The 51323-nt window shown below is 69.2% G+C and carries 45 protein-coding genes and 1 rRNA gene (1 of these 46 only partly in view); 20 read left to right on the top strand and 26 right to left on the bottom strand.

What is annotated here, in order from left to right; genetic code table 11:
• Positions 1-123, top strand: a 23S ribosomal RNA gene (locus KEG38_RS38990); the annotation flags it as partial.
• 185 nt (positions 124-308) lie between these two features.
• On the opposite strand, the gene KEG38_RS38985 is transcribed toward KEG38_RS38990, so the two are convergent.
• From KEG38_RS38985 to KEG38_RS38975, 3 genes are all read right to left on the bottom strand, one after another.
• On the bottom strand, positions 309-752 hold the full coding sequence (locus KEG38_RS38985; protein ID WP_272425523.1) for a DUF488 domain-containing protein: 444 nt from the start codon (positions 750-752) through the stop codon (positions 309-311).
• A complete protein-coding gene (locus tag KEG38_RS38980; RefSeq protein WP_272425522.1) occupies positions 718-948 on the bottom strand; it encodes a hypothetical protein in 231 nt (76 codons plus the stop codon). The genes KEG38_RS38985 and KEG38_RS38980 overlap by 35 nt, the downstream gene beginning before the upstream one ends.
• Before the next feature lie 76 nt (positions 949-1024).
• Positions 1025-1438 (bottom strand): organic hydroperoxide resistance protein, encoded by a 414-nt coding sequence (locus KEG38_RS38975; RefSeq protein WP_272425521.1) that lies wholly within the window; start codon positions 1436-1438, stop codon positions 1025-1027.
• Positions 1439-1646: 208 nt separating this feature from the next.
• Here KEG38_RS38975 and KEG38_RS38970 point away from each other — a divergent pair, with 208 nt between their 5' ends.
• The 4 genes from KEG38_RS38970 (at position 1647) to KEG38_RS38955 (ending at position 6263) form a co-directional block, all read left to right on the top strand.
• A complete protein-coding gene (locus KEG38_RS38970; RefSeq protein WP_272425520.1) occupies positions 1647-3407 on the top strand; it encodes a DUF1549 and DUF1553 domain-containing protein in 1761 nt (586 codons plus the stop codon).
• Between the two features lie 14 nt (positions 3408-3421).
• A complete protein-coding gene (locus tag KEG38_RS38965; protein WP_272425519.1) occupies positions 3422-4693 on the top strand; it encodes a DUF1501 domain-containing protein in 1272 nt (423 codons plus the stop codon).
• 73 nt (positions 4694-4766) lie between these two features.
• Positions 4767-5750, top strand: coding sequence for a sigma-70 family RNA polymerase sigma factor (locus KEG38_RS38960; protein ID WP_272425518.1), 984 nt, complete (start codon positions 4767-4769; stop codon positions 5748-5750).
• A gap of 96 nt (positions 5751-5846) precedes the next feature.
• On the top strand, positions 5847-6263 hold the full coding sequence (locus tag KEG38_RS38955; RefSeq protein ID WP_272425517.1) for a VOC family protein: 417 nt from the start codon (positions 5847-5849) through the stop codon (positions 6261-6263).
• A 13-nt stretch (positions 6264-6276) separates the two neighbouring features.
• Here the strand turns inward: KEG38_RS38955 and KEG38_RS38950 are convergent, their stop codons facing one another.
• The 4 genes from KEG38_RS38950 to KEG38_RS38935 all read right to left on the bottom strand — a co-directional run bounded on the left by KEG38_RS38950 (position 6277) and on the right by KEG38_RS38935 (position 9708).
• The gene (locus KEG38_RS38950; RefSeq protein ID WP_272425516.1) at positions 6277-6915 is read right to left on the bottom strand and encodes a hypothetical protein; all 639 of its coding nucleotides are present in this window, start codon (positions 6913-6915) and stop codon (positions 6277-6279) included.
• Between the two features lie 90 nt (positions 6916-7005).
• Positions 7006-8250 (bottom strand): hypothetical protein, encoded by a 1245-nt coding sequence (locus KEG38_RS38945; protein WP_272425515.1) that lies wholly within the window; start codon positions 8248-8250, stop codon positions 7006-7008.
• Positions 8247-8888 (bottom strand): RNA polymerase sigma factor, encoded by a 642-nt coding sequence (locus KEG38_RS38940; RefSeq protein ID WP_272425514.1) that lies wholly within the window; start codon positions 8886-8888, stop codon positions 8247-8249. The genes KEG38_RS38945 and KEG38_RS38940 overlap by 4 nt, the downstream gene beginning before the upstream one ends.
• An 82-nt stretch (positions 8889-8970) precedes the next feature.
• Complete coding sequence (locus tag KEG38_RS38935; protein ID WP_272425513.1) at positions 8971-9708, bottom strand: DJ-1/PfpI family protein; 738 nt, start codon at positions 9706-9708, stop codon at positions 8971-8973.
• 205 nt (positions 9709-9913) lie between these two features.
• Here KEG38_RS38935 and KEG38_RS38930 point away from each other — a divergent pair, with 205 nt between their 5' ends.
• The 3 genes from KEG38_RS38930 (at position 9914) to KEG38_RS38920 (ending at position 13753) form a co-directional block, all read left to right on the top strand.
• On the top strand, positions 9914-10954 hold the full coding sequence (locus KEG38_RS38930; RefSeq protein WP_272425512.1) for a GlxA family transcriptional regulator: 1041 nt from the start codon (positions 9914-9916) through the stop codon (positions 10952-10954).
• A 413-nt stretch (positions 10955-11367) separates the two neighbouring features.
• Positions 11368-12546: a cytochrome P450 gene (locus KEG38_RS38925; RefSeq protein WP_272425525.1), complete on the top strand. Its 1179-nt coding sequence runs from the start codon at positions 11368-11370 to the stop codon at positions 12544-12546.
• 70 nt (positions 12547-12616) lie between these two features.
• A complete protein-coding gene (locus tag KEG38_RS38920) occupies positions 12617-13753 on the top strand; it encodes a hypothetical protein (RefSeq protein ID WP_272425511.1) in 1137 nt (378 codons plus the stop codon).
• On the opposite strand, the gene KEG38_RS38915 is transcribed toward KEG38_RS38920, so the two are convergent.
• From KEG38_RS38915 to KEG38_RS38885, 7 genes are all read right to left on the bottom strand, one after another.
• The gene (locus tag KEG38_RS38915) at positions 13750-14223 is read right to left on the bottom strand and encodes an HAD domain-containing protein (protein ID WP_272425510.1); all 474 of its coding nucleotides are present in this window, start codon (positions 14221-14223) and stop codon (positions 13750-13752) included. The two genes, KEG38_RS38920 and KEG38_RS38915, sit on opposite strands and share 4 nt — an antisense overlap.
• A gap of 35 nt (positions 14224-14258) precedes the next feature.
• Positions 14259-16238, bottom strand: coding sequence for a hypothetical protein (locus tag KEG38_RS38910; protein ID WP_272425509.1), 1980 nt, complete (start codon positions 16236-16238; stop codon positions 14259-14261).
• A 34-nt stretch (positions 16239-16272) separates the two neighbouring features.
• Positions 16273-16917, bottom strand: coding sequence for a hypothetical protein (locus KEG38_RS38905; protein ID WP_272425508.1), 645 nt, complete (start codon positions 16915-16917; stop codon positions 16273-16275).
• 4 nt (positions 16918-16921) lie between these two features.
• Positions 16922-17713, bottom strand: coding sequence for a hypothetical protein (locus tag KEG38_RS38900; RefSeq protein ID WP_272425507.1), 792 nt, complete (start codon positions 17711-17713; stop codon positions 16922-16924).
• Positions 17714-18158: 445 nt separating this feature from the next.
• On the bottom strand, positions 18159-18797 hold the full coding sequence (locus tag KEG38_RS38895) for a HEAT repeat domain-containing protein (RefSeq protein ID WP_272425506.1): 639 nt from the start codon (positions 18795-18797) through the stop codon (positions 18159-18161).
• A gap of 2 nt (positions 18798-18799) precedes the next feature.
• Positions 18800-19441 carry a HEAT repeat domain-containing protein gene (locus KEG38_RS38890; RefSeq protein WP_272425505.1) on the bottom strand — a complete coding sequence of 214 codons (642 nt, stop codon included), beginning with the start codon at positions 19439-19441 and terminating at the stop codon, positions 18800-18802.
• 59 nt (positions 19442-19500) lie between these two features.
• Complete coding sequence (locus KEG38_RS38885) at positions 19501-20919, bottom strand: phospholipase C (protein WP_272425504.1); 1419 nt, start codon at positions 20917-20919, stop codon at positions 19501-19503.
• Positions 20920-21353: 434 nt separating this feature from the next.
• Here KEG38_RS38885 and KEG38_RS38880 point away from each other — a divergent pair, with 434 nt between their 5' ends.
• A complete protein-coding gene (locus KEG38_RS38880) occupies positions 21354-21755 on the top strand; it encodes a group II truncated hemoglobin (RefSeq protein WP_272425503.1) in 402 nt (133 codons plus the stop codon).
• 330 nt (positions 21756-22085) lie between these two features.
• On the opposite strand, the gene KEG38_RS38875 is transcribed toward KEG38_RS38880, so the two are convergent.
• A complete protein-coding gene (locus tag KEG38_RS38875) occupies positions 22086-23405 on the bottom strand; it encodes a cytochrome P450 family protein (protein ID WP_272425502.1) in 1320 nt (439 codons plus the stop codon).
• A 468-nt stretch (positions 23406-23873) separates the two neighbouring features.
• The gene (locus KEG38_RS38870) at positions 23874-27263 is read right to left on the bottom strand and encodes a protein kinase domain-containing protein (protein WP_272425501.1); all 3390 of its coding nucleotides are present in this window, start codon (positions 27261-27263) and stop codon (positions 23874-23876) included.
• A gap of 305 nt (positions 27264-27568) precedes the next feature.
• On the opposite strand from KEG38_RS38870, the gene KEG38_RS38865 reads away from it, so the two are divergent.
• Positions 27569-27892, top strand: coding sequence for a hypothetical protein (locus tag KEG38_RS38865; protein WP_272425500.1), 324 nt, complete (start codon positions 27569-27571; stop codon positions 27890-27892).
• Positions 27893-27903: 11 nt separating this feature from the next.
• Here KEG38_RS38865 and KEG38_RS38860 read toward each other — a convergent pair whose 3' ends face one another.
• From KEG38_RS38860 to KEG38_RS38835, 6 genes are all read right to left on the bottom strand, one after another.
• The gene (locus tag KEG38_RS38860; RefSeq protein WP_272425499.1) at positions 27904-29082 is read right to left on the bottom strand and encodes a choice-of-anchor L domain-containing protein; all 1179 of its coding nucleotides are present in this window, start codon (positions 29080-29082) and stop codon (positions 27904-27906) included.
• Positions 29083-29093: 11 nt separating this feature from the next.
• Positions 29094-30248: a choice-of-anchor L domain-containing protein gene (locus KEG38_RS38855; protein ID WP_272425498.1), complete on the bottom strand. Its 1155-nt coding sequence runs from the start codon at positions 30246-30248 to the stop codon at positions 29094-29096.
• A gap of 69 nt (positions 30249-30317) precedes the next feature.
• Entirely contained in the window at positions 30318-31082 is a 765-nt protein-coding gene (locus KEG38_RS38850) for an outer membrane protein assembly factor BamD (RefSeq protein ID WP_272425497.1), read from the bottom strand.
• Positions 31079-31705 (bottom strand): RNA polymerase sigma factor, encoded by a 627-nt coding sequence (locus KEG38_RS38845; RefSeq protein WP_272425496.1) that lies wholly within the window; start codon positions 31703-31705, stop codon positions 31079-31081. Before KEG38_RS38845 ends, KEG38_RS38850 begins: the two co-directional genes overlap by 4 nt.
• Positions 31706-31774: 69 nt before the next feature.
• Entirely contained in the window at positions 31775-32815 is a 1041-nt protein-coding gene (locus KEG38_RS38840) for a hypothetical protein (protein WP_272425495.1), read from the bottom strand.
• A complete protein-coding gene (locus KEG38_RS38835; RefSeq protein ID WP_272425494.1) occupies positions 32796-33959 on the bottom strand; it encodes a hypothetical protein in 1164 nt (387 codons plus the stop codon). The genes KEG38_RS38840 and KEG38_RS38835 overlap by 20 nt, the downstream gene beginning before the upstream one ends.
• A gap of 113 nt (positions 33960-34072) precedes the next feature.
• On the opposite strand from KEG38_RS38835, the gene KEG38_RS38830 reads away from it, so the two are divergent.
• Complete coding sequence (locus KEG38_RS38830) at positions 34073-35671, top strand: PAS domain-containing protein (RefSeq protein WP_272425493.1); 1599 nt, start codon at positions 34073-34075, stop codon at positions 35669-35671.
• 1 nt (position 35672) lies between these two features.
• Here the strand turns inward: KEG38_RS38830 and KEG38_RS38825 are convergent, their stop codons facing one another.
• Entirely contained in the window at positions 35673-36860 is a 1188-nt protein-coding gene (locus tag KEG38_RS38825; RefSeq protein ID WP_272425492.1) for a HEAT repeat domain-containing protein, read from the bottom strand.
• Between the two features lie 125 nt (positions 36861-36985).
• On the opposite strand from KEG38_RS38825, the gene KEG38_RS38820 reads away from it, so the two are divergent.
• Positions 36986-38533: an alkaline phosphatase D family protein gene (locus tag KEG38_RS38820; protein WP_272425491.1), complete on the top strand. Its 1548-nt coding sequence runs from the start codon at positions 36986-36988 to the stop codon at positions 38531-38533.
• Here the strand turns inward: KEG38_RS38820 and KEG38_RS38815 are convergent.
• Positions 38494-39426 (bottom strand): LysR family transcriptional regulator, encoded by a 933-nt coding sequence (locus tag KEG38_RS38815; RefSeq protein WP_272425490.1) that lies wholly within the window; start codon positions 39424-39426, stop codon positions 38494-38496. The two genes, KEG38_RS38820 and KEG38_RS38815, sit on opposite strands and share 40 nt — an antisense overlap.
• Before the next feature lie 128 nt (positions 39427-39554).
• Between KEG38_RS38815 and KEG38_RS38810 the strand changes: the two genes are divergently transcribed.
• The 6 genes from KEG38_RS38810 (at position 39555) to KEG38_RS38785 (ending at position 48778) form a co-directional block, all read left to right on the top strand.
• Positions 39555-42725, top strand: a complete 3171-nt coding sequence (locus KEG38_RS38810) for an efflux RND transporter permease subunit (RefSeq protein WP_272425489.1) — start codon at positions 39555-39557, stop codon at positions 42723-42725.
• Entirely contained in the window at positions 42722-43993 is a 1272-nt protein-coding gene (locus KEG38_RS38805) for an efflux RND transporter periplasmic adaptor subunit (protein WP_272425488.1), read from the top strand. Before KEG38_RS38810 ends, KEG38_RS38805 begins: the two co-directional genes overlap by 4 nt.
• A gap of 888 nt (positions 43994-44881) precedes the next feature.
• A complete protein-coding gene (locus KEG38_RS38800; RefSeq protein ID WP_272425487.1) occupies positions 44882-45265 on the top strand; it encodes a ribosome-binding factor A in 384 nt (127 codons plus the stop codon).
• Entirely contained in the window at positions 45262-46389 is a 1128-nt protein-coding gene (locus KEG38_RS38795; RefSeq protein WP_272425486.1) for an RtcB family protein, read from the top strand. The genes KEG38_RS38800 and KEG38_RS38795 overlap by 4 nt, the downstream gene beginning before the upstream one ends.
• Before the next feature lie 423 nt (positions 46390-46812).
• Complete coding sequence (locus KEG38_RS38790) at positions 46813-47220, top strand: hypothetical protein (protein WP_272425485.1); 408 nt, start codon at positions 46813-46815, stop codon at positions 47218-47220.
• A gap of 442 nt (positions 47221-47662) precedes the next feature.
• Positions 47663-48778, top strand: a complete 1116-nt coding sequence (locus tag KEG38_RS38785; protein WP_272425484.1) for a multiheme c-type cytochrome — start codon at positions 47663-47665, stop codon at positions 48776-48778.
• 75 nt (positions 48779-48853) lie between these two features.
• On the opposite strand, the gene KEG38_RS38780 is transcribed toward KEG38_RS38785, so the two are convergent.
• Entirely contained in the window at positions 48854-49456 is a 603-nt protein-coding gene (locus tag KEG38_RS38780) for an RNA 2'-phosphotransferase (protein WP_272425483.1), read from the bottom strand.
• Between the two features lie 75 nt (positions 49457-49531).
• Here KEG38_RS38780 and KEG38_RS38775 point away from each other — a divergent pair, with 75 nt between their 5' ends.
• The gene (locus tag KEG38_RS38775; RefSeq protein WP_272425482.1) at positions 49532-50398 is read left to right on the top strand and encodes a LysR family transcriptional regulator; all 867 of its coding nucleotides are present in this window, start codon (positions 49532-49534) and stop codon (positions 50396-50398) included.
• 38 nt (positions 50399-50436) lie between these two features.
• Positions 50437-51003, top strand: coding sequence for a hypothetical protein (locus tag KEG38_RS38770; RefSeq protein WP_272425481.1), 567 nt, complete (start codon positions 50437-50439; stop codon positions 51001-51003).
• 6 nt (positions 51004-51009) lie between these two features.
• Here the strand turns inward: KEG38_RS38770 and KEG38_RS38765 are convergent, their stop codons facing one another.
• Positions 51010-51323, bottom strand: partial view of a VOC family protein gene (locus KEG38_RS38765; RefSeq protein WP_272425480.1) — the 3' portion only. Its footprint extends 82 nt past the window's final position; the window shows 314 of its 396 coding nt (coding positions 83-396); its start codon lies off the right edge, out of view; the stop codon is at positions 51010-51012.

Here is a 51323-nt window from a genome sequence, read left to right as displayed (position 1 = left end):
TAGGTGTCCCGAGCCGCAAGGCTCCTAAAGACCCCTCGTAGACTACGAGGTTGATAGGCCGGGTGTGGAAGCGGAGCAATCCGCGGAGCTAACCGGTACTAATCGGTCGTGCGGCTTGACCATACCTTTGAGGCAAACGTCGAGAGGCGTGCCCAGAGCTCGGGTGACGAGCCGGCGCGCGAACGCAGCGATAAGACGCTCTACATTCCGTTGTCCGGAGTCTTCAAAGCCCGCGTGAGGTTTTTCTCACGCGGGCTTTTTTCATTCCATCCCCCCGGCGTCAGGCGCCCGGCGTCAGTCGCCCGGCGTCAGTCGCCCGCGGCGGCCTCGTGCTCGAGGATCCCGGCGAGCAGCGTCCGGTGGCACCGGGCCGGATCGACGCAGGACGACGAGCAAAGCAAGGTCATCCGCTCGCCGAGGTGGAGGCGCTCGGCGAGCGAGCGGATGAGGTCGCGCTCGGCCTTCATTTCGGCTCGGTACTGGCGCGCGAAGTCCTTCCACGGGAGCGGCGGGCCGCTCTTGCCCTGGAACGCGGCGAGCAGCTCGCGGCTCGGGCCCAGGTTTTTCGCCCAGAGGTCCCAGGTCTCGTCCTCCTTGCGCACGCCACGCGGGCGGAAGCGGCACACGAGCACACGCAGCCCATCGTCACGCTCGACGGGGTCGTTCCAGCGTTTCGTCTTGAGGGGCAAGCGCGCGGCCTCGTCGTGGCCGCGCTCTTCAGAACCCGCCGTCCTCGCCGCTCGATGAGCCATGGCCATTCCCATCGTGCCGCGCCGGGCCCGGCCGACCTCCCTGATGCGTCCCCCCGGGGTTCTCGCCGGTCTCGTACCGGTGCGAGCTCTCCTCCGAGGAGATCCCGCCGTGCTGCGACTCGGCGGCGCGCCGCTGGGTCTTCTCGTCGGCGTGCTCGGGCTGGTTTCGACCGGGATCCTTGGGGCTTTTGTTCATGCGACGTCTGTGGGGCGAGGCCCGCGCGACGCCAGTGTTCCCACCGGATCCGCGGGGCCGCGCCCCGATCGAGACGTCAGGCCACGGAGAGCTTGACGTCGATGTTGCCGCGCGTGGCCTTCGAGTAAGGACAAGCCTGGTGCGCTGCGTGCATCAGCGTCTCGGCCTGCTCGCGCGGCAGGTCCGGGATGTGGCCGATGAGCTCCACCGCGAGGCGGAAACCGCCTTCCTCCGAGCCCAGCGAGACCTTCGCCGTGATCTCCACGGGCCCGGTCTGGATCTTCTGCAGGCGGGCGACGAAGGCGAGCGCGCTGCCGAAGCAGGCCGAATAGCCGAGCGCGAAGAGCTGCTCGGGGTTCGTCCCCTCCCCGCCCGGTCCGCCGACGCTCTTGGGCATGCTGAGCCCGAGATCCAGCTTGCCGTCGTCCGTCTTCACGCGCCCCTCGCGCCCGTTCGTCGCCGTCGCTGTCGCCGTATACAAAACCTTCATGACTCGCTCCTCTCCGATGCAGATGCGGGATTCCTTTTTGGCCGCGGGACCGCGGCCGCAATCGAAATCCGCGCGGCTGTCGTGCTCCCGCGGAGCGTCCGCCGCACCGCTCGGGCGCGCGGCAGGACGTCCGCAGGCCGCGGCCGCAAAAATCGCCGCGTTTCGAGCGGTCTCGAGCGCTGGCATCGGTCCTGCTTGGGCCTTTCGCATGCTTCGACGGACCTCGGCTTCGGTCGCGCTCGCCCTGCTCTCCGCTTGCTCGGGGGGCGGAACGGTGGGCCTCCCCTCCCCGACCGCCACGCCCTCATCGCCGACCGCGACCGCGACGTCGGCGCCCGCGGCGACCGACATCGTCAGCCGCATCGACGCCTTGCTCGAGGCCGAATGGAAGGCCGCGGGCGTAGCTCCGGCCAAACCCGCCCCCGACGCCCAGTTCCTCCGCCGCGCCTGGCTCGATCTCGCGGGCACGTTGCCTCCGCCCGAGGTCGTCACCACGTTCCTCGCCGATTCCGCGCCGGACAAGCGCGTCCGGGCCGTCGACGCGCTCCTCGCGAGCCCCCATTTCGCCGAACGCTGGGCCGCGTACTGGGAGGACGTCCTCATCCGCGACGTGAAGGGAAATCTCGTCGACCGCGCCGCGTTCCGGGCCTTTTTGCACGCGCGGTTTGCCGAGAACGCGCCGTGGGATCGGGTCGTGCGCGAGCTCGTCGCCGCGACCGGGAAAAGCAGCCCCGGCGGGCCCGCGCGCGAGCGCCGCATGGCTGCGCAGAACGATGCCGCCGAGGCCGAGGCCGAGGGCGTGAACGGGGCGACGAACTGGGTCGTCCAGTACCGGGGCGGCGTCGAGGACCTGGCCGGCGCGACCGCGCGCACCTTCCTCGGCGTGCAGATCCAGTGCGCGCAATGCCACGACCACAAGACCGAGAAATGGACGACCACGGACTTCCGCCGCTTCGCCGCCTCCTTCGCGAGGACCCGCGTGAAGCCGGTCGAGGAAAAAGAAAAGGGCATGGCCCGCGCGTTCGAGGTCGAGGACGGCAAACGCGGCCGGGTCGGGAAAAAGGCCACGGACGAGGCGCGCGAGATCGCCACCCTTGCCCCGGCCGCGCTCGACGGGACCGAGCTCGAAGGTGATACGCCGCGGGCCGAGCTCGCCGCGTGGATCACCTCGAAGGCGAACCCCTGGTTCAGCAAAGCCCTCGTCAACCGCGTGTGGGGGCTCTTCTTCGGGCGTGGGTTCGTCGAGCCGGTCGATGATCTGCGCCCCTCGAATCCGCCGCGTGCGCCAGCCGTGCTCGACGCGCTCGCGGCCGATTTCGCGACGCATGGCTACGATCTGAAGCACCTTTTGCGAACGCTCTGCGCGACACGCGCGTACGGGCTCGCGGGCGGCCCGCCCGCGGCGGAGGCGACCTGGGCGGCGTTTGCCCCGCGGCCGCTGCCGGCGCCGGTGCTGCTCGACGCAGTCCTCACGGCGACGCGGCTCGATCCGTGGCTCGAGGACACGCTCGGCGAACGGGCCGACGCGCTGCGGGCGAAGATGCGCGAGCGGTTCCGGTTCGTGTTCGACGTGGACGAGGAGGGCTCGCGTGCGGAGTTCGACGGGACGATTCCGCAGGCGCTTTTGCTGCTGAATGGCCCGCTCGTCGGTTACGGGTCGAGCGCGCTCGCGGGCGCAACGCTCGCGGACGTGCTGGCGATGCAGGGCGGAGATGCGGCGAAGATCGAGGCGCTTTACCTGCGCACGCTCTCGCGCAGGCCCACGGCCGAGGAGATTTCGCGCTGGGTGCGCTTCCTCGACGAGGCCGCATCCGCCCCGGAGGAGCCCGCCGCGAAACCGACCGGCCAGGGTCCGCTCGGCAAGATCGGCAAAAAACGAGGCTGGGTCGCAAAGTCGCCACGGGACCAGGCCTACGAGGACCTCTTCTGGGCGCTGCTCGATTCGACCGAGTTCGCCTTCCAGCACTGAGACCGGAGGACGCCATGGACACCCAGGACAAACGCATGACGATGGATCGACGGCGCCTGCTCCAGGCTGGTTTCGGAGGGCTCGGGGCGTGGCTCGCAGGGCGATGGCTCGCGACGCCCGCGGCGATGGCTGCCGAGGCAAAACCGCGCGCGGACGCTTGTATCGTGCTCTGGATGAACGGCGGGCCGAGCCACGTCGATACGTTCGACCCCAAACCAAACACGAAGGAAGCCGGGCCGTTCCGCGCGATCAAGACGAGCGCGAAAGGCGTGTCGATCTGCGAGCACCTGCCGCGCGTCGCCGCCGAGGCGCACCGTTTCGCGATCCTGCGCGGCATGACGAGCCGCGAAGGCAGCCACGAGCGTGCTCGGCAGCTCGGCCATACCGGGCATATCCCGAATCCGACGGTCGACCACCCGGCCCTCGGCGCGTGGGTGAGCGCGCGACGCGGCGATCCCAACGCCGAGCTGCCCGCGTTCGTAAGCCTTGGCGGTCCGAGCGCGGGCGGCGGTTTTTTCGGGCGCGCGCATGGCCCGTTCGTGGTGCGCGAGCCCGGGCGACCGCCCGAGGACATGGCGTACGGGCCGGGCGTCTCCGCCGCGCGATTCGACCGGCGGCGCGCGGCCCTCGCGATGCTTGAGGACTCGTTCGAAAAAGAGACGCAAAGCGCGGCGGTGGCCGAGCGGCGCGCGGTGTTCGCGCAGGCGGTCAAGATGATGCGTTCGCCGGCCGCGGCCGCGTTCGACGTATCGAGCGAGCCCGCAGCCGTGCGCGAGGCCTACGGCGACACGGCCTTCGGGCGTGGTTGCCTCGCGGCGCGACGGCTTGTCGAGGCGGGCGTGCGGTTCGTCGAGGTCTCGCTCGACGGTTGGGACACGCACGAGGACAATTTCGAGCGGACGAAGCGGCTGATGGGCGTGCTCGATCCGGCCATGAGCGCGCTGATCCGTGATCTCGCCGAGCGCGGGAAGCTCGATCGCACGCTCGTCGTGTGGATGGGCGAGTTTGGCCGGACGCCGCGCCTCAATGGCCGAGGCGGGCGGGATCACCACCCCGCCGCATGGAGCGCCGTGCTCGCGGGTGGCGGCATACGTGGTGGCATCACGCTCGGCGCGACGGACGCGCAGGGTGAAAAGGTGGTCGAGCGACCGATCGCCGTGGCGGATCTGTTTGCCACGATCACCTCGGCGATGGGACTCGATCCGCTGGAGACGGTCCCGTCGCCGGGCGGACGTCCGATCACCCTGACCGACAGCGGGCAAGTGGTGCGCGAAATCGTGCTGTAGACGGCGATCGGGGTTTGTCCCCGGGGGGCGAACCTGTTACGACACGGCCCCGATGGCAGATCTCTCGTCTCCGATGAAGCACGCCGCTGGCTTCGACGTCACCCAGGCGACGGCGCGGCAGCTCGAGGAACATCGCGCCGCGCTCACCGGGCATTGCTACCGCATGCTCGGGTCGGTCTCGGAGGCCGAGGACGCGGTGCAGGAGACGATGCTGCGCGCGTGGCGGAGTTTTGCCCAGTTCGACGGCCGTTCGTCCTTGCGCACCTGGCTCTATCGCATCGCCACGAACGTCTGCCTCGACGCGCTCTCCGATCGCTCGCGCCGCATCCGCCCGATGGAGTGTGGCCCCGTCGGCACGGTCGACGACACCCTCACCACCCTGCCCGCTTCGAGCTGGATCGAGCCCATCCCCGACGCGCGCGCGCTGCCCGACGACGCGACCCCGGCCGAGCTCGTCTCGATGCGCCAGAGCATCCGCCTCGCGTTCGTGGCCGCGCTCCAGCACCTCCCGCCGAAACAACGCGCGATCCTGCTCCTCACCGAGGTCCTCGGCTGGGCGGCCGCGGACGTCGCCGAGAGCCTCGGCACCTCGGTCGCCGCGGTGAACAGCGCCCTGCAGCGCGCCCGCGCCACGCTCTCGACACGTGATCTCACGGAGGAGCGGGCGCCGCTCGCGGACGTCCAGACGACCTTGCTCAACCGCTACGTCGACGCGTTCGAGCGGTACGACATGGACGCCTTCGCCGCGCTGCTCCACGAGGACGCGACGCTCTCGATGCCGCCGTACTCGCTCTGGCTGAAGGGGCACGGATCCATCCTCGCCTGGCTCGTCGGGCGTGGCGCGGGGTGTCGTGGCTCCCGGCTCGTGCCGACGGCCGCGTGTGGCTCGCCGGCCTTTGGGCAGTACCGGCCCCCACACGCGCCGGGCGAGAAATACAAGCCGTGGGCGCTCATCGTGCTCGAGCTCCGCGACGACCGGATTGTCGCGATGAACTCCTTCCTCGACACGGCGGCGTTTTTCCCGCGGTTCGGCCTGCCCATGGAGCTCGAGCCGTAGCCTGCCTGCCGAGGGCCGAAACTTTTTTTCTTCGGACCGATGAGTTTGGACCCCTCGCTGGGTCCATACGACGAACCTACCAGCACGGAGGCGCACATGACCACGACCCGTTCTCGCATGCTCTTCGTCAACCTCGCCGTCAAAGACCTCAAGCGCTCGGTCGACTTCTTCACGAAGCTCGGCTTCACGTTCAACCCGCAGTTCACCGACGAAACCGCGACGTGTATGATCGTGAGCGAGCAAGCGTTCGTCATGCTCCTCACCGAGCCGAAGTTCAAGCAGTTCACGACCAGGCAGATCTGCGACACGCGCGCGTCCACCGAGGGCCTGTACTGCCTCTCGTGTGAGAGCCGCGAAGAGGTGGATCGGCTGGTGAAGACCGCAGTGGAGAATGGCGGGTCGCACGCGATGCCGGCGCAGGATCACGGCTTCATGTACGGCTGGAGCTTCTACGACGTCGACGGCCACCACTGGGAGGTCATGTGGATGGATCCGGCCGCGCTCCAGAAGTGAACGCGTCGCGTGATCAAGGGCAGGCCGCCCCGGTGCAGAAATAGGTCAGCTTGGCCGTCTCCCCGGGGCTGCAGTCGCCGTCGCCGATCAGGTCGAAGAGCTTGAGCCCCGCCTGCTCGCAGGCCTCGTAGGCCGCTTGCTTCAGCAGGTCGCCCGGCTGGCAGGTGACACCGTCGCCGAGCGATCCGCTCGCGCAGATGGGCGGGGGCGGCGGCGGGGGATCGACCGGCGGCGGGGGATCGACCGGCGGCGGCTCAGGCGGCGGCGGACAACATTCGTAGTGCGCTTGGGTCGTCATCCAGCCGCAATCGCCGCCCTGGTAATCGAAGGCCGTGAGCCCGAGGCCGTCCTGTTGGCAGATCGCATAGGCCTGATCCTTCAAGAGCCCCGGATCCTCGCAGGTTTCGCTTTCCACGACGCCCTGCGTGCATTCGGGCGGCGGGGGCGGCGGGGGATCGACCGGCGGCGGCGGCAGCTCATTGTCCTCGCTCACCTCCCCCTCCCCGCCCCCGTTGTCCTTCCCGTCTCCTTCGAGCGCGCCCTGCTGCGCCGATTCCGCCCCGCTTCCGTCGCGCACATCGGCCGTGCAGGCGACAACCCCCGAAGCAAGAAGGGCGAACACGAGTGACTGCAATCCATTCGACCAACGCATGGGTACCTCCACGCGCCCCGGTGCGGGGCGCCGTCGTAGCATCCGTTTTCCTTCAATCGCGAGGCCGCCCCGCGTTTCCTCTTTTTTGCGTCAAGGCTCGCAGCAGGTGAAACCGACCTTCGTGGCCTGACCGACCGGACAATCCCCCGAGGCCTGGAGGTCGGCGAGGTTGAGCCCGAGCTCGCTGCAAGCCGCGTAGGCCTGTTCCTTGAGGATGGACCCATCGATGCAGGTCACGCCGTCGCCGAGCGCCCCGCTTTGACAGACGAGTGGCGGAGGCGGAGGTGGCGGCGGAGGCGGAGGCGGATCGACGATCGGCGGGCAACACGTGTAACTCGCTTGCCGCGTCATCCACCCGCAATCACCGGTCGTGTACTGGAAATCCACCAACTGCTGGCCCGCGAGCTGGCAGACCTGAAAGGCCATGTCCTTGAGCAAGGCCGGATCCTGGCACGTGGCGCCGTCGCCCACGGTATCGGTCATGCAAACGTCGACCTCGGGATCCACGCATTCGTATTCGGCGCTCCGGAAGAGGCCGTCGCCGCACGGATCGAGGCAAGTGATCTCGGCGGCGAGGACGAGGCCATTTTCGTCGCAATCGAGCTCGGCGCGTTGCTTCCACGTCTCGGGCGTCGCGCAGGACGACGTCTCTGGCGGTTCGACGGGATCGGGCGGCTTCGGCGTGCTCGTGTTCGGGCCGCGGACGCCGCCGCTCGCGCCGTAGACGGGTGCGCGGGAATCGCCAGCTGTGGCTTGTATCGGCGACCAGAAGACGAGTCCGCCTTCGTCGCCTTCGTCCGCGGTTCCGCCGGGCGTCATCAACCGAGAACGAGGCCCCGAGGGCACCTGGTTTTTCGGGCTCCGCAGATCACGATCCATCGGCCGCTCGGGGACCGATTCGAATGGAAACGATGAATCCGGCGGACGCCACGAAGGGGACGGCGCGGGCGGCCGGGAATCCGGCGCGCTCGGCATCGGGGGACGCGGCGGATGGAAGGAACGCGGGTTCGTCTCCGGCGCGCGCTCGGACGCCGGGGCCGCGTCCGGATCGGCCACGAATTCGGTTTGTTTTGGCAAAACGAGCCCGGAGCGCGCGCGCGGCGTGTCGTCGTCGAGCGAAAGGAAAAGCACGGTCGCACAGACCATCACGAGCGCCAGCGGACGCCCGAGCCTTCGAATCGACGGGGCCCCCGAAGCGCGCGGCGGCTCCGCGGCAAGGCTTCGCACGCGCGCGCCGAGCCGCGCCGCGAGCGCGGGATCCGGCGCGGCCTGCGCGTACAGCTCGTCGGCGGCGCGCAGCCGCGCGAGCAGATCGTTCGGCGCGGGCGTGGTCACGGAAACCCCCCCCAGCCGTCCTTCTTCAGCCTCTCGACGGCGCGCTGGATCAATTTGCAGACATATCCCTTGGAATGACCGAGGATCTGGCCGATCTCCTCCTGCTCCTTGCCGTCGAGCCAATACATCGAGAATGCGACCTGTTCCTTGACGGGCAGCGCCGCGATCGCCTCGATCGCGCGGCGCAGGTCGTCGCGGGCCATCACCAGCGTGTCGGGCTGCTGCGGCTCGGGCTGGTGTTCGCCGAGAAGCCAGCGGATCGGCGCGAGCGAGCGGAATCGCTCCCGCCGCAGGCGGCTCATGCAGCGGTTCGTGGTGGCGCGATAGAGCCAGCCCGCAAGATCGTCGTGGTCGTGGAGCGCGGGAAGCGCCTTCATCAGATCGATGAAGACCTCCTGGGTGATGTCCTCGGCCCAGGCGACGTTGCCCTTGCCGTAGCGCAGCGCGAGCCGATACACGAGCCCGTGGTGCTCGCGGTAAAGAGCCTCGACCGCGCTCGGCGAGGCCGTCCGGGGCAACTCCGCGGCGCGTGCTTGGGAGGCCTCGGCCGGGGGCGGACGCTCCGGGGCGAGCCTCTTTCGCGCGAGGGGCGCGAGGAGGTCGGCGACGTCCGGGGGGGCGAGGTTCGGGCTCGGCACGAAGGAGCTTCTTTCGCTCCCATCATGCGCGAGGGCCCGGCCAGTTTCCTCGGGGGTGCGTTTTTTCGAGGTGGGGGCCGGATCAGCGGATCTCGAGCCGGCGGGCGGCGCGGAGCCCGACCTCGCGCGTCGCCTCCGTCAGGGGCGCGAGCGCGGCGAGGGCCTTCGCCGTGAGCTCGGGCCCGGCGAGATCGGGGCGGCCCGTGCGGTAAGGCGGCTCCGGGGCGTATTCCATCTGGAGCTCGACTTCCCGCCCGATGTCGTCACCCACGAGGCGACCGACCAGGCGCAGCGCGAGGTCGAAGCTGCCCGAGACCGGGCCCGAGGTGATACGATTGCCGTGCTCGACCACGTTCGCCTTCGTCGGCGTCGCGCCGTAATACGCGAGCTGGTCGTGCATGTGGAAGTTCGTCGTGGCGCGATACCCTTTGAGCAGGCCCGCGGCGCCGAGCACGAGGGCGCCGGCGCAGACGCCGGACACCCATTTCGCGCGGCCCCCGTACTCCGCCACGAACGCGAGCGCCTCGGGATCCTCCATCACGTTCGGCGGAATGGCGCCGATGTGGAGGAGGTCGAGGTTCTTCGGGCACTCCGCGAACGTGGTATTGGCCCGGGTCGTGAAGCACGGGACCCCTTCGAATTCGTCCTTGTTTTTCCAGACGAGGTAGAGTTCCGTGTTCGGCAGGGTGCCGAAGACCGTCTGGATGCCGATCACGTCGGGCATGAAGTATCCGGGGCACACGAAAATGGCCACGTGAAGCTTCTGCTCGATGGGGCGGCTCGTGGGGACCTTGAAAGGGTCGCTCGGTCGAAGGCTCATGGACAGGTCCTTTCGCGCGCGCGGGGGTCATGCGCCGAGGCGCTCGCGCTGCGTGAGCGCCACTATGAGCCCGCGCGGAGGTGCCAGAAGGACAACGGACAGGCATTTCCTGCCACGTCGCGGGCAGGCGATCGTGGATCACGATGGCAGGAAATGCAGGTTCCTTGGCTTCAAAGACAAGCCCGTTTCGGGTAGGATCCGTCGCGTGCAGCGACGTCCCCCCACGAAAAAGAACGCCCCGCGCACGGCCCCCGGCACGCCGCAAAACCCGGCCCCGCGCAAAATCGTCCTCGTGATCTACGACGGGGCCAGCTCCATCGATTTCGTGGGTCCGTTCGACGTGTTCGCGTTCGCATCCGATGTGGCCAAGGAAAAACATCCCGGCGCGCCTCCAGCGTACGTGGTGGAGCTTGCCTCGACTTGCGGCGGAGCCGTGCGGAGCTGGTCCGGGATGCAGGTCGTGCCGCACCACGCGCTCGCGGATCTGCCTCGGGACCTCGACACAGTGCTCGTCTCGGGCGGCGATTACCATCGCGCAGCGGCCGACCCCCAGCTACTCAGCTGGCTCCGCGCTCGCACGCCCGAGGTGCGGCGCATGGGATCCATTTGCAGCGGCACGTTCATCCTCGCAGCCGCAGGGCTCTTGCGCGGCCACCAGGCGACCACGCACTGGGCAGGCGCAGCCCTGCTCGCGCGCCAATACCCCGATATCGAGGTCGAGCCCGACGCAATCTTCATCCGCTCCGGAAAGATGTACACCTCGGCGGGCGGCTCAGCAGGAATGGATCTCGCCCTCGCGCTCGTCGAAGAGGATCTCGGCTACGACGTGGCGCTCACAGTGGCGCGAGCGCTCGTGTTATTCCTGAAGCGGCCAGGAGGGCAATCGCAATTCAGCCGCCCTTTGCTCGCGCAGACGTCCGCCGCGGGGCCACTGCAAGGCCTCGTCGAGTGGATCGTACGCCACCTCGACGCCGATCTCCGGGTCGAGGTGCTCGCCAAGAAAGCCGGCATGAGCGCCCGCAATTTCGCACGGGCATTCACGCAATCCATGCAGACGACGCCGGCAAAATTCGTAGAAGCAGCGCGACTCGAAGAGGCGCGCTCATGCCTCGAAGGAGGACGCGCATCCCTCAAGCAGATCGCGCGGAAATGCGGTTTCGGAACGGACGAACGGATGCGGCGAGCCTTCCAGCGCAACCTCCGCGTCACGCCAGAGGCCTACCGCCGTCGATTCGCGCGCTCGTGAAAGGGGCGCGGAGCGGGGCGTTGCCCCGCACCCCAGCAGGGGGCTGTCCGCCCCCTGCACCCCGGACCAGGGCAAGCCCTGGACTCGTGGTGGAAGAACTGCGCGATGCGCAGTTCTTCCAAGAGGCCGGTGCAAGACCAGGAAGGTGCGTTGCACGCTGGCGGCGGTCACGTTGCCAGTTGAATCGTCAGTGGTGGGCAGGGTCGCCCCTGGTCTTGACCTGGCCTGTTCGATGAACTGCGCATCGCGCAGTTCATCGACCCCGAGTCCAGCGCTTGCGCTGGTCCGGGTCCAGGGGCGGACAGCCCCTGGTGGGGCCTGGGGCAACGCCCCAGCGACGCCCCAACGAGCTGGCGCGGGGCGTGCTCGAGCAGTGGCGTGGTCCGCGGGCGCGGACCGGGAGGTACACCGTGATGGTAGAACGTTTTGATTTCCTGTCGCCCTCGTTCCGGGCGGATCCGTATCCTCGTTATGCTGCGATGCGGCGGTCCTCTCCCGTGTGCCAGGTTGATCCTGGCGGCATGTGGGCCGTGAGCCGCTGGGAGGATGTCCTATTCGTGCTGAAACATCCGGGCATCTTCTCCTCGCAGGGCTTCAAGGCGGCCTGGGAGCCGCCGTGGGTTGGGTACAATCCGCTCGCGCATTCGATGCTCGCGCTCGATCCGCCGGCGCACACGCGGCTTCGCGGCCTCGTCGCCCGGGCGTTTGGCGCGGGCACGGCGAGCCGCCTTGCGCCGAAGGTCGAGCGCCTCGCGGAAGAGCTCGCTTCGAGGCTCGTGGGCGAGATCGATTTCGTCGACGCGTTCGCGAACCCGCTGCCGGCGTTCGTCATTGGCGAGATCCTTGGCCTCGATCCCGCGCTGCACGTGCATTTCAGGCGCTGGGCCGACGACATCCTCTCGGTCGCGCTCGAGCCCCGAAGCGAAGAGCACGCCGCGCAGGTGCGGACGACCATCGCCGAGCTTTGTCGTTATCTGCGGGAGGTCGTGGCCGCGCGGAGGTGCGAGCCGGCGGACGATACGGTGAGTGAGCTGATCCGCGCCGAGGTGGAGGGCCAATCCCTCACGGAGCAGGAGATCGTCGATTTCCTGGTCGTGCTCCTGCTCGGGGGCCTCGAGACCACGACGCACCTGCTCGGCAGCACGATGATCCTCCTCGCCGAGCAGCCGGCGCTCTGGGACAGGCTCCGCCGAGAGCCTGCGCTCGCTGCGCCGTTCGTCGAGGAAATGCTCCGGTACGATGGCCCGAGCCACTCGCTTCCGCGCATCACCACCGCGGAGGTGACGCTCGCGGGCGTGACGATTCCGCCGGGATCGCTGGTCCTCGCGCTCCTGGGCTCGGCCAACCGGGACGAGCGTCGGTATGCGGAGCCGGACCGGTTCGACATCGAGCGCGGCTCGCAGGGCGGTTTGCAGTTCGGACACGGCGTCCATTTCTGCATCGGCGCGCTCCTCGCGCGCATGGAGGCGCGGATCGCTTTGGAGGTCCTCACGCGGCGGTTTTGCCGGGTGGAGCTCGGCGCGGACGAGATCCGGTACAACCGGACGCTCACGGTGCGCGGGCCGCTCTCACTTTTGCTCCGGTTCTCCTGAGCTCGGGCGGCGCCCGGGGCCTCTCGCGACGCGCGCGGACGGGAACGTTTTTTGAAACGGTCTCCACGTCATGACCGCGCAAGCCCCGTCCGCCGTGAACGCCGCGATCCCCTTCCCGCTCGAACAGTCGGCCGAGATCGGCTGGGCGGATGCGCTCCTGCTCCGGCTCGCCTCGACCACGATTCGCCGGTACAACGAATCCGCGGGCGATGCGGGCCCCGCCGCGACGGGCGCGACGGAAGCGGGGGGCGGCAAGTCGATCCTTCGGGGCGGCGCGATGTTCTCCGCGCTGGCCGGCGGCGGCGTCGGCCTCGTTTCCACGGGCGGCGCACTGTTTACCGCCGGCACGCAAGGCCTGGGTGCGCTCGTCGCCGTCCCGGCGGCCGCGCTCAGCGCCGCGCTCGACGCCGCGCTCCGCCTCGTGACGCATACGTACACGGCCTGCCGCCTCGCGGACTGCGTCGGCCTGCGCTTCGATGCGGACGACCCGGCCGACGTGTGGGCGCTCTTCAAGCTCGTGCAGGGCGCCACGCAGGCGCCGGAGGAGCAGGATCGCCCGGGTGCCGACCTCGCGCGCCTCGCCCGCACCGACGTCGAAGGCGCCGCGCAGGGCCTCGCCGCGCGCCTCTTCGGCGAAAGCCTCGTCCGCGGCATCGTCCCCTTCGTCGGCATCGTCGCCTCGGCTGTCACGAATTACCAGGCCACGCACACGCTCGGACAGACCGTGCTCCGGTACGTGCGTTATCGTGCCGCCTTCGACCGCGTCCTCTCGGACGAACGCCTCGTGCCTGCGAAAGATCGGCTCTTCGAGGGCCTGTGGTTCCTCTTCGAGGCCGACGGTCGGCTCCGGCCGGAAGAGACGGCGCTCCTTTTCACGTTCCTGCGCGGCTGTGAACCCGAATCGTCGATCGGCCTCGACGAGCGGCTCGCGGATCCGATCGGCTGGTACATGCGGCTCGGCGAGATACCGACCTCGGCGCGGGCGCCTTTTTATCATGCGCTCGAAATCGGCGCGGCCGTCGACGCGCGCGCCTCGATCCGGGAGCGCAAGCTCCTCGCGCATGCGGCCGAGGCGCTGGGCGTCCGGTTCGACGAGGCCCGCCTCGAACGGATGATCCACGAGATGCACGAGCGCGGCCTGTTGCCTTCCGAGCTCTCCCCGGAAGGGCTCATGCAAAGGGAGGAGCTCGGGCGGAAGGCGGCTTAGGGGGTCTCTCCCAGAATGTCGATCGCCATCTCGACGTGCGCGTCGAGCAGCCCCGTATCCGACTCCGTCTTCACGTGGTAGGCGGCGAGCCACTCGAGGTCGAGATCGTCGAGAGCCACGAAACTCTCGGGCCGCTCGGGGCGGGCGTCGATCCATTGCATGATTTCCATGCACCGGGTTTGACCGGGGTTCGGATCGGGCAGGCGTGCCGTCCTCGGATGCAGGATGGGCGTGTGATCGAGGACCTCGCCCACGAACCCTTCCTCGGCAAGAAGCGTCCGCAGCGCGTCGACCGAGTTCCATTCCCGCCAGCTCGAGCTGACCACGACCCGCGCGCCGGTGCGCTTCACGATGGCATTGAGCCGCTCGACGGCCGGCTGGCTGAATCGCTTCCGCTGCTCACTGGGCTCGTTGAGCAGCATGAGGTAATGGTTCAGCACGCCGTCGAAGTCCAGGAACACGATCTTCATGGCGGATCGAGGACACCACGAGGCCGCGCCGATCGTCAAGGCAACACGAGCCATTCCGCGCGCCCGCCGCCCGTCACGTAGGCGATGTCCGCGCCGTCGAAGACGAGCGAGCCGAGCCCCTGCATGACGACATGCGAGGCCACCGTCTCGCCCGTTCGCATGTCGAGGACGTCGAGCTCGGCCCGTGTGGACCAGGGGGTCAGGGCATCCTGGCAGACCACGGCGACGCGCGTGCCGTGGCCCCACATCCGCGCCTCGGTCGAGCGCTGGCCTCGGAGCGCCGTGGGCGCGAGCTCCACGCGGCGCACGAGGGTTCCATCCGTGCGGAACGAGGCGACCCACGCGCCGTGCCTCTCGACGACGCCGAGCAGGCCCCCGCCGAGGAACACGGGGCTCGACGTGCCGGCGGGCAGCGCGATGATCTCGCCGGACACGACGTTCCAGACGTGCACCTGGCCGCCCGCGGCGCACGCGACGAACGCGCCCTCGGGATCCGACACGACGGATTGCACATGGGTGAGCTTCCGCGTGGCCCGTCGCTTCAAATCGTCCGCGGAGAAGAAGCCGAACGCGTCGTTTTTATCGAGGAACAGCACGCGCCCGTCGTCGAGCCACTGCACGGCGCGCTGCGGGACCTCGGGGTTTTGCCGCGACGCGACGACCTCCCACGTCTCCGTGCTCCATACCTTGATTTCGGTCCCACCCGTCGTGAGGAGCCGATCCCCCGCTCGATTCGCGGCCGCGCCCTGCACGCCCTTGTGCGGTAGTTTCGCCGCGGTCGCGAGCGTCGCTCCGTCGACGGCGAGGAGGTTGCTCCCGCCGTCGTCGAGCACCACGAATCGGCCTGCCACGACGGCGAGCTCGTAGCCGATTTTTCGACGCGCGAACCATCGATGGGCCGTCGCATCTTCGCGCCCTCGCTCCCATGCGCAGAGGTCGCGGTCGAGCGGCGGCGAGCCACGAAAACCTCCGACGGAGAAGGCGCGCCCCGGCGCGGTCCGGACCATGGGCGTCTCCCCCGGCTCGGGCCAGAAATGGTTCGTCATCGGGAATTTCGGCGCCTTCGTTTTCCCTTTCGGCGGCGGCGGCGCGTCGAGCGGCTCCCCCGCGAGATCATGATGCCAGAGACCGCCGTGCATGTCGCCGACCCAGAGCGCGTCCGCGTCGTCCGAGCCGAGGCACCAGATCTCGCAAAAGATTCCTCCGAGGCGCTTTCGCGGAGAAGGATCCGACGGCGCCAGGAGGTTCACGCGCTGGTCGACCGAGCTCGCCGCGAGCAACGTGCCGCGCCGGAGGGACGTCATGGCAACGCGATGGTGCGGCTCGGGCCCGATGCGTGTCGTCGCGATCCGGGTCGGGGGCGCGTGCGTCGACCAGAACTCCACGATTCCATCGAAGCTCCCGACCGCGAGACAATCCGACGCGGCGAGATGCACGAGGCCCTGGACGCCCTCGCGATCGTGACGCGTATTCGTCCCGGTGCCCGTCCCGAGCTCGAATCGGTTCAATTCATGGCTGTTCACCCAGAGCGTCCCGCCGTCGGGCGAGCAGGCCATCCCGTTCGTGCCCAGAAACGCCCGGAAGGGCGTCTGCCCTAGCTCGTTGCTCCCGAGATCCCACGTAAAAACGTCCCCCCAGACGACGACGTGCACGACATCGCCGCGCGGCGAGACCACGAGCAGATCCCCCGACCGGACCAACGCGCTGTCCGTGGGGAAAGGCGCCGAGCGCAAGGTCTCCCCGGATTCGATGTCGATCTGCACGATCCGGTCATCGAAGAACGTGCAAAAGACGGAGCGCTGGTCTGTGGCGAGCGCGATGTGCCGGTCGAAGGGGCCGATGGGGTTGACGCTCACGAGCTCCCGCAGGAGGCGGCCGCTTTTTCGGTCGTGAACGGTGACGGAATGCCGCCGGCCGTTCGTGTGGAGGAGGACGACGTCGCCGCAAGGGAGGATGTGCTCGATCCGGCCCTCCATGCGGGTGATCAGCGTGGGCGACGGGAAAACCTCGGGCATCGGTGGCAAGGGTATCGGTGGGGGCCTTGGGGCGTCAACTATACATGGAGACGACGCGCAGCTCGTCATCGGCCCCGTACGCGCGCAGGCCCCGGAACGCCTTTGCGCGGTTATCGCCAAGATACGCGCTCACGGACGCGACGAAGGTCACGGCGACGCGCACCTCCGGCGCGGCGGATTCGATCTCGAACCGGGCTTTTCCGTGGGTGCGGTCGATCGGATCGGTCACGATCTCGCCTTCCTGAAGGAGGCCGAGATCAAACTCGTCGTGGCCACGCGCCCGGAGCGCTTCCCGGGGAAAAGGCTGCCGCCCGTCGCCGAAGAGCGCGGCGTCGCGGCTCCTTACGTCGCATTGCAGGACGAGCCGCATCTCGTCCCAGAGGTCGACCATCAGATCGGGATACGGGATCCAAGAGATCCGGCGCTCGTTCTCCACGAAGTCGTAGTCCGGGCCGAGGTATCGGAAAAGCGCCGACCGGGCGCGGCTCTCGGGAGGGCCCGGCTTGAACGGGAAGACGGCCGAGGGGCCAAAAAAGAGCCGCGCGCAGCGGGATCGGCCGCGTAGCCAGGTGAACTCGCCGAGGGGCTCGGACAGGTACGGGGAACACGGAAACCCCTCGGGCACGGTCCAGTCGCCGGAGCGACGGGTCTCGACGTGGAAGTAATAATCGAGGCTCATCGCTTCATTCGGTGAACGGGAGGATCACGATGGCCCGGCCTTCCGGGGGCGCGAATCGCATCGGCTCGAGCACGCGAACGAGGCAATACACGAGCTCGGGGCTCGCGGGGCTCAATGCAGAGAAATCGATCGGGCCGGCGAGCTCGACGTGCCCCTCGTGGTCGATATGGAGCTTGATCTCGAGCTCCCCAATCTTGCGGTCGGGGGAGCGCTCTTTTTCTTTCAGGTAGCAAGCGTGGACGGCGGGCCTGACCTCCTGCACCGTGGCCATGAGCGCCTCCCCCCACGCCGGTGATTGATCGCGGGACCCGTCGTCCCTGCAGCGCGCCTTCGCGCTCCGATAGACGAGCTCACGCTGGCGCCCCGCGACGTCCGCCGCGCGATCGAACGGGGCAAGGTCGGACTCGCCCTTGTGCGCGAGCCCGAAGAGGTGCGCCGTCGTGAGCAGCAGATAGGCCGTGGCAAGCCTGAAGTCGTTTGCCTCGGTGGCAAGCACGGGGTCGGTGAGCGAGTCGCTGAGGCGCTCGCTGTCGTCGCAGGATTGCTCGAGCCGGTGCATCAGCGCCTCGACGCGCGGCAGGGGCGTCGTCGAGCGAATCTCTGCCGCAGGCACGTCGCGCATTTCGGCGTCGAGCACGTCCCCGAGGCGCGCGCACTCCGCGGTTCGGCCTCCCGCGACCGTTCCCGAGGGAGCCGGCTGCGCCGCCGAGGCCGGAGGGACCGGGGTCGAGCCACAGGCCGAGAGCAAGCTCGCTGCGAGCGCCGTGGTCGCGAGCGTGTGGGCGGGGCGAAACATGGGGAGAGGTTACCATCGATCGAGCGCTTGCAGGCCCGGCGCCTCCGCTTTCACGGGCCCACAGCTCCGTGAAATCGTCTCCGCCCCCTGCCCTCCCCGACCCACACCGGCGAGAACTCGCCTTCCCGCTCGCATGTCCCGGCCTCCCAGCGTCGTGAGGCGGCCTTCCTGGCCTCCCGCGTCCACCTCACGCCGCCGTGACCTGCCCGAAGCCTTGCTCCCCGGGGAATCCACGGCGCCGTGGATCCCCGATCCCGGTCAGGAGACGCCGATCCACAGCGCTGTGGATCGGCCTTCCCGGTCGGGTTCTCCCGGTCCACACCGCCGTGACCCGCCGTCCGCGCTCTGCCGGGCGCGTTTCACCCCGCTGTGAACCGGGGAAGCGGCACGCTCGCCCTCATCGGGGCACCCAACGCCGGGGGTGCGGAGAAGCGGCGCGGCTCCGTCACAAGTACGGTTCCGCGCCAGCGCGCAGGTCGCGGAGCACATCCAAGACCATGAAGGTGTCCCCCGAAGCGACCATTTCCTCCATGATCGCGCGTCCCTGCGCATCTCCGACCCGCGCAAGGGCACAGACGGCTACATCGCGGCCGGAGGGGTCGTGAAGCTGTCGTCGTCGCCTCTCGTACCAGGCCGCGAGCGCAGGCGCGCGGATGTCGCCGATACGCGTGAGCGCCAGCGCAACCACGTCGCTCACGTATAGACCCCACCACATGTCCTCGATGAGCTCGTCGTCGTCGAGCGCCTCGACCAGCGCGTCGACGGACGCAGGGGATGCCGTGCGGCACAAGGCCACCGCGGCCATGTAACGCGTGAGCGACTTCCCCGAGAGCAGTAGCGAGCATGTATGTTTGATATCGACCGGATCCAGGTCTGGGCTCAGGGCGCGCGCGGCACTCGCGCGAACCAGCGGCTTGTAGCCGCTGCCTCGCACGACGCCACGCACCACGGCGAGCCCCGGATCTCCGCGCGAGAGGAGCTTGCGGCAAAACTCCTTCGCCCCCCAGCCGCTCTCCTTCAAGATCGGATCCGTGCGAAGAGCCTCGGCGCACGCTTCGAGATCATCGGTGAGCGGATCGACCATGCTCACAAGTACGTTTCATCTCCGTTACGCAAACAGTCGAGCACATCCTCCGCCATGTCATGCCCCGTCGCGGCGAGCTCCTCCAGAATCGCGCGTCCCTGCGCATCTCCGACCCGCGCAAGGGCACAGACGGCAATACCGCGGTAGGAGGGGTCGTGAAGCTGTCGTCGTCGTCTCTCGTACCAGGCCGCGAGCGCAGGCGCGCGGATGTCGCCGATACGCGTGAGTGCCAGCGCGACCACGTCGCTCACATACAGAACCCACCACATGTCCTCGATGAGCTCGTCGTCGTCGAGCGCCTCGACCAGCGCGTCGACGGACGCAGGGGATGCCGTGCGGCACAAGGCCACCGCGGCCATGTAGCGCGTGAGCGCTTTCCCCGAGAGGAGCAGCGAGCATGTATGTTCGACATCGACCGGATCCAGGTCCGGGCTCAGGGCGCGCGCGGTACTCGCGCGAACCAGCGGCTCGTAGCTGCTGCCTCGCACGACGCCACGCACCACGGCGAGCCCCGGATCTCCGCGCGAGAGGAGCTTGTGGCAAAACTTCTTCGCCTCCCAGCCGCGCTCCTTCAAGAACGGATCCGTGCGAAGAGCCTCGGCGCACGCTTCGAGCTCATCGGTGAGCGGATCGACCATGCTCATGAGTACGTTTCCTCTCCGTCACGCAAAGCAGCGAGCACATTCATCGGCGCCCATCCGCGCTATTCGCCCCAGAGCGCCCTGCATTCGCTCATGATCGCCTCGTCCACGGGCACGTTCGGCACGTCCGGGAGCTCCTTGGCGGGGGCCGACGTGAAATCGAACACGTCCCACGGCGCGAGCGCGTTCGCGTCGCGATGACTGAGCGCCGGGATCTGGAAGCGAGCCTCGATGAAACGAACGACCGAGGTGTGATCGTAGACGTCGTGGCTCACGTAGCCTTTTTTCGCGTACGGCGAGACGACGAAGAACGGGACACGGACGCCGTACGATTCGAAGATGGCGCGATCGGTCTCGTCGAGCGTGCGATCATCGGGAGCGCAGGCCTTCGGCGGCGGCACGTGGTCATAAAGGCCGCCGTGCTCGTCGTAATTGATGAACATCGCCGAGCGGCTCCAGTGCGGGCTCGCCACGAGCGCGGCGATCGCGTTGGCGAGCCAGTTCTGCCCGAGCGTCGCTGGCGTCGGGGGGTGCTCGTCGGTGTGGTCCATCTGCCCGCTGCTGGTGCCGTCGGGATCGATGAACGCGACCTGAGGCAACTTGCCCTCCGCCGCGTCGGTGAAAAACTGGCTCATCGGCACGAAGCGGTTCTCCTCCTGCCGGAGCTCGAGATACCGCTCGATGAACATGGCGAAGGTGGGCGTGTTCTCGTAATAGAAGCGCCACGAGATCTGCCGCTTGTTCAGGTAATCGATGAGCGTCGCCTCCACGCCTTGCGGAAAATCGTTCGACTTCAGCCCGAACGAGGTCGCGGCCTGCATGAACATCCGGTTGGGCCAGGTCGCCGTGGGCGCCGACGCGAAGTACCGATCGCCGATCGCGAAGTGTTTCGCGAGCCAGTACACGAGAGGCAGATCGGCCTCGGTGTAATACCCCATCGCGCGCTTTCCGAGCAGCATGCTGAGATCGCCGTTCACCGGGAGCTCGTGCTGTCCCTCGTTCGAGGTGACGAAGCCGGTCATCGCGCCGCCAGCGATCTGCTGCTTGATGGAGCCCCAGCTATGCGCGGTGTCGACGAAGCAGTGCTGATCGAGCGGGAACGGCGCGATCGGGTTGCCCTCCGGGTCGAGGTTGGTGAAGCCATCCGGCGCCACGTCGGCGTCGATCCCGATGTCGCCAATCTTCTGGAGATAGTGATCGAACGAGCGGTTCTCCATCATCGCGACGACGATGTGATCGATCGGGATCTCCGCGCCGACGGGATGGCTCTCCCCTTGCGTCTCGGCCGGCAGCGCACCCGCGCGATAGGCGCAGCTCTCGCGCGCCGTGGCGGCCTCCTGATCCGCAGGCTCGACGACGTCGCGATTCCATTCAGCCGGGCCAGGCAGCTCCGGGGCCGGTGGTGTCGGCGAAGACGAAGAGGTGCACGCAGGAATGCACGATGCGAGCGCCACGGCGAAGAGCGGGAGGGAGATGCGCATGAGGCGGAGTATCGCCCATGCGCGGGAATAGGTCCATTCCTGGGGCCGCCGCGCCGGGGCGCAGCCCCGGGCCCCGCGGGGGCTGTTCGCCCCTCGACCCGAACCAGGGCAAGCCCTGGACCTCAGGGGGAAGAACTGCGCGGTGCGCAGTTCTTCCCACAGGCCGGTGGCAAGACCACGGAGGTCGGGTTCACGCTGTCGACGCCAGCGCCGCTCTTTCGGTTGGCAGGGTCGCTCGCCGGTCTTGACTCGGCCTGTTCGATGAACTGCGCATCGCGCAGTTCATCGACCCCGGGTCCAGCGCTTGCGCTGGTCCGGGTGCAGGGGCGGATAGCCCCTGCTGGGGCCTGGGGCAACGCCCCAGCGCAGCGGCTCCCCGATGAGACCCATGCTCAACCGCAAGACGGGCGCGCGCGTGCTACACAGCCCCCCCGATGTCCGAGCCCCAAGAGACCCCGTTCGACCGTCTGGGCGGCGAAACCGCCGTCCGGACCCTCTGCGAGCACTTCTACGATGCGATGGACCGCGACGAGCCCGCCCTCGCCAAGCTGCACGAGCTCGACGACCGGGGCCGCGTCTCCCGACGTAGCCGCGACCGCTTCGCGCTGTTCCTGATCGGCTGGCTCGGCGGCCCGCAAGACTACATCGCGCAGAACGGCCATCCGCGTCTCCGCATGCGTCACGCGCGCGTGCCCGTCGACATTGCCATGCGAGACGCCTGGATGCGGGCCATGACGACCGCCATGGATGAAGTCGCCGTCGCGCCAGACCTTCGCGCCTTCCTCCTCGGCCGCCTGGCCGACGTCGCCGACTTCATGCGCAATCGGCCAGGCTGAGCACTGAGGCGCCGCGCCGGGGCGCCGCCCCGGACCCCGCGGGGGCTGTTCGCCCCTCGACCCGAACCAGGGCAAGCCCTGGACCTTTGGTGGAAGAACTGCGCGATGCGCAGTTCTTCCAACGGGCCGGTGGGACCGCGTTGCCAGTCGAAATGTCAGCGCGGCTGTCTCGATTGGCAGCGTCGCTCGCCGGTCTTGCCTCGGCCTGTTCGATGAACTGCGCATCGCGCAGTTCATCGACCCCGGGGTCCAGCGCTTGCGCTGGTCCGGGTCCAGGGGCGGATAGCCCCTGGTGGGGCCTGGGGCAACGCCCCAGCGCAGCGGCTCCCCCTAGAACAACACCGGCAGCTCCGAAAGACCTCGCAGGAATGCTTTGCTCCAGCGGACTTGCTCCGGGGGCACGGCGAGGCGCATCGCGGGGAGCCTGCGGACCAGCGTGTCGAAGGCGATTTGCCCTTCTACACGCGCGAGTGGCGCGCCTACGCAGAGGTGGATGCCTTTGCCGAAGGCGACGTGACGCTCGGCGCCCTCGCGGGTGATGTCGTAGGTGTCGGGGTTTGGGAAACGCGCGGGGTCGCGGTTTGCCGCGGCGAGGCCGACCATGACGGGCTCGCCCTGCGGGATGCTGGCGCCGCCGAGGTCCACGTTTTCTTTTGCGATACGCGCGGCGACGAAATCGACGGGGCCCCAGTAACGCAGCGTCTCCTCGACGACGCCCTTCGCGAGGCTTGGTTGGGCCTTCAGTTTTGCGAGCTCTGCTGGATGCTGGAGCAACGCGAAGACGCCGTTGCCGATCAGGTTCACGGTGGTCACGTGGCCCGCGAGGTACAGGATGAAGACCGTCGACAGCACCTCGTCCTCGTTCAGTTTGTCGCCTTCCTCCTCGGCCCGCAAAAGCTGTGAGATCATGTCTTCCGCCGGCTGCTTCCGCTTGAGGACGAAGAGATCTCGCAGATACGAGGTGAAATGGCGCAGCTTGGCGGTCGTCTCCGCGTCGAGCCCTCCGGCGCGGCGACGGTCGGCGCGGAGCAGGTTCTCCGTCCATTGCTTCACCTGCGGGCGATCCGCCATCGGAATGCCGAGCATGTCCGAGATGACCGTGACCGGCAGCGGGTATGCGAACGCCGCGATGAGGTCCATGCGGCGATCCGGCGCGTGCTCTCCGCGGGCCTCCGCGGCGCGCTCGGCGTCGTCGATCAGGTCGTCCGCGAGCCTCTGGATGCGCGGGCGCATGGCTTCGATGATGCGGGGCGAGAAGCTCGGCTGGATCAGCTTGCGGAGGCGCGTGTGGTCCGGGGGATCCTTCGTGAGCAGGCTCTCCGAGAGGAGACGCAGATCCTCGATGAGGGGGGGCAATTTCTCGCGTTGCTCCGGGGTCATTGCCGTGCGTCGATCCGAGGAAAAGCGGCAGTCGACCAGGGCGGACAGCACCTCCTCGTAATGCGAGACGAAGAGGTGCTCGCGTGTGAGAAAGGCATCGAGCTCGGCGGAATCGGCGCCGCTCTCGTTGCCCGCGTCCTTGAACGAGACGGGGACGACGGGGCCTTGGGCCCGAGCGGCCGCGTAGTCGTCGATCGCTCGGCCCGGGTCGAGAGACAACGTCACGACGCCCGTTGCCTTTTCTTTCTCTCCATTCGATCCGTTTTGCATCACATCCTCCACCCGCGGCGTGTGGCTTTCGCCCTCGTCGCGCTGCCTTTCTAGGGGTGATGCGCGGCAAGTCCATGCAGGAGGCTCGTGATCGAAACGAATTCGTCAGGCGGGAAATCAAGGACAGGCGGGCAGTTTCATATCGAAGGCGCTGCGCTGGGGCGTCGCCCCAGACCCCACCAGGGGCTGTCCGCCCCTGGACCCGGACCAGCGCAAGCGCTGGACTCGGGGTCGATGAACTGCGCGATGCGCAGTTCATCGAACAGGTCGAGGCAAGACCAACGACGACCCTGCCAATCAAGACAGCAGCGCTGACCTTTCAACTGGTCACGCCTGCTGGGAGAACTGCGCACCGCGCAGTTCTCCCACAAAAGGTCCAGCGCTGGCGCTGGTCCGGGTCCAGGGGTGGACAACCCCTGGTCGGGCCCGGGGTGAAACCCCGGCGCGGCGCGGCCTCGGGGGCCATGCTCATCCCTCGCGCCGCGAGACGCGCGACGCTCGGATCTCGCGGTGCGCGGGCAGCGGGTCGATGGTCATCGCCTCGGCTCCCTCGGCTGCTCGTGCGACGGCCTCGTCGACGAGGACCTCGCCGTCTCGCGCTGCGCTTGCGAGCTCGGTGGCCTCCTGCACTGCGGCCCCGAGGATCATGCAATGCGAATGAAAGGGCGCGCCGAAGGTTCCCACGGTCAGGAGACCACGTGCAACGCCCACGCGCGCGCGGACGAAGGGCGCCCCGTGCCGGGCTGCGATCTCGGCGGTTTGCTCGATTTGATGAAGCGCTGCATGAAGGGAGGCGAGCTCGACTGCGCTGCGGTCCTCGCCGAGCGCGCCGAAGGCAAAGAGCATCTCGTCCCCGCGCGAGGCGTGCATCGTGCCGGACTTCGTGAACGCTGCGGTCGCCGCGGCCTCGGAGAGCTCGTCGACGAGCACCTTGAATCGGCGCGGCGGCAAGCGGTCCGCGGCCATGTCGAGCCCGGAAAAACGAAGGACGAGTGCCGTGGCGAGGCCACGGGCAGGCACGCCCCCGACGAGCTCTGCTCCCGGCGCGCCCGCCTCGCCGCGATCGGGGCCGAAACATCGCTCGAGCAGCAGACGTTTTTCGGCGTCCGCGCGCTCGCCGAGCGCGTGCAGGCGGAGCGCCGCGATTCGCAACAGGCCCGCGACGAGCGTCGCGTCGTACGATGAATACGCTTTGCCGTCGGAGCGCGCGCCCACGACGATCACGGACGCTGGCGCCGCCGCGGCCCCGGCCGCGCCCTCGGCCGCGTCGAGTGGCAGGACCAGGAAGGCATGGGCGTCGAAATGGCCGAGACGCGTGATCCGTCGGCGGATTTCGTCCGCGGGCGTGCCGTTCGCGGGTTCGCGGGTCGCGCCGCTGAAATCGCCCTCCGTGTCCGCGCGGGGCCCGGTCAGCGAGCGCGTACCCGTGCCGGAGCGCGGACCCGCCATGGATTGGGAGGGCGGCGCGCCGGGGACTCGCGCCCAGTAGATGCCGCCGTCGCCACGCTCGAGGAGGCGCGTGGTGCGCGGGGAAAAGCAGCGCCGGATCGTGTCGACGAGCAGCGTGACGACCTCGTCCTCGGTGGCGGCATTGGCCACGGCGCCGGCCATTTCGTCGAGCACGGTGGCCGCGTCGACGTCGGCGCGGCGCTCGAAGAGGCGGCGGATGCGGAGCGCGACGGGCTCGGACGCCGCGACGACCGCGGTGACGCCCGCGACGGCGCCGAGGCCGAGGTACATGCCCTCGGGGCCGGCGATGGCATACGCGAGCCCGCCGAAGGTGAACGCGGCCGCGGCGAAGATGGCGCCGAGGACGACGACCATGGCGAGGACACGCGAGATCTCGCGGAGCGCGACGTCGACGTCGAACATCTGCCGGCGCTGGATCTGATGCGCGAAGGCCGCAGGAAAGCCTGCCACGGGGAGCATCGCGAGCCAGCTCAAGCTGGCCACGGAGGCGGTCTGGAGGCCGAGGCTGATCGGCAAGAGCTGCAGGGCGATGGTCGGCAGGACGGAGAGGCCCGCGGCCCACAACATGAAGCGCGCCGATTGCCGCGCGGAGAGCGTCCGGCCCCGCAGGCGCATGTACAGGAAGGAGCCGAGCAACGCGAGGAGCCCGAGCAGCATCATGCCGATGCCGGCCCGGGTGCAAGCATTGCCAATGGCCGGATCGGCGCCGAGCGTCCGCCACGTGACGAGCAAGGCGAGCGCCGGCAGATAAGGGAGCCAGAGCAGCCACGGACGCTTGCGCGTGGCGCCGAAAAGGCCCGAGAACGCGAGCGCGAGGTGGACCTCGGCCGCGCCGGTCGCCGAGCAGCCGAGGTAATAGAGCCACGAAAAGGCGCTGTCGACGAGATCGAAGTCGATGGAGGCAATGAGGAAGAGGCCGACCGCGCTCGTGAACGCGACGAGCGCCTGCACGGGGCGCAAGGTGGGCCGTTTCCAGCCGGCGACGCCGCCGACGAGGAGGAACAGGATCGCGGCGAGGAGGCCGGAGGAGTAGATCTTGAGGAGCGATGCCCAGCCGAACGGGGTGACCGGCACCTCCACGTCGAACGTGCGATCGCCGCGGCGGAGGGTGTAATCGACGAGCGTGCCCGGGGCGAGCCGATGCACGTATTCGTGCACGTCCCTGCCGCGACGAACCGGAATGCCGTCGACGGCGAGGAGGGCGTCGTACGGCTCGATGCCCCGCTGGATCCCGGGCCAGGTCGGCTCCACGACGGCCGAGACGAGCAGGCCCGCCTCGACCGTGAACCCGGGGAACGTCGACCGCGCGACCCGGGGAAACTCGGCCAGCGCGACGAGCGTGAAGAGCAGGGTCGCGAGGATCCAGCTTCGCATGGCGAGGGCCGTGGCCCGCCCCGACATGGCCGCGGCCTTCCGCTCCGGCGCGGGCTCGCTCTGGAGCGCGCGCAGATCGTCGGCCATCTCGGCGGCCGTCGAATACCGCTCGTTCGGGTCCTTTTCGAGCGCGCGCATGATGATGCGGCCGAGCTCGATGGGAATGTCGAGATCCGGCCGGCGCTTCTCGGGCGAGACGGGCGCCTTGTGCGTGAGCGCATACGAGAGCTCGGCGACGCTCGCGCCCTCGAACGGGGGTTCGCCGGTGAGCGCGCGGTACATCATGGCCCCGAGCGAATACAGATCGCTGCGGCGATCGATGGGTTTTCCCTTGGCCTGCTCCGGGCTCATGTAGCGCGGCGTGCCCCAGATGGCGCCGGTCTCGGTGAGCTCGGTGGATTCGTGATCCTCGAGCTTCGCGATGCCGAAATCGAGGAGCTTGACCACGGGCTCGCCGTCCTTGCCCGGGGCGCGCGCGAGGAAGACGTTCTGGGGCTTGATGTCGCGGTGGACGACGCCGCGGCGATGCGCGTCCGCGAGGACGTCGAGGAGATCGAGCGCGATGCGGGTGACGCGCGCGGAGGCGAGCGGCGCTTCGCGCTCGAGGAGGCTGCCGAGGGTCTCGCCCTCGAGGTACTCCATGACGAGGTAAAGCGCGCCGTCGTCGGTTTGTCCAAAATCGTGAATGACGACGGCGTGTGGGCTCGAGAGCTCCCGCATGATGCGCGCCTCGCGGCGGAAGCGGTTCACGACCGTGAGGTTGTCCGCCATGCGGCGGTGCAGGATCTTCACGGCCACGCGGGTGTTTTTCCACGCGTCGCGAGCGAGGAAGACCTCGCCCATGCCGCCCACGCCGAGCTGACGTTCGAGGCGATACCGTCCGGCAATGGTGGCGCCGGCCAAGCTCGTGGACGCAGGCGGCGGCGCGCTCGGCCTCACGCTGCGCGGCAGCTCGACCTTCGTCGGCACGTCCTCGCTGCGGAGGACCTCGTTGCGCTCCGTGTCGCCCTTCACGTACGAGACGGTACCACGACGGACGGCGCCCGCGAAAGCGCCTCGTATTCAATACGAACCTGCGGGCCCTCCGGCCGGATGTTCGATCGCAATGGTGGACGCCCGTCATCCCCGACTTTTCGGTTCCGTTTCGAGGAAGTACGCGTGGCCTGGGAATCGACGTACGGCTCCGAGGGGACGCGGCGCGGGCGCGGGCGCCGCGTATCGCGGGGTGTCGATGCCCCGGGCATATGGGTTGCAGCGGGCGGCACCGAGGTCCGGACGCGAAGAGTTCGCGCCGCGGATTTCGATACGAGGAGGCATCCATGAACAAGGGTCGTAACGTCGGAATGGTTCTCGGAATGGCGATTCTGGTGGTGGCTTCCGTGGCGTCGGCGGGGACGCCGGGCGGGCTGTTCGGCCATCAAAAGGCGGGGCGCGGCGGACAGGTCGCGACGAAGATCGCTCGCACCGTCCAGGAGCCGCGCGGATTCCAGCAGCCGCGTGGATTCCAGGAGCCGCGCGGATTCCAGGGCGACGTCGAGCTCGAGGCGGACATCGCGTCGCAGGCGCTCGAGATCGAGGCGGATGTCGAGCTCGAGGGCGAGGGGGAGGTCGAGCTCGAGCTGGATCTCGATATCCAGGAGTAGGCGGAGGCGGATCAGGGAGGCACGGGCCTGTAGGTCTCCACGACCGGCGCGCCCGTGCTTATCCATCGGAAATGGTCGATGAGCGTGACGCTGTCGAGGATGGCGTCGCCGGAGTCGTAGACGGCGAAACGAACGGTGAAGGTCTTGCCGCCCTGCATCGGCGCGGTGGTGGTGAGCCAGCCCGTGGCGCCGGTCCCCTGCCCTGTGTCGTATCCCGTGCCCGCGAGCGCGCTCGCGCCGAGGCTGCAAGGATATACCTTGCCGCCCGCGGTGCAGGGCGGACCGTCCTGGCAGGTGCAGACCTCCAGAAAAACGTTGTTCACGCTGATGACGTTGCCCTGGCCGTCGAAGGAGATGTTGTCGTCGGTTTGACCGGGCGGCGTCGGCGAGAGCAGCGCGACGAAGGCGTCGTTGAAGGTGCTGCAAACAAAGGACGGGAATTCGGCCGTGTAATAGTTGAATGCAAACGCGAAGCCGACGGTGCCGATGGGCGCGCGTAATGTCACCTCCAGGGCCACGCCGTCATAGGGCTGGCCGGTGAGGACTCCGGGGCACGCAGGCGAGGGCTTGGGAAACCCGGTCGGTGCCGCGTGCTGGTAGCCCTTGGCATATCCGCCGAACGGCGCCTGGTAGCCCGTCTCCCCGGGGCGACGCGCGGCGCCGCTGGAGAGCGCGAGCATTCGTTTTCCAGCGCGCGGGAGCACGTTCGGGCCAAAGCCGTCGTAAAGGCCGTGGCCGAGCGCATATTGCATGTCGTATCCCGAGGGAATGGAGGTGCCGTCGGGGAGCACCCAGCGGGCCTCCAGCAAGCCCGCGCCGTCCGGGCCCTCGGCGAGCGTGCACAGCTCGATCGCCCGCGCGGCCTGGAAAGGATCCGCGTCATCGAGCGCGAGGTCGTCGTCGCACGGCGAGGTTCCGGGATTGCCGCCGTTCCCGCCCCCGCCGATGCCCGCATCGGGAACATCGCCGCCGCCCTCCCCGCCGGTGCCGCTCCCGCCGCCGCCGATGCCGGTCGTGGAACTCGTGGTCACGGAATCGCTGCTACTGCTGCTGGCAGGATCCCCCGGATCCGGGCCGCCGCCCGCTCCCCCGCTGCCGCTTCCGCCGCCGAGCGACACGAATTTGCCGCAAGCGACGAGAAGGACGGCGAGCGTCGGCAGGAGGGAGAGCGGGGCGGTTCGGGTGCGCATGCGCGAGAGGATCACTCCATCGGGCGGAACGTGCCTACGACGCTGTTCGGCTGCGTGGTCCAGCGGAAGTGATCGACGAGGGTGGCGCTGTCCAGGATCGCGTCGCCGTTGTCGTAGGTGGTGAAGCGCAAGGTGAACACGTCGCCGCCGTTGATGGGCGCGGTGGTGGTGAGCCAGCCGGTGGCGCCGTTGTTCTCGTACCCGGTGCCCGCGAGCTGCGCCGCGCCGAGCGCGCAGGTGGGCTGGTTGCAGACGTCGAGGAAGACGTTGTTCACGCTGATGATGTTGCCCAGGCTGTCGAAGGAGATGTTGCCGTCGCTCTGCCCCACGGGCGTCGGCGAGAGCAAGGCGACGAAGGCGTCATTGAAGGTCGTGCAGGTCCAGGTCGGGAACTCGGCCGTGTAGTAGTTGATGTCGAAGGCAAAGCCGAGCGCGCTGTTCGGCGCGCGGAGCGTGACTTCGAGGGCGACGCCGTCGTAGGGCTGGCCCGAGATGACCCCGGGGCAGGCCGGCGAGGGCTTGGGGAAGCCGTCCGGCGCGGCGTGCGTGTACCCCTTGGCGAAGCCGCCGCTCGGACCCGTGTAGCCGGGATCGTTCGGGCGGCGGGCGGCGCCGTTGGAGAGGCCGAGGATGCGGTCGCCTTTGCGCGGGGGCACGTTGGGGCCGAAGCTGTCGTAGATGCCGTGGCCGAGGGCGTAGTTCGCCTCGTAGCCCGCCGGGATGGCCGAGCCGTCGGGGAGCGTCCACTTGGCCTCGATGAGGCCCCAGGAGTTGGGGCCATCCGCGGTCTTGCAGATCTCGATCGCCTTGGCCGCGTTGTACGGATCCGCGTCGTCGAGGGTGAGGTTGTCGTCGCATTTCGGGGGGCCGAAATCGTCGACCGGCACGCCACCAGAGCCACCGGTACCGGGGCCCGAGCCGCCTGTCTCGCCTGTACCGCCTGTACCGCCTGTCCCCCCCGTGTCACCCGTGCCGCCTGTGGCGCCGCTGCCGCCGGTGCCCGGGGTGCCGCTGCTGCTGCTCGAGGTGTCGGGATCGGGGGCCGCGCCGGTGCCGCCGTCGCCGTCGTCGCCGCCGCCCGCGGAGACGGTGCCGCCGCAGGCAGCGAGCGCGAGCAGGGACGCAAGCGAGAGCGACAAGGTGGAAAGCGCCAATCGATTGTGCATGGGGGTCTCCTACGCCAGGTTGGTCAAGAGAGGGCCGACGCTACCGATGGCCGGCGAGGTCCGAATCGATCACGGAATCGACGGGCCCCCGGCGAGAGGGCGAAGTCGTTCGGCGTACGGGCTCTGGGGGTGGGCTTCGAGGAAGCGGCGGGCGCGGTCGGCGGCGGAGGCGTCGCCCGCGCGGGAGAGCGCTTCGATGCGGAGGACCTCGGCTTCGAGCGCGAGGTGGCCGCGAGGGAAACGCGCGGCATAGTCGTCGAGCGCGACGAGGGCGCGGGCGCCATCCCCGGACGCGAGCGCCTCACGCGCGACCCGGAGGGCCCGGAGCTCCGCGGCGAGGCGCGCGGCACGGTCGGTCGACGTGCTCGGCGCGGGCGCCGCGGGGGCGCGTTTTCCCCTGGGCGAAGGGGATGGCTCGGCGGGAGCGGTCTCGGGGGTCGGGGGTTCTGCCTCGGCGATCGTCTCGGCTTCCGGAGGCTTTTCGGCGGGGGATTCTGCGGCGACCGGGAAGGGCCGCGCCTGCAAAGCCTGTGCGAATCGATTCGCCCCGACGGGGACCTCGCCCCCGCCTTCCGTCGCCGCCACCGCGATTCCGATTCCGATGGCGGTCGCGCCGATCGTGATGGCGAGCCATTTTGCGAGCGCGCCCTGGAACATGCCCTTCGTCGTCCCGGCCGAGCCTGCTTTCGCCGCGGCGATCGCTCCGAGCCCTGCGGCGGCGCCGATCAGCGCGGCTTTCCGCTCGCGGGCGCGCTTTTCGTCGAGCGTGCGGGCCGAGCGCAAGAGCTCGGCCCCCAGGTCGTCTCCGTCGACGAGTCGCTCGGGATCCGTCATCGAATGCTCCGTTTCTTGCGCGCTTGGACCCGCGAGAGCTCTGCCTGGAAGAGCTCGCGGCCGCGGCGCAGGCGGGAAGCCGCCGTGCCGAGCGGGATCCCGAGCAGGCTCGCGATCTCCGGGACCCTCATCTCTTCGAGCTCGAACAGGACGAAGACCGCGCGCACGTCGAGCGGCAGCGTCTCCAGCACCTCGTCCAGCATCGCCCGGGCGCGCCGCTGCGCGAGCAGCTCCTCGGCGTCGGGCCCGGTGTCTGGCGGCTCGAGCGGGAGCTCCGTGGCTCCGTCCTCCGAGAGCGAGACCTCGCTCCGCCGCCGCATGGCCCTTCGCACCTGCATGGCCACGCGCATCGCCGTCCCGAACAGGAACGCCCGCTCGCTGCCGGCGGCGATCTCGTCGAGCCTCCGGCTCAGCACGATGAAGACCTGCTGCGCGGCGTCGTCGGCGTCGGCGTCTGGCACGCCGAGGCGGCGCACCGAGCGCCAGACGAACTCGAAATGCTCATCGCGAATCGCCCGGAAGCGCGCGGCGGCCGCTCCCTCGACCGGCACGACCGAGAGCGGCGACGACAGGGACCAATCGGCCCCCTCGCCACCGTCCTGCGTCGTGCCCACGGTCGTCATCTCTCCCCCGATGTCCCGCTTGCCGCGTTTCGATCACGAAAACGACTCACGCCCGGCCCGTGGTCTCGTTCACCAGAACACCCACCCCACGCCGATCGCCCCGAAGCCCCCGAGAGCGGGCGTCGCGTGGAGGATGCGCCGGGGGTCCTCGAAGCCGAAGAGCTCGCGGATGAGCGGCACGACGAGCCCGGCCTCGGCTTCGAGCGCGAGGGACGGCAGGGGCCGCGCCTGGAGCCGGCCCGAGGCGGTCAAGGCGAGCCAGGGTCGGGTCGCCTCCTGGGGGTTGACGACGGAGAGGCCCTGGCCCTGGAGTGCGCCGAGGTCGAGGCCGGCGCAGGGGCGCGCGGTGATGGGTCCAACGATCCAGGCGAACGGGCACCCGGAGAGGCGGGCGGCGAGCCAGCGGAAGCGGGCGGCGCCGCCGTCGGTCTCGGTGGTGGGGCTCTGGGCGACGGCCAGGCCGAGGCGGAAGGCTGGCGCGAGGCCTGCGTGGCCCCAGGAAGCCCGCTCGGCGAAGAGGACGAGGCCCCAGGCGGGATCGGGGGCGAGGGCGCTCCAGACGGCCCCCTGGGCGCCGACTTGGACGTGGTGCGCGGGCCGCGGAGGCGGAGGCGGAGGCGGAGGCGGCGGCGGTGGCGGTGGCGGTGGCGGCGGCGGCGGCGGCGGCGGTGGCGGCGGCGGCGGTGGCGGCGGCGGTGGCGGCGGCGGCGGCGGCGGGTCCAGCGGCTGGTTCAGCCCTCCCTCGATCGCCAGCGCCGTCACCAGGGAAAGCGCCCCCATCACCTCCTCGCAGCTCTCGCCCGACACCGCCCGCAGCGAGCTTTCCCCTTCCGGCACCTCGATCCGGAGCTCCCCGCGCAGCTTCCCTCCGTTCTCCTCGAACAGGCTCGCCGTCAGCGTCCGCGCGACCTCCCCGTCCTTGGCCACGCGCAGATCCGGCACCTCCGCCCGCACGGCCGCCAGAAACTCCTCGGCGCCGGGGCAATGCGCCGGGGCGGTGTAGACGATCCGGACCGGGGCGAGGTCGCCCTGGGAGGGCCGCGCCACGAGGAGCAGGGCGGCGAGGGCCCCGGCTCGCGCGAGCCTTCGGTCAGGACGCGTGCCGCTCATCGCCGAGGGCCGGCTCTTGCAAGTACCGCGTCTCCGGGTTCTCGCGACGCCAGATGACGGTGTCCATGAAGTAGTGGTGGATGTTCACGAACGCGTAGAGCGCCGCGAAATACGGCGTGGGCCCGAGGTCCTCGAGCGTCGCCCGGCCGCGCGGCGCGAGCGCCTCGTCGAGCGCCGTGGGCGCGCCGTGGAACAGGAGCCAGCCGAGCCCGATGGCGCTCACCGCGAGGATCCCGATCCGCGTCCGCGCCGAGCGCTCGAACCAGGGCGGGCCCTCGCGCTCCCGCGCCTCGTTTCCCTTCATCAGCCAGACGAAGTACAGGTATTGCACCGAGTGCAACGCCGGAATGACGTACCGCACGAGCGGATCGCTGCTGGAGTAGATCGACCACGACCAGATGCTGCAAAGCAGCGCGGTGAGCGGGGTCAGAATCGGCAGGCGGCCCTCGCGCCGCCACTTCTGGACGAGGACCCACGCGAGCGGGAGCAGCGTCGATAAAAACACCACGTGCGTGAGGTGTTCGAGCCAGGCCGGATGCGCGAGGGTCGTGTAGACGACGCCCTTTTCCTCGACCTCGCGGCCCGGATCGGTGGGGCTCGCCCAGGCGTAGGCCCAGCCGGAAAAGCAGTGCGCGAGGACCGCGAAGCGCTCGCGCGGGGCGAAACGGACCCCGCGCCGCGCCGCGAGCACGGTGAAGACGCCGAACCCTTGCTTCACGTAGTGCCAGCCCACCAGGAGAAACATCAGCCGGATGAGCAGGCTCAACGTGAACGCGGACTTCGTCGCGAGCCCCACGAGAGCCACGCCGCCGAGGATCAGCGGGACCCCGAAGCCCGCGACGAGGTATCGAACGCGCTGCGCCCCGCGAAAGGCGCCGCCGAACGCGCGGGCCTTCACGTCCTTGTAAAACAGGAGGTACGTGACCGCGAAGTGCGGGTCGTTGATGACGAACGCCGCGTGGAACATGAGGAAGCCGACCGCATATTCCGCGGGATCGAGCTCGAACGCGCGTCGAAGCAGAAACGAAAGAGGAAACAGGAGCGGTGTCACGCCTCCCACGAGGAAAAACTCGACCAGGCCCGAAGAACCGCGGGCGCGCGACGGTTCGAGAGGTCGCGACGGGGCCATGGGCACGCTGGTCATGGAGGTGACGCTATCATCCCTTTCGCCCGCACGGAGCCCGTAGAAACGGCCCGCTTGGCAGTTGACGGGCCCGGGGGAGTTTGGTTGCCTCCTCCTCTGGAGCGCCATTCACCATGAGCGATCGCACGGAAAGCGCGTACCTCACGTTCCTCGCGAGCCAGGAGCGCGAGCTCTGCGCCGCGATCTCGAGGGACGTCGCCGCAGAGATCCCGTTCCTCGGGAAGGCCGGTGCGGCCGAGGCCACAACGTGGGTCGAAGGGGTCGTGGCAGGCGTGATCCGCGTGCTCGCCGGCGAGGCGGAGACCGGGGAGCTCGTGGCCCATTTCGTGGACCTCGCGGGGCGGGGCGCCGCGGCCGAGGAGGTTGTCCGCGCGGTCACCGTCTGCCGGCGGCATGGCCTGCGCGTCTCGCTCCGCGCCCTGCCCGAGGTGTCGGGCGCGGCCGAGGGCACCTTGCGCCTCTCGGCCTGCTTCGACGCGGCCGCCGAGGGAATCGGCCGACACTACGCCAAGGTCGCCGAGGCGCGCTGTCGCGACGGCGCGGCGCGCTTTCGCAGCCTGGTCAGCGCGATCGGCAATGTCATCGTGATCGTCGACGAGGACGGTCGCATTTCCGACTGGAATGGCGAAGCCGAGCGCGTTTATGGTTGCCCCCGCGAGGAGGCGCTCGGCAAGGATTATTTCGAGACGTTCCTGCCGCCCGAGGTCCACGCGGCCATCCGGGCCGACATGCGCAAGGTGCTCGCGGGCGAACCCTCGCGGAGCTACGAGAACCCGGTCCTCTCGCGCGACGGCGCGATCCGGATCATCGAATGGAACGTCGATCGCGTGGTCGACGGCGAGGGCCGCCCCGTGGCCATCGTCGGGAGCGGCTACGACGTCACCGAGCATCGGCAGATCCGCGACAGGCTCGAACGGAGCCGGGCCGAGGTCCAGGCCATTCTCGACAACGCGCCCATCGTGGTCTTCGTCAAGGACCTCGAGGGCCGCTTCACCTTCGTGAACCGCCAGTTCGACGAGCTCTTCAACTTCGATCGCGGGTGGGCCGTCGGCAAGTTCGACGCGGATTTCCTCCCGCCCGAGGCCGTGAAGCAGAATCGCGACAACGACCTGGAGGCCCTCGCGGCGGGGCGCCCGCTGAGCAGCGAGGAGACCATCCCGGGCAAGGACGGCATCCACATCTACATGGTCTCGAAGTTCCCGATCTTCGACGAGGGCGGGGTTCCGTACGCGGTCTGCGGGATCGCCCTCGACATCACCACGCACAAGCGCGCCGAGGAGGAGCGAGCCGAGCTCGCCCAGAAGATCATCGACGCGCAACACGCGGCGCTGCGGGCGCTGTCGACGCCGCTCTTGCCGATCGCGAGCGGGGTCGTGCTCATGCCGCTCGTCGGGGCGATCGACGCGGGGCGCGCCGCGCTCGTGCTGGAGACGTTGCTCGACGGCGTGGGCACGCATCGGGCCGAGGTTGCGATCCTCGACATCACGGGCCTCAAGGACATCGACGCCGAGGTCGCGAGTGGCCTCGTGCAGGCGGCGCAGGCGGCGGCGCTGCTCGGCGCGGAGGTCGTGCTCACGGGCGTGCGGCCGGCGGCGGCGCGCGCGCTCATCGAGCTCGGCGTCGACATGCGCGGGATCAAGACGCTGAGCAGCTTGCAGCAGGGCGTGACGCACGCGATCATGCGATCCCGCGGCCGCGCCCTCTCCCGCTGAATCAACCACGCGGCGAGGCGAGCCACTTCCTCCAGGCCGCATCGTCGCGCCCGCCGAAATCCTTTCCGCTCACCTTCTTCAGGATCTTGTACGCGAAATCGTGGTTGTTCGGCTGCTCGAGCTCGAGCAGCGCGATCAGCGTGGGGCCGGCCTCCTTGATCACCTGCGCGTAGAGCTTCGCGCCGTCCGGCCGATCGACGAGGCCAAAGGTCACGGCGGCGGCCTTGTTGCGGTCGCTCATCGTGGGGCCGTTCAGATTCTTCAGCACCGGCGTCAGCGGCACGGCCACGTCGTGGTGGAACATGGCCACGTTCACGAGCACGCGCGTCGCGTTGTTGCGGACGAGCGCATCCGGATCGTCGAGCAGCGGCAGCATCAGGCCGACGAGCTTCTTGCCGTCCTTGATGTGGGCGAGCAGGAACGCCGCGGCGGCGCGATCCTTCGGATCCTTGTCCTCCTTCAGGATCTTGATGAGTTTGTCCTCGTTCGGCGGCACGTCCTTCACGAACTTCTCGCCATAGGGTGCGAGCTTTTCGTGCACGTACCCGCCCATGCAGTGGAATGCAGGGCACGCGACGCGCTCGGGGCCGATTTGTTTCTCGCGCATCATGCGGAAGAACGTGGACTCGTATTCCTTCCACGCCGCGAGCAGGCCCGCCGGATCCTCGAAATCGCCCTTGGGCTCGGGGCCGAACGTGAGGCGCTTCTTCATGTCCTTGCGCTCGACCACGTCCACCGTCACGTAGCCCTGCGGCACGTCGCCCATGTTGTAATAGGTGACCGGCGAGAGCTGGACCCAGCCGATGTCCTTGTGCTCGGCGAGGATGCCGTCGACCATCTCCTTCTCGAGCTTCTTCGTGAGCGCTTCGTCCTCGGTGTCGAACCAGCGCTGGAAAGTCTCGCCGAATCGTGTCCGCACCCAGGCGCCGTCGAACTTCTTCGTGCCGTAGACGTCGACGCCCTTGAGCACGGGCGCGGGCGCCGGAGGCGGCGCCGGCGGCGCGGGGGCGGCAGCCGAGGCCGTGGGCGCTGCAGTTACCGGCAGGGCCGGCGCGGGCGTCGCCGCGGGCGGCGGAGGCGGCGTCGCGGCGGCGACGTCCGGGGCCGGGGAACCGCCACACGCCGCGAGGGCAAGCAAGGCGAGGAGCACGAGGGGCGACGTGCGTCGGGAGAAAGTCAGGTTCGGCATGGGAGCCAAGCATGGGAGAGGGGCGCGGAAATGCACGTATCCCGAGGCCGCGGCGGGCGACGGGAACATGCTGCCCGGAACGCGGGGAGATGGTAGACTCCTCCGTCAGGGGAGGGCTTGCTCCTATGGATTCACCGCTTCCGATTACGGGCTCCTATGTCACCACGTTCGGCACGCTGCGGCTCGAAGCACGCGGCGACAAGGTGACGGGCAAATACACCCACGAGGACGGCTCCGTCACGGGCACACTCACGGGAAATACGATCCGCGGCACGTGGGTGCAGAAAGGCAATGCGAGCGAGGGGACGTTCGTGTTCGAATTCGATCGCGGCGCCAATGGATTCCGCGGCACCTGGGAGGGCGGCGGCAACGGTCCCTGGAACGGCGTGCGGCTCGAGCTCGCGCCCGCGGATCGCGGAGGTTTTCCCGGAGGCTGGAACAGCCTCGCCGAGGGCCCGCTCCTCGCCGGCCCGATGATCGGCGAGGTCTCCACGCAGAGCGCGTACATCTGGACGCAGGCCCGCTGCACCTCTCCCGTCACGCTCGTGGTCGCGACGGAGGGCAGCGAGGTTCGTCGTATCGTCAAGACGCCCACGTGGAACGAATGGCTCTGCCAGGTCTTCCACGTCGAGGACCTACGCCCCGGCGTCCCCTACACGTACTGGCTCGAAAGCACGCACGGAAAGACGCCGGCGCGTCCCCTCCCCCTCGCCCCTGCCCCCGACGCGCGCGCCGTGCGCATCGCATTCGGCTCGTGCCTCTGCTTCTACCACCATCCCGAGCTCCCCATCCTCGACGCCATCGAGCGCGACGCGCCGGCCTGTCTCGCGATGATCGGGGACAACACCTATTATTACCAGTTCGACTGGCAGAGCGAGCACACCATGATGCTCGCCCAGCTCCGCGCCCGCAACAATCCCTCGTTCCGGCGCCTCGTCTCGGCCTTGCCGACCGTCGGCGTCTGGGACGACCACGATTTCGGCCCCAACGACGCCGACAATCGTTTCTCCGGCAAGGACATGGCGCTGCGCACGTTCCGCCGCTCCTGGGCGAATGCCCGCTGGGGCACGAATGCCACCGCCGGCGTCTTCTCCTCGGTTCGAATGGGCCCGGCCGAGCTCTTCCTCCTCGACAGCCGCTGGTATCGCAATCAGCCCGCGCACACCCTGCTCGGCGAGGCGCAGCTCGTCTGGCTCGTCGAATCCCTCGAAAGGAGCACGGCGCCCGTCAAGATCATCGCCTCGCCGACGCAGGTCCTCGCCGACGCCGCCGTCGCGAAGGGCTGGGAATGCTTCCGCCGCGACGCGCCCCAGGAGCTCGAAGGATTGCTCGGCGAGATCGAGGCGCGCGACATCCGCGGCGTGGTCTTCGTGAGCGGCGATCTGCACATGGCGAACCTCTTCCACCAGGAAGGCCGCGATCTGCACGGCCGCCGCGGCCCCGAATGGTGGGAGCTCACCACGAGCCCGCTCGCCAATGACCCGTGGATGGAGGCGATCGCCGGCAAGGATCGATACCTCGTCGCCGAGGTCGTCGATCGCAACAATTACGGCCTTATCGACATCGACCTTGATCGCAAGGGCAAGGAGGTCTTGCTCGTCTGCAAGGACGAACAAGGCCGCGTCCTCTTCGATCAGCCGATCGCGCTCCCCACGCTCGCCGTCCGCCGTTGATCGGCCTTCTTCTTTTTCACGAACGTGCTTCGTACGAAGCCGATGAACTCCCGCAAGGCCGGGGCCGTGTCGTCGGCGCGCCATACGATGTACAGCGTCGCGCGCGGCGCGCCCACGATGGGCCGGATGGCGAGGCCTTTGCGGCCGGCGCGACGGATCGATCCGGGCATGATCGCGAGGCCGAACCCCGCGGCGACGAGGCTCACGATGTCGTCGAGCTGCGGAGCCTCCTGCACGATCCGCGGCGTGAAGCTCGCGTCGCGGCAAAACGCCATGATCTGATCAAAAAACGCCGGGCTGCGTTGCCGGGGGAAAATGACGAACGGCTCGTGCGCGAGCATCCCGAGCGGGATACGTTTGTGCTCGGCGAGCCGGTGCCCGGCCGGTAACACGGCAACCAGCGGATCCCGCGCCACGCACGCGAAGGAGAGCGACGCATCGTCGACCCGGCCACGCAGGAGGCCCACGTCGATCGTGCCTTCCTTGAGCGCGTCGATCTGCGCCTGCGGCGACATCTCGCGCAGGGCGATCTCGACCTTCGGGAATCGCTCGTGGAAGGCGCGCAAGAGATCGGTGATCCCGCTGTATGCGAGCGACGAGATGTAGCTCACGGCGACCCGCCCGATCTCGCCGACGCTCGCGCGGCGAGCCTCGTGGACGGCCAGGTCGAGCGCTTCGAGCAGGCCGCGAATACGGCCGAGGAACACCACGCCGGCGGGCGTGAGCTCCACGCGCCGCCGCGCGCGGTCGAACAGTTCGAACCCGAGCTCCGCTTCGAGCTCCTGGATCTGCCGGCTCAGCGGGGGCTGCGTCATACGCAGCCTCCGCGCTGCGCGGCCGAAGTGTTTCTCCTCGGCGACGGTCAAGAAGTAGCGCAGGTGGCGCAGTTCCATACCTGCAGGGTATCAGACGATGCCCCGGAATGCATTGGACCGTGGCGACCGGCCCCAGGAAGCTTCCTGTGCCCTCGGCTCGTCCCGTTTTTCCGGGCCTGACCTTCGAGGGCCGCAGGGAGTGGCACATGTGGCTCGTCGTCACTGCGCTCAAGCGCCCATACACCTTCATCGTGATGTCGATGCTCATCGTCCTCACGGGGGTGTTCACCATCCTCCGGATGCCGACCGACATCTTTCCGGAGATCGACATCCCGGTGATCTCCGTGATCTTCAACTACGGCGGTTTGCCGCCGGAGGAGATGGAGAAGCGGGTCGTCAACAACTACGAGCGTTTCCTCACCACCATCGTCAACGACATCGAGCACGTCGAGAGCCAATCGCTCACGGGCATCGCCATCGTAAAAGTTTACCTCCAGCCCGGCGCGAGCGTCGAAGCCGCGACGGCGCAGATCACCGCGGCCTCGCAGGTCGCGATTCGCCAGATGCCGCCGGGCATGACGCCGCCGCTCGTCATCCGCTACAGCGCCTCCAACGTGCCGATCATGCAGGCCGCGCTGGAGAGCGAATCGCTGAGCGAGCAGCAGCTCTTCGACTACGGCGTGAACTTCATCCGCGCCGACATCGCGACCATCAAGGGCGTGCAGATCCCCTGGCCCTACGGCGGCAAGCAGCGCCAGATCATGGTCGACATCGATCCGGCGCGCCTCTACGCGTGGGGCCTGTCGCCGCGTGACGTGAACGCGGCCATCGGCCTGCAGAACGTCATCCTGCCGGCCGGCTCGGCCAAGATGGGGGAAAACGAGTACCCCGTCATCATGAACTCGAGCCCCGCCGCGCTCGAGGAGCTCGGCAACCTGCCGCTCAAGACCGTCGACGGCAAGACCATCTACGTTCGGGACGTCGCGAACATCCGCGACGGCAACGCGCCGCAGCAGAGCATGGTGCACGTCGGCGGCCAGCGCAGCGTGCTCATGACCATGCTGAAGGGCGGCAACGCGAGCACGCTCGACGTCGCCTCGCGCATCCGCGACATGCTGCCGGGGACGATGGAGAAGCTGCCCAAGGACCTCCGGGCGACGCTCCTCTTCGATCAGTCCCTCTTCGTGCGCGCGGCCGTCGAGGGCGTCGTGCACGAGGCGCTCATCGCCGCGGTCCTCACGGCGCTCATGATCCTGCTCTTCCTCGGGAGCTGGCGAAGCACGCTCATCGTCGTCGTCTCGATCCCGCTCTCGATCCTGGTCTCGATCATCATCCTGAACGCCCTCGGCCACACGCTGAACACGATGACGCTCGGCGGCATGGCCCTCGCCGTCGGCATCCTCGTCGACGACGCCACGGTCGCGATCGAGAACATCCACCGGAACCTCGGCCAGAGGAAGACGTTCATCCGCGCGATCGTCGACGGCGCCCAGGAGATCGCGGTCCCCGCGCTCGTCTCCACACTGTGCATCTGCATCGTGTTCGTGCCGGTCGCGTTCATCACGGGCGCGGCGAAGTCGCTCTTCATCCCGCTCGCGCTGGCCGTCGTGTTCGCGATGCTCATGTCGTACGTCCTCTCCCGGACGCTCGTGCCCACGCTCGTCCGGCTCCTTTTGGCGCGCGAGTCCGAGGAACACGCATCTGGCCATCACGAGGCGCCGAAGAGCGTGTTCGGCCGCATCTTCGTGCGGTTCAACCACGCCTTCGATCGGCTGCGGACGTCCTACGGAAAGCTCCTCGCGTGGACGCTCGCGCACCGCGTCGCGTTCGTGGGCGGCTTCCTCGCCTTCGTCGCCGCGTCCGTCTCGCTCTTCCCGCTCCTCGGACGCGACTTCTTCCCGCGCGTCGACGCGGGCCTCATCAAGCTCCACGTCCGCGGCGCGCCGGGCACGCGACTCGAGGAGAGCGAACATCGCTTCGCGCGCATCGAGGACACGATCCGCGAGGTGATCCCCCCGCGCGAGATCGAGACGATGATCGACAACATGGGCATCCCGGCGAGCGGCATCAACCTCTCGCTGAGCGAGGGCGCCCTCATCTCCTCGGCCGACGGGCAGATCCTGATCGCGCTGAAGAAGGGCCACGCGCCGACCGAGACGTACGTCCAGAAGCTCCGCGAAAAACTCAACGCGAGCTACCCCGACACGACCTTCTTCTTCCTCCCGCCCGACATCACGACGCAGGTCCTGAACTTCGGCCTGCCCGCCCCCATCAACGTCCGCGTCGTGGGACCGATCGGCAAGGAAGAGGAGACGTACGGCGTCGCGGAGACCCTCGCCGCGCGCATGAAGCAGATCCCCGGCGCGGTCGACGTCCACCTCGCGCAGGTCATGCGCCGGCCGCAGCTCCGCATCGAGGTCGACCGCACGATGGCCGACCAGATGGGCCTTACGCAACGTGACGTCGCCAGCGACATCCTGGTCTCGCTCTCGTCGAGCGGGCAGGTCTCGCCGAGCTACTGGCTCGACAAACGCGGCGTGCAGTACCTCGTCGCCGTGCAGACGCCCCAGTACGCGGTGGGCTCGGTCGACGCCCTCAACGCGACCCCGCTCTCGACGGGCGATGGGCGGCCTCAGCTCCTCTCGAACGTCGCGCAGGTCCAGCGCGACACCGGGCCCGTGAACGTCACGCACTACAACGTGGCGCGGACCTACGACGTCCAGGCGAACGTCGAAGGCACCGACCTCGGCTCCGTCGCGAGCGCCGTCTCGAAGCTCGTCGACGGCATGCAGAGCGGGCTGCCGCGCGGCACGAAGGTGACCGTGACGGGGCAGGTCGAGAGCATGGACTCCTCGTTCCGGGGCCTCGGCTACGGCCTCTTGTTCGCGATCGTGCTCGTGTACCTGCTCATGGTCGTGAACTTCCAGTCGTGGCTCGATCCCTTCGTCATCCTGATGGCCCTGCCCGGCGCCATCGCGGGGATCGCGTGGATGCTCTTCCTCACGCGCACCACGCTGAGCGTGCCCGCGCTCATGGGGTCGATCATGTGCGTCGGCGTGGCCACGGCGAACTCGATCCTCGTCGTCACGTTCGCCAACGATCAACGAAAGCTCGGCCGCGACGCGACGGCCGCAGCCCTGGCCGCGGGCATGACGCGCCTGCGCCCGGTGCTCATGACCGCGCTCGCCATGATCATCGGCATGCTCCCCATGTCGACGGGTCTCGGCGAGGGCGGCGAGCAAAACGCGCCTCTCGGCCGCGCGGTCATCGGCGGCCTCCTCCTCGCGACAGTGACCACGCTCTTCTTCGTGCCGGTGATGTACAGCATCCTCCGCAAGAAGGCGCCCATGACGGATCCGCTGACGGAGTCGCTATGAGCCCCAACGAGTCCCCTTCCATCCCCGAGTCGCAGTCCACCCCGAAAGCCGACGACCTCGGCTTCGACCTGCCGCAGCCCGCGGCGCTCTCCCGGACGCAGGTGGTCGCCGCATGCACGGCGCTCGTCCTCGTGCTCGGGGGCGTCTTCGCCGTGACCTACTTGCCCCGCCGGAGCGCCCGCGCGGCGCTCGAGGCGGGCGTGAAGGCGGCCGAGACCACGGCGCCACGCGTCGAGGTTCTCACGCCGAAGGTCACGTCGAGTGATCGCTCGCTCGTGCTGCCGGGCAGCATCCGGCCGCTCGAGGAGACGGTCGTCTACCCGCGCGTGAGCGGCTACGTCCGCAAGTGGAACGTCGACATCGGCGACAAGGTCACGGAGGGGCAGGTCCTCGCCGAGATCGACACGCCCGAGCTCGATCGCGAGCTCATGCAGGCGAACGCCGAGCTCACGCAGGCCAAGGCCGCGCTGGTCCGGGCCGAGGCGAGCCGCGATCTGTCGAAGTCGAACCTCGCGCGGTACGAAAAGCTCGTGCCCGCGGGCGTGGCCTCGCAGGAGGACCTCGAGCAGCGGCAGGGGCAGGCGCGCGTCGACGCGGCGAGCGTGACGGTGGCGCAAGCGTCCATCACGGCCGCGTCGGCGAACATCCAGCGCACCCGTGATCTGAAGGCGTTCGCAAAGATCGTCGCGCCGTTCGCGGGCACGATCGTCTCCCGCTCGGTCGAGCGTGGGGCGCTCGTCTCGGCGGGCAACGGCACGCCGCTCTTCCGGATCGCCGCGACGGATCCCGTGCGGGTCTTCGTCGGCGTCCCGCAGGACATCGCGCCGGGCGTGAAGGTCGACGCGAAGGCCAAGGTCACGGTGCGTGAGTTCGCGGGGCAGAACTTCGAGGGCACGGTGGCGCGCACGTCGGGCGCGCTCGACGCGGCCACGCGCACGATGAACACCGAGGTGCGCGTGCCGAACCCCGACAACAAGCTCCTTTCGGGCATGTATGCCGAGGTCTCGCTCACCTTGCCCTTGCCGCACCGCGTGCTCGAGGTGCCTGCGACCGCGCTCTACAACGACGCGAAGGGCCTTCGCGTGGCGGTCGTGGACGCGGAGAACAAGATCCGCTTCGCGCCCATCACGGTCGAGCGCGACACGGGCGCGACGATCCTCATCTCGACCGGCCTCGACGGCAGCGAGCGCGTCGTGAAGCTTGCAAACGTGCAACTCGTCGAGGGGACGAAGGTCGAAATTTTGCTCCCCACGCCCCCTCAGAAGTAGCGAACTGCCCGCTCAGCGGCCGCCGCCACCGCCGGGCGAACCCCCCGTCTGCCCTCCCGAAGTCGATCCCCCGGTCCCCGGAGTCGATCCCCCGGTCCTACCGGTCGATCCCCCGGTCCCCGAAGTCGATCCCCCGGTCCCCGGAGCTGATCCCCCGGTCCCGGGAGCCGATCCCCCCGCCCCGCCCGTCGATCCCCCGGTCCCGGGAGTTGATCCCCCGGTCCTACCGGTTGATCCCCCTGGGGGATTGTGTTCCCGGACCCGGGGATTGGGTGCCTGGGCTCGGGGGCTGTGTGCCTGGGCTCGGGGGTTGTGTGCCCGTCTGCGGAGGTGTCGTACCCGGTCCGGGAGGCGCCCCGGGCAAGCCCTCCGGTGGACAAGCCAACCCCTCGCCCGTGCCCTGCTCCACGCCGGGCGGACAGACGTACGGCGTCCGCGTCCCGGGCATCTGGCCGCGTTGTGTTCCTTGGTTATCGTCCCGGTCCTGCCCCTGCCCTGCGGAGCCGTTCTGGCCCGCGCCGCCGGGTTGTTCCGGACAACTGCCGGCTCCGTTTTGCGCGTAGGCCGCGCCGACCCATCCCATCCAGATGCCGAGCGCAGCCGCTCCGCGTTTCCACCCACGAGCCATGACGTGCCTCCGTCGTTATCGGGCGGCGACCCCGCCGCCCCCCGCGTTTCGTCCCGCGTGCAAGGCGCGAGCCGCTTGCAATTCGCCAGGCCATCGGGCATTCTCATCGACCCGAAGGAGGCCCGTCATGCGACCGATTGCGACGATGAGCCTCGCCCCGACGTCTCCCTGACGCCGGCGAGGCTCCTACCCCGGACCGAACGAAGCGCGCCGCGAGGACACGCGGCAGGCACGGGTTCGTCACGCAGTCGGAGCATGGAATGACGAGAGATCGTTCGCGGGGCCGCGCTGGCTCCGCTCGGGATGCAGATTCGTTTTTCGGAACGGCGGAGGACCGGAAGGTCGAGCGCAAAGAGCGCCAGCTCTGCCGGCAGGTGCAAGAAGCGGTGAGCGAAGCGCTCGCCGGACTGGAGGACGACGTCCTCCTCGAGGTGTGGGTGGCCGACGTGGAGCCCGCACCCGACGCAGGAAGGCTCGCGGTGCTCGTGCAGGCGCCGCGGGGCACGTCGCCCGAGGAAGTGGCGGCGCGGCTCGAAAAAGTGGCCGGGTATCTGCGCGCGGAGGTGGCGAGCGCGATCACGCGGAAGCGCGTGCCGACATTGATTTTCCGCGTATTGCCACCCGAGACGGGAGGAGAATCGTGACCGCGCACGTCGCGACGTTCCTCCCCGACGGAACGAGCGCCGAGCTTCGTGCGGCGCTCGCGCGGCTCGCGCGAACCGAGGATGTCGTGCACGTCGCGGTGATGCCGGACGCGCACGTCGCCGAGGAGGTCTGCGTGGGCACGGTGACAGCCACGACGCGGCGGATCCTGCCCGCCGCGGTCGGGGGCGACATCGGCTGCGGAATGGTGGCCGTGCGTCTCCAGGCAGGCGCCGATCTGCTCGCCGATCGCGAGCAGGCGGCGCGGCTGCTCGCGGGGTTTTACCAGCACATTCCGCACGTCCTGCACTCTGCCGCCGCGGCGCCGGAGCTGCCGGACGAGCTGCGGGAGGCGCCAATCGGCGACGGTGCGTTCGAAGCGATGAAGCGGCGCGAGGGCCGGATGGAGTTCGGCACGCTCGGCCGGGGAAACCATTTCCTGGAGGTGCAACGCGACGACGAAGAATCGTTGTGGCTGCTCGTGCATTCGGGCTCCCGCGCGATGGGGCCGGCCATCCGGCACCATTTCGAGGGCCGCGCGGAGCGTGATCCCTCGGGGCTCGCGTTCCTCGAAGCGGACAGCGAGGCCGGGCGGGCCTATCTCGACGCCGCGGGATGGGCCGCGCGATATGCGCAGGCGAGCCGGGCGCGCATGCTCGACGCGGCAATCGAGCTCTTCGGCGAGCTCTTCGGCGCCGTTGCCGATTCAAGCTCACGCCTGGAAATCGACCACAACCACGTACGACGCGAATCCCACGGCGGGCGCGAGCTCTGGGTGCACCGCAAAGGCGCCATGGGGCTCCCGGCAGGCGAACCCGGCGTGGTGCCCGGCTCGATGGGCAGCGAGAGCTTTCACGTCGAAGGCCGCGGCCACCCCGAGGCGCTCGATTCCTCGGCGCACGGGGCCGGCCGCGCATACTCGCGAGCCGAAGCGCGCAAGCGCATCGGGCAGCGGCAGCTCCTCCGCGAAGCCGAGGGCGTGTGGTTCGACCACCGCATCGCCGATCGGCTGCGCGAGGAGGCGCCGAGCGCATACAAGGACATCGGCGCAGTGATGCGCGCGCAGCGAGAGCTCGTGCGCATCGTGCGGCGGCTCCGGCCGGTGCTCGTGTACAAGGCGGCGTGAGCCTCACGTCTCATCGCGAGGCGTCGCGCCGGGGCGCTGCCCCGGACCCCGCGGGGGCTGTTCGCCCCTCGACCCGAACCAGGGCAAGCCCTGGACTCGGGGTGGAAGAACTGCGCGATGCGCAGTTCTTCCAACGGGCCAGTGGCAAGACCAGGAAGGTGCGTTGCACGCTGGCGACGGGGCACGTTGCCTGTTGAAGCCTCAGCGCCGCGATCTTGATGGGCAGGGTCGTCGTTGGTCTTGAGCTGGCCTGTTCGATGAACTGCGCGATGCGCAGTTCATCGACCCCGGGTCCAGCGCTTGCGCTGGTCCAGGTCCAGGGGCGGATAGCCCCGGTGGGGCCTGGGGCAAAGCCCCAGCGCGGCGCCTCCCAGATGAGACCAATGCTCAGGGCTGGGGGTGAGGCTAGACTTGCCCCCCGCCATGTCCGAGCCCACGTGGAAAAAGCTCGTCGAGCAGCTCAAGCGGAAAGGCCACGAGAGCCCATACCTCGACCGCCTGCGGGATCGCGTGCCGACCCACCTCGGCGGCAACGATCTCGCCGCCGAGATCCTTCGCGAGATGGCCTCCTCGCTCGGCCGCTCGGAGGACAAGATCAATGCTGCCCTGCTCGAACTCGAAGTCCTCGGGCTCGCCATCGACGAGCTCGTGGCCGCTGGGGCCGAGCGCAACCAGGTCGAGATTCGCGTCCGCGTCGCCGCCTTCAACGAGGGGTGCGCGCGGGCCGAGCTGGCCCTCTGGGAGCTTCGCGTTCACCGCGAGGCGCTCGGCTTCTTGCGGAATGACGACCTCGCCACCCTGTATCCGATCCCGCCGCGTCGTCGCGCCTGAGCTGGGGCTTTGCCCCAGACCCCACGGGGGCTGTCCGCCCCTCGACCCGGACCAGCGCAAGCGCTGGACCCGGGGTCGATGAACTGCGCATCGCGCAGTTCATCGAACAGGCCGAGGCAAGATTGGCGACGACCTTGCCAGTCAAGACGGCAGCGCCGGGCATTTGAACCGGCACCGGTGTCCCCGTCGCCAGCCTGAAACGGACCTCCACAGTCTTGCCACCGGCCCGTTGGAAGAACTGCGCATCGCGCAGTTCTTCCACCCTCGGTCCAGGCCGTGCCTGGTCCGGGTCGAGGGGCGGACAGCTCCCGCGGGGTCCGGGGCAGCGCCCCGGCGCGACGGCTTCCGACGAGACCGAATGGTTCCCGCAGCGCGGGAAAGGTGATACGTCACGAGACGGCCCTGGCCGTTCGTTCCTATGCTGCTGCGCCCTTCCCTGTTGATGTCCTTTTGCCTCCTCGCTGGGTGCATCCGCGAGGACGTCCTCACGGATGGGCAAGTGACATCGGTGCCGGCGCCTCTGGCCATCGCCTCGTCCGAGCCTGCTCCGGCGGACGTCGCCCCCGCGGCGAGCGTCCCCATGCCTCGCGCTTATCGCAAGCGGCTCGATGCGGCCGTCGCGCTCAATGCGACGTGCGTCGCGTGCCATGCCGACGAGGCCAGGCAATGGCAGGGCTCGCACCACCAGCAATCGAACCTCAATCCGGCGTATCGCACGGCGTTCGCGATCGAGCCCTCGCCCTTCTGCCGCGGCTGCCACGCGCCGGAGGGGGATCCCCGGATCGAGCCGCCCAAGGCCGTGAGCGAGCTCGGCGTCGGCTGCGTGACCTGCCACGTCACTGAAGAAGGCTTTGTCCTTGCCGCGGCCTCTTCCGGCGACGACGCCACCCGCGCGCCGCACCCTTTGCGCCGCTCGACTGCCTTCAGCCAAACGGGCGGCTGCTCCGGTTGCCACGAATTTCGTTTCCCGATGGGCTTTGGCAATGACGACGGCCAGTTCATGCAGACAACGGCGCGCGAGCACCTGCGCTCGCCTGCGGCTGGGAAGGCTTGCGCCGAGTGCCACATGCCGCTCGTCGGGGGCCGCCGCTCGCACGCCTTCGCTGAGGTCCGGGATCCCGCCTGGTTACGGAAGAACCTGAAGGCCACGGCCGAACGCGCCGAGGAGAACAGCCTCCGCATCACGCTCGTCCAGCCCGCGCCGGGGCATGATTTCCCCACGGGCGACCTCTTCCGCCGCCTCGAAGTCGGCTGCGAGCTCAAAGACGAGCGCGGGACCGTCCTTCGCCGCGAGGTCCGCCACCTCGCGCGCCATTTCCAGATCATCCCCGGACAACCCGGCCGGCACCTCGCCGCCGACGACCGCGTGGGCCGGGATCCGAAGGTCGTCGACCTCGACATCACGCCTCCCTCCGGGGCGCCGCAGCGCGGGACGCTCTCCTGGTGGGTGCGTTATCAGCGTGTGGCCACGGTCGGGACCGGGACGAACCCGGCCGATGCGAAGGTCGAGTCCGAGGTTTTGCTTCATTCGGGGGACATTCCGTGGGGCACGAAATAACCGCTTTTTCCCACGCTGCTCTGTTATGAGCCCAGAAACCCTCGTCGGCTCATGATCACGCAGAACGGCAAGTGATCACGATCGGCGAAAGCCAAACCGCGCTCGAACCGACGCCTCGGCCTGCTTCGCCGCGCGCGTCGTGCAGACGAGGTCCACGATGCACGACGAAGGGACGTGGCGCACGAGCACGACGCCGTTTTGCGCCTCCCACACGCCCTGCCCTGCGCCCTGCAATCGCTCGACCGAGATCTCCAGCATGACCGGGGTCGCCGAGCGCTTGCCGACCTTGCTCTCGAGGGTCGGGGCCAGGTGCACGTGGGTGCGCTTCTGCGGATAGAGGCCTTCCCGCGCGATCGGGGCCGTCGCCTCGACCGTGGTCCCGTGCCAGAGGCTGCCGCCGGCCATGTATGGCTGCCATGACGCCTCCAGGGCCTCGAGCGTGACGGGCATGTTCTCGGTCGAATGGCCCTGGCAGGCGCGCACGCGGTCGCCTTCGAGCGTCAGGCGGCTCTTGTTGTTCGTCGCGACCACCTCTTCGAGGGCCGCGCGGCTGATACGGAGGTAACGCAGCACCTCGGGCACGGGCACCCAGCCGGCCGCATCCATCGATACGCCGGCCTCGCGCGCCCCGTGGCGGAGGAGCCAAGAGAGGGTCTTGCTAAGCTCTACGGTGTTCATGAGGCCCGAGCGTAGCGAACCGAGCCATCGGCGGAAGTCGTCTTTTCGGATGAGCTATCATCCTGACGGATAGTCATGCTGGAGACCTCCTGGCTCTACGCCTTCGCCGCCTTCGCCGAACACAAGAACTTCACGCACGCCGCCCGCGCCCTCGGCCTCTCGCAACCCGCGTTGCATGCACAGGTGCAGAAGCTCGCGGAGGTCGTCGGCACGCCGCTCTACCGCCGCGTCGGCCGCGCCCTCGTGCTCACGGACGGCGGCGAGCGGGTCGCGGCGTATGCGCGGAGGACGCTTGCGCAGCAGGTCGAGTTCGTCGAGGGCCTGCGCGTGGGGAGGCCGCGCGCGCGCGTGGTGCTTTCCGCGGGCGAAGGGGCGTACCTCTACCTCATCGGCGAGGCCGTGCAGCGCTCGGTGCGTGATGCGCGCACGCCGCTCTCGCTGCTCGTGCGGGACGCGGCGGGCACGCTCGCGGCCGTGCGCACGGGTGAGGCGCACGTGGGCGTGCTCCCGCTGGAAACGCGGCCGCCGCGGATCGTGGTGGAGCCGCTCGCCGTCGTCGGGCAGATGCTCGTGGTGCCCGAGAGCCACCCGCTCGCTTCCAAGGAGCGCGTGGAGCTCACCGATCTCGAAGGCGCCGCGCTCGTCGTGCCGCCCGAGGGCCAGCCGCAACGCGTGATGCTCGAGGAGTCGCTCCGCGCCGCGGGCGTGCGCTGGGACGTGGCCGTCGAGGTGCGCGGCTGGCCGCTCACGTTGCGGCTTGCGCGGCTCGGCGCCGGGCTCGCGATCGTCAACGATTTCTGCCGCCTGCCGTCCGGCCTCGTGGGTCGCCCGATCGCTGGGTTGCCCAGCCAAACCTACGCCGCGATCCGCCTCGCCGACGCGCCGCTCGAAGGCGGCACCGAGCGTGTCTGGCGGCGCTTGCTCTCCGCGGCGCGACGTTGATCACGCGGCCCCGATCGAGCGATACTCGCGCGCTCCCGATGCCTTGCGCCGAACCGCTCTTCCGTGCCGCCTTCCTCGCGACGATGCTCGGCGCGCTCGCGGGCTGCGCGAAGCCGCCGGAGACCGTGTATTTCGTGGCCGTGGGCGCGCGGGACGAGGTGCCCAAGGCCCGCGGCGCATGCCGCATCGCCGAGGCCCGGCCGAGCGCGCCGGTCCATTTCGATCCCGCGGGCCAGACCTACGAGGCCGTCGATCCCGGCCGCGTGCGGATCCCCTGTGAGCAAGGCGTCGTCGTGCTCGACGTGCGCCGCCCGAGCCGCGTCCGCGTCGACACGACCCAGGCCGCCAAGCGCGGCGATTTGCTCGTCATGGAGCTCCAGGCCTTCGACGACGCGGGAGCGCGCCTCTCGCTCGGACGCGCGCCCGTTGCGTGGTCGTTCACGGGCGCGCTTGGTCCGCGCCGTCCGCCTGCGTGTACGGGCGCGGAGACGGCGTGCGCGCCGGAAAATGCCGGGTATGCGGTGGCCTTCGACGAGGGCGAGGGTCAGGTCCTCGCGCGGTTCGGCGGGCTCTCGTCGCGGATCGTGGTGACGGTCTTGCCTTGAGGGCGGTTATGCCTCGGGCGGCGTCATCCACTGGACGAACTGCACGAGGATCCCGTTCGGGTCCGTGACCTGGAAAAACCGCTCGCCCCACGGCTCGGTCTGGAGCGGCGTCGTGATGGACACGCCCTCTTCGCGCAGCCGCGCCTCCTCGGCGTCCACGTCGGCCACGACGAACGCGAGGAGCAAGCCGCCGGCGTGCGCGTGCTTCAGCGTCTCCGGCTGCAGCGAGGAGAGCCCTTGGCGCAGGAAGATGAGGTTGTACCCGACGTCCTTGCGGGCCATCGACACGAAGCCGTCGGCCGCCATCGCCGGGGCAAACC

Origin of the sequence: Polyangium jinanense, assembly GCF_028435265.1 — a bacterium.
Lineage (GTDB): Bacteria > Myxococcota_A > Polyangia > Polyangiales > Polyangiaceae > Polyangium > Polyangium jinanense.
Note: the sequence above shows the minus strand (reverse complement) of the source record. Positions and strands in the feature narration are given on the sequence as shown.

Coding starts and splice junctions, on each gene's coding strand:
- KEG38_RS38775 (WP_272425482.1), top strand. CDS start 49,532: ATGCTGGAGACCTCCTGGCTCTACGCCTTCGCCGCCTTCGCCGAACAC.
- KEG38_RS38890 (WP_272425505.1), bottom strand. CDS start 19,441: ATGAGCATGGTCGATCCGCTCACCGATGAGCTCGAAGCGTGCGCCGAG.
- KEG38_RS38905 (WP_272425508.1), bottom strand. CDS start 16,917: ATGAGCCTCGATTATTACTTCCACGTCGAGACCCGTCGCTCCGGCGAC.
- KEG38_RS38785 (WP_272425484.1), top strand. CDS start 47,663: ATGTCCTTTTGCCTCCTCGCTGGGTGCATCCGCGAGGACGTCCTCACG.
- KEG38_RS38960 (WP_272425518.1), top strand. CDS start 4,767: ATGAAGCACGCCGCTGGCTTCGACGTCACCCAGGCGACGGCGCGGCAG.
- KEG38_RS38820 (WP_272425491.1), top strand. CDS start 36,986: ATGGATTCACCGCTTCCGATTACGGGCTCCTATGTCACCACGTTCGGC.
- KEG38_RS38840 (WP_272425495.1), bottom strand. CDS start 32,815: ATGAGCGGCACGCGTCCTGACCGAAGGCTCGCGCGAGCCGGGGCCCTC.
- KEG38_RS38965 (WP_272425519.1), top strand. CDS start 3,422: ATGGACACCCAGGACAAACGCATGACGATGGATCGACGGCGCCTGCTC.
- KEG38_RS38925 (WP_272425525.1), top strand. CDS start 11,368: ATGGTAGAACGTTTTGATTTCCTGTCGCCCTCGTTCCGGGCGGATCCG.
- KEG38_RS38825 (WP_272425492.1), bottom strand. CDS start 36,860: ATGCCGAACCTGACTTTCTCCCGACGCACGTCGCCCCTCGTGCTCCTC.
- KEG38_RS38790 (WP_272425485.1), top strand. CDS start 46,813: ATGTCCGAGCCCACGTGGAAAAAGCTCGTCGAGCAGCTCAAGCGGAAA.
- KEG38_RS38860 (WP_272425499.1), bottom strand. CDS start 29,082: ATGCGCACCCGAACCGCCCCGCTCTCCCTCCTGCCGACGCTCGCCGTC.
- KEG38_RS38810 (WP_272425489.1), top strand. CDS start 39,555: ATGTGGCTCGTCGTCACTGCGCTCAAGCGCCCATACACCTTCATCGTG.
- KEG38_RS38910 (WP_272425509.1), bottom strand. CDS start 16,238: ATGCCCGAGGTTTTCCCGTCGCCCACGCTGATCACCCGCATGGAGGGC.
- KEG38_RS38885 (WP_272425504.1), bottom strand. CDS start 20,919: ATGCGCATCTCCCTCCCGCTCTTCGCCGTGGCGCTCGCATCGTGCATT.
- KEG38_RS38845 (WP_272425496.1), bottom strand. CDS start 31,705: ATGACGACCGTGGGCACGACGCAGGACGGTGGCGAGGGGGCCGATTGG.
- KEG38_RS38805 (WP_272425488.1), top strand. CDS start 42,722: ATGAGCCCCAACGAGTCCCCTTCCATCCCCGAGTCGCAGTCCACCCCG.
- KEG38_RS38980 (WP_272425522.1), bottom strand. CDS start 948: ATGAACAAAAGCCCCAAGGATCCCGGTCGAAACCAGCCCGAGCACGCC.
- KEG38_RS38920 (WP_272425511.1), top strand. CDS start 12,617: ATGACCGCGCAAGCCCCGTCCGCCGTGAACGCCGCGATCCCCTTCCCG.
- KEG38_RS38880 (WP_272425503.1), top strand. CDS start 21,354: ATGTCCGAGCCCCAAGAGACCCCGTTCGACCGTCTGGGCGGCGAAACC.
- KEG38_RS38985 (WP_272425523.1), bottom strand. CDS start 752: ATGGCTCATCGAGCGGCGAGGACGGCGGGTTCTGAAGAGCGCGGCCAC.
- KEG38_RS38895 (WP_272425506.1), bottom strand. CDS start 18,797: ATGGTCGATCCGCTCACCGATGATCTCGAAGCGTGCGCCGAGGCTCTT.
- KEG38_RS38780 (WP_272425483.1), bottom strand. CDS start 49,456: ATGAACACCGTAGAGCTTAGCAAGACCCTCTCTTGGCTCCTCCGCCAC.
- KEG38_RS38900 (WP_272425507.1), bottom strand. CDS start 17,713: ATGTTTCGCCCCGCCCACACGCTCGCGACCACGGCGCTCGCAGCGAGC.
- KEG38_RS38865 (WP_272425500.1), top strand. CDS start 27,569: ATGAACAAGGGTCGTAACGTCGGAATGGTTCTCGGAATGGCGATTCTG.
- KEG38_RS38850 (WP_272425497.1), bottom strand. CDS start 31,082: ATGACGGATCCCGAGCGACTCGTCGACGGAGACGACCTGGGGGCCGAG.
- KEG38_RS38935 (WP_272425513.1), bottom strand. CDS start 9,708: ATGAGCCTTCGACCGAGCGACCCTTTCAAGGTCCCCACGAGCCGCCCC.
- KEG38_RS38955 (WP_272425517.1), top strand. CDS start 5,847: ATGACCACGACCCGTTCTCGCATGCTCTTCGTCAACCTCGCCGTCAAA.
- KEG38_RS38830 (WP_272425493.1), top strand. CDS start 34,073: ATGAGCGATCGCACGGAAAGCGCGTACCTCACGTTCCTCGCGAGCCAG.
- KEG38_RS38770 (WP_272425481.1), top strand. CDS start 50,437: ATGCCTTGCGCCGAACCGCTCTTCCGTGCCGCCTTCCTCGCGACGATG.
- KEG38_RS38975 (WP_272425521.1), bottom strand. CDS start 1,438: ATGAAGGTTTTGTATACGGCGACAGCGACGGCGACGAACGGGCGCGAG.
- KEG38_RS38950 (WP_272425516.1), bottom strand. CDS start 6,915: ATGCGTTGGTCGAATGGATTGCAGTCACTCGTGTTCGCCCTTCTTGCT.
- KEG38_RS38875 (WP_272425502.1), bottom strand. CDS start 23,405: ATGCAAAACGGATCGAATGGAGAGAAAGAAAAGGCAACGGGCGTCGTG.
- KEG38_RS38915 (WP_272425510.1), bottom strand. CDS start 14,223: ATGAAGATCGTGTTCCTGGACTTCGACGGCGTGCTGAACCATTACCTC.
- KEG38_RS38970 (WP_272425520.1), top strand. CDS start 1,647: ATGCTTCGACGGACCTCGGCTTCGGTCGCGCTCGCCCTGCTCTCCGCT.
- KEG38_RS38835 (WP_272425494.1), bottom strand. CDS start 33,959: ATGACCAGCGTGCCCATGGCCCCGTCGCGACCTCTCGAACCGTCGCGC.
- KEG38_RS38800 (WP_272425487.1), top strand. CDS start 44,882: ATGACGAGAGATCGTTCGCGGGGCCGCGCTGGCTCCGCTCGGGATGCA.
- KEG38_RS38855 (WP_272425498.1), bottom strand. CDS start 30,248: ATGCACAATCGATTGGCGCTTTCCACCTTGTCGCTCTCGCTTGCGTCC.
- KEG38_RS38815 (WP_272425490.1), bottom strand. CDS start 39,426: ATGGAACTGCGCCACCTGCGCTACTTCTTGACCGTCGCCGAGGAGAAA.